Origin of the sequence: Actinomadura latina NBRC 106108 (genome assembly GCF_001552195.1) — a bacterium.
GTDB classification, from domain to species: Bacteria; Actinomycetota; Actinomycetes; order Streptosporangiales; family Streptosporangiaceae; genus Spirillospora; species Spirillospora latina.
Map to the genome: position 1 here is coordinate 1 of NZ_BCQS01000028.1, position 56,576 is coordinate 56,576.

The window sequence follows — 56,576 nt, forward strand, 5'->3', positions numbered from 1 at the left end:
CCGCTCTCGCGTTTCCCGCTCCGGGGCAACCCTTCAAGCCTACCCGATCCGCCCCGTTTGTCCAACTCTGAGGCGGTTCGTCCTCGCGCGTCCCAATCGGTGGAGACATGACGACTCGCCACCGAGTTGGTCTGCAGAGGATCCCCCGGGGCCGGCCGCCTGTTCGGCGTCCCGCCTCCCCTTGGGGCGAGTAGAACATTAGATCCACCCGCCAGGGGCGTCAAATCGGCGCCGCCCGGGTATGAATTCGCAGGTCACATGCTGTTTTCAGGACGCTCATGATGCCCGGAGACGTCCCTCGTAACCGCACTGTGACGTGTATCTACCGAAGTTTTCCCGCCTCATGACGACCGCCCGCCCGGAAGTCCGACGGGCGGGCGTCCGGGCGGGCGAGCCGGGACGGCTCAGGACGCGGTCACCTCGACGCCGCCCACGTTCCGCTTACCCCGCCGCAGGACGAGGAATCGGCCGTGGAGCAGGTCGCCGGCCACCGGTACGGCGTCCTCCGACTCGACCTTGGCGTTGTTCAGGTACGCACCGCCCTGCGAGATGGCGCGGCGCGCCTCAGACTTGCTCTTGCACAGGCCGGACGCCGCCAGGAGGTCCACCACGCCCGGCAGGTCGCCGGGCGGCACCTCGGCACGGGGGACCTCTGCCAGTGCGGCCTTCAGCGTCCGCTCGTCCAGTTCCTCCAGGGAGCCCTGCCCGAACAGGGCGCGGGAGGCCGCCACGACGCGGGCTGTCTCGTCCGCCCCGTGCACGAGCGTGGTCATCTCCTCGGCGAGCGCCCGCTGCGGGGCGCGGGCCGCCGGACGGTCGGCGCCCTGCTTCACCAGCTCCTCGATCTCCTCGCGGGGACGGAAGCTGAAGAACTTCAGGAACTGCTCCACGTCACGGTCGTCCGCGTTGATCCAGAACTGGTAGAACGCGTACGGCGAGGTGAGCTCGGGGTCGAGCCAGTACGTCTCGCCGCCGGCCGTCTTGCCGAACTTCGAACCGTCCGCCTTGGTGAGGAGCGGGGTGGTCAGCGCGTGCGCGCTGCCGCCCTCGACGCGGCGGATCAGGTCGACGCCCGCGGTGAGGTTGCCCCACTGGTCGCTGCCGCCCGTCTGCAGCCGGCACCCGTGCCGCCGGTAGAGCTCCAGGAAGTCCATCGACTGGAGCAGGACGTAGCTGAACTCGGTGTAGCTCATCCCCGTCGAGTCGAGCCGGGCCTTCACCGTCTCGCGGGCGAGCATCCGGTTGACCGGGAAGTGCTTGCCGATGTCGCGCAGGAACTCGATGGCGGACATGGGGCCCGTCCAGTCGAGGTTGCTGACCATCGTCGCGCCGGTCGGGCCCTCGTGGAAGTCGAGGAACTTCGACACCTGGCCGCGGACCCGCTCGACCCAGGCGGCCACGGTCTCCTCGGAGTTCAGCACGCGTTCGGCGCTCTTGCCGCTCGGGTCGCCGATCAGGCCGGTGGCGCCGCCGACGAGGCCGATGGGCCGGTGCCCGGCCTGCTGGAAGCGCCGCAGCGTGAGGATCTGGATGAGGTTGCCGAGGTGCAGCGAGGGCGCCGTCGGGTCGAACCCGCAATAGAGCGTGACCGGTCCCGCGGCGAGCAGGGCCCGCAGATCGTCCAGGTCGGTGGACTGCGCGATCAGGCCGCGCCACGCGAGATCGTCCAGGATATCGGTCACGGTCTCCCTCGTCTCAGGCTTGCTTTCCTGTGCCCGCCAGGCTGCACCGGCGGGCGCGTGTCACGCCAACGATATTTCAACGCCCGCCCGCGAGGGGGCCGGTCAGCCGCCGGCGGGGATCTTCTTGCGCTGCTTCGGGACGTGCGGGCGGTACGGGGAGACGGTGGGGTCGCCGTCGATCCAGAACCGCCACGGGACGTCCTTCGCGCTGCTCACCCCGGTCCGCGGGCCGTTGCGGATCAGCGCGGGATCCGCGGGCTCGCCCTCAAGGACGGTCATCTCCCCGCCCGGAGTGCACACGTCCAGGCCGTTCTGCTCGCGGACGACGCCGAGCGCCTGGCAGAGCCGGGCCGGGCCGCGGGCCAGGTCGCGGACGGTCGAGCGTGGCCGGCGCGCGCGGGCGAGATCCTCACCCCCGATGATCTCGCCCGCGCGGAGCAGCACCGCCACGGACGTCCCGTCCGGCCCGCAGACCAGGTTCATGCAGAAGTGCATGCCGTAGGTGAAGTACACGTAGACGTGGCCGGGAGGCCCGAACATCACCTCGTTGCGCCGTGTCCGCCCCCGGTAGGCGTGGGAGGCGGGGTCCAGAGGACCCGCGTACGCCTCCACCTCCGTCAGCCGCGCGGCCACCTCGCCTTCCGGGGTGCGGTGTGTGACCACATGCCCGAGAAGCGATGGCGCGACCTCGTCCACCGGGCGGTCGAAGAATTCCCGTGGCAGCAACGCTCCGTCCATCGCCTCACCGTGGTCTAGGGGGCCGGTTCTCCGCCCGGCCAGCCTACGGCGCTCCTCGCACCGCGCCGGACGCGCCGGGTCAGGAGTCCGAGCCGGACGCCCAGGCGGCGTGCTCGTTGACCAGCGTGCGCAGCGCGCCGATCTGCTCGCGGACGCGGTCGGGCGCCGTCCCCCCGTACGCCTTCCGCGACGCCAGGGCGCCCTGGACGTTCAGCACCTCGCGGACGTCCGGCGTCAGGTGCGGCGACACCTTGCCGAGTTCCTCGTCGGTGAGGTCGTCGAAGTCCTTGTCGTTGACCTGGCACCAGACGACCAGGTGGCCGACGACCTCGTGCGCGTCGCGGAACGCGACCCCGCGGCGGACGAGCAGCTCGGCGAGGTCGGTGGCGAGGGCGAAGCCGTCCGGCGCGAGGGCCTCCAGCCGCTCCGTGTTGACGCGCATCGTCGCGATGAGCCCGGACATCGCGGGCAGGACGAGCAGCATCGTCTCGACGGCGTCGAACGCGCCCTCCTTGTCCTCCTGCAGGTCGCGGTTGTAGGTGAGCGGCAGGCCCTTGAGGGTGGTGAGCAGCCCGACGAGGTGGCCGATGAGGCGGCCGGCCTTGCCGCGCGCCAGCTCGGCGACGTCGGGGTTCTTCTTCTGCGGCATGATCGACGACCCGGTGGCGTAGGTGTCGTCCATCTCGATCCAGCGGAACTCCTGCGACGCCCAGAGGCAGATCTCCTCGCCCAGGCGCGACAGGTGGACGCCGATCAGCGCGGCGGCGAAGAGGAACTCGGCGACGAAGTCGCGGTCGGCGACGGCGTCCATGGAGTTGGCCGCGGCGGCGTCGAAGCCGAGCTCGGCGGCCGTGGCCTGCGGGTCGAGCGGCAGCGACGAACCGGCGAGCGCGCCGGAGCCGAGCGGGGAGATCGCGGCGCGCTTGTCCCAGTCGCGGAGCCGCGCGATGTCGCGGGTCAGCGGCTGGACGTGCGCGAGGAGCTGGTGGGAGAACAGCACGGGCTGGGCGTGCTGCAGGTGCGTCATGCCGGGCGCGGCGACGCCGAGGTTGTGCTCGGCCTGCGCGATCAGCGCGGTCTCCAGCTCCACCAGCCGCGAGACGATCTGGCGGGCGTGGTCGCGCAGGTAGAGGCGCAGGTCGGTGGCGACCTGGTCGTTGCGGCTGCGGCCGGCGCGCAGCTTGCCGCCGAGCGCGCCGAGCCGCTCCAGCAGGCCGCGCTCCAGGGCGGTGTGGACGTCCTCGTCGGCGACGGTGGGCCGGAACTCGCCGGACCGGCACGCCTCCTCCAGGTCGTCCAGGGCACCGATCATGCGTTCCAGCTCGTCGTCGGTGAGCAGCCCGGCCCGGTTGAGGACGCGGGCGTGCGCCCGCGAGCCCATCAGGTCGTAGGGGGCGAGCCGCCAGTCGAACTGGACGCTCACCGAGAGCCGCGCGAGCGCGTCCGACGGGCCGCCTTCGAACCGGCCGCCCCACAGCCGCGTCGGTGCCTTCGTCACTGAGATCCTCTTCTTCCCACCACTGATCGTTGTCGTCCCATCTCACCACGCCGGCCGTCCCCGCGCGGCCGGGCGTGCGCTCGCGCCGCGCGGGGACGCCGTGCTCATGGCGTCCCCGCGCGGTGACGCGGCGTCCGGCCCAGGGTACGGCGAAACCGGCCCCCGCCCGCCGCCGCGTGCTCAGGCCCGCTGGTCGCGGTCGCGCTGGGCGGCGATCTTGGTGGGCAGGCTCCACAGCTCGACGAAGCCCTTGGCGAGGCTCTGGTCGAAGGTGTCGCCGGTGGCGTAGGTGGCGAGGTCGTAGCTGTAGAGGGACGCGGCGCTGCGCCGGCCGGTGACGACGGCGCGGCCGCCGTGCAGGGTCAGCCGGACGTCGCCGGACACGTGCTGCTGCGCGTCGGCGATGAACGCGTCCAGGGAGTCCTTCAGCGGCGAGAACCACAGCCCGTCGTAGGCCAGCTCGCCCCACCGCTGGTCGACGGACCGCTTGAAGCGGGCGAGGTCGCGCTCGACGGTGACGTTCTCCAGCTCCATGTGCGCGGTGATGAGCGCGACCGCGGCCGGGGCCTCGTAGACCTCGCGGCTCTTGATGCCGACGAGCCGGTCCTCGACCATGTCGATGCGGCCGACGCCCTGCGCGCCGGCGCGCCGGTTCAGCTCGGCGATGACCTGGTACGGGGTGAGCGGGCGGCCGTCCAGCGCGACCGGCACGCCGGACGCGAACGTGATGACGACCTCGTCGGCCTCGCGCGGCTCGGCGGGGTCGGCGGTGTAGTCGTAGACGTCCTCGATGGGCCCGTTCCAGATGTCCTCCAGGAACCCGGTCTCGACGGCCCGGCCCCACAGGTTCTGGTCGATGGAGTACGGCGACTTGGCCGACACGTCGATCGGCAGGCCCTTGTCCTCGGCGAACGCGATGGCCTTGTCGCGCGTCCAGGCGAAGTCGCGGGCGGGCGCGATGACCTTCAGGCCTGGGTCGAGGGCGGACAGGCCGGCCTCGAAGCGGACCTGGTCGTTGCCCTTGCCGGTGCAGCCGTGCGACACGGTGGTGCCGCCGAACTCCTTGGCGGCCGACACCAGGTGCTTGACGATCAGCGGCCGGGACAGCGCCGACACCAGCGGGTACCGGTCCATGTAGAGGGCGTTGGCCTGCATGGCGGGGACGCAGAAGTCCGCGGCGAACTCCTCCCTGGCGTCCACGACGACGGCCTCGGCGGCGCCGCAGGCGAGGGCCCGCTTGCGGATGGTGTCGAGGTCCTCCCCGCCCTGGCCGACGTCCACCGCGACGGCGATGACCTCGCCGCCGGTCTGCTCGGCGAGGAACGGGATGGCGACGGAGGTGTCCAGGCCCCCGGAGTACGCGAGTACGACGCGCTCGCTCATGGTCTTTGTCTCCTGTGCGAAGTGTTCGGATTCGGAAGGCTGGGATGGGGGCCGCCCGGCGGCCCTAGCTTCGTCGTTCGCGCCCGTTGGTCAGTCTGAGGAGCGCTGCCGCGACGTCCTCCCCGCCGCTTGGGTCGCGGGAGATGACGAGGATCGAGTCGTCGCCCGCGACGGTCCCGAGGATCGCCGGCCATTCGGCATGGTCGATCGCCGAGGCCAGGTACTGCGCGGCCCCCGGCGGGGTCCGCACCATGACCAGGTTGGCCGACGCCTCGGCCGAGACGAGCAGCTCCGCGGCGAGCCGGGAGAGCCGTCCGGTGAAGGTCTCGGCGGCCCCGGTGCGGGCCCGCCGGATCCGCTCGCCGCCCTCTCCGGGGACGGCGTAGATCAGGCTGCCGTCGTCGGCGCGCAGCTTCACCGCGCCGATCTCGACCAGGTCGCGCGACAGCGTGGCCTGGGTGACCTCGACGCCCTCGTCGCCGAGGAGCTTCGCGAGCTCCCCCTGCGAGTGGACGGGATGCCGGGTCAGCAGCTCGATCACCCGGGCGTGCCGGGCGGCCTTGGTCATGGGGGTCGTCACCGGGAGCGCTCCAGCAGCCAGACGAGCAGCGCCTTCTGGGCGTGCAGCCGGTTCTCCGCCTCGTCCCAGACGCGGCTCTGCGGGCCGTCCAGGACGGACGCGGCGATCTCCTTGCCGCGGTAGGCGGGCAGGCAGTGCAGGACGATCGCCGAGGGGTCGGCGAGGGCGAGCAAGTCGTCGTTCACGGCGTACGGCTCGTAGAGGGAGGTGTCCTTGCCGTCCTGGCCCATCGACACCCACGTGTCGGTGGCGAGGACGTCGGCTCCGGCGGCGGCCTCGGCGGCGTCGTCGGTGACGGTCACGGACCCGCCGGTGGCGGCGGCGATCTCGGTGGCCCGGGCCACGACCGAGGGATCGGGCGGCAGCGACGCGGGCGCGCCCACGCGGACGTGCATCCCGGCGGTGGCGCAGCCGAGCAGGTAGGAGTGCGCCATGTTGTTGGCGCCGTCGCCGAAGTAGGCGAGGGTGACGCCGGCGAGGGCGCCCTTGGCCTCCCGGACGGTCTGCAGGTCGGCGAGGATCTGGCAGGGGTGGAACTCGTCGGTGAGGGCGTTGACGACCGGGACGGTGGTGCCGGCGGCCATCTCGTCGATGCGCTCCTGCCCGGCCGTCCGCCACACGATGGCGCTGACCTGCCGTTCCAGGACGCGCGCGGTGTCGGCGATGGTCTCGCCGCGGCCGAGCTGGCTCGTTCCCGCGTCCATGACGAGGGGGTTGCCGCCCAGTTCGGCGATGCCGGCGGTGAAGGACAGCCGGGTCCGGGTGGACGGCTTGTCGAACAGGACGGCGACCGACTGCGGGCCGTCGAGCGGCCGGTGGCCGAACCGGTCCTTCTTGACCTTGGCCGCGAGGTCGAGGACCTCGGCCTGCTCGGCGGGGGCGAGGTCGTCGTCCCGGAGGAAGTGCCTGGTCATGGTCGGCCCCCCTGCGCGGCGGCATCGAGGATCGAGGGGAACGCGTCGGCGAACGACTGCGCCTCCTCCGCCGTGAGGACGAGCGGCGGCGCGATCCGCAGCGCGTCCGGCTGGAGCGCGTTGATGAGGAAGCCGGCGTCGCGGGCGGCGGCCTCCACCGCGGGTGCGTGCGGCCCGGTCAGGACGGCGGCGCGCCACAGCCCGCGCCCGCGCACGCCCGCGAGCAGCGGGTGGTCGATGGCGCCGAGTCCGGCGGCGAGGGTCTCCCCCACCGAGACGGCGGCGGCGAGGAGGCCGTCCTTCTCGATGGTGCCGAGGACGGCGAGCGCGGCGGCGGCGGCGACCGGGTTCCCGCCGAACGTGCTGCCGTGGTCGCCCTTCGCGAACAGGTCGCCGTGCGGGCCGAACGCGATGCAGGCGCCGATCGGCAGCCCGCCCCCGAGGCCCTTGGCGAGAGTGATGACGTCCGGCTCGGCGTTCTCGTGCTCGAACGCGAACCAGGTGCCGGTGCGGCCGATCGCGGACTGGATCTCGTCGGCGACGAACAGCGCGCCCGTCGCGTCGCAGATCTCACGGGCGGCCCTGAAGTAGCCGTCCGGCGGCGGGACGACCCCGGCCTCGCCCTGCGTCGGCTCCAGGAAGACGGCCGCGCACTCCTCGTCCACCGCGGCCTTCAGCGCATCGGCGTCACCGTAGGGGGCGAACCGGACGTCGATGGCGAACGGTCCGAACGGCTCCCGGATGGCCGCCTTGCCGGTCAGCGACAGCGCCCCCATGCTCCGGCCGTGGAACCCGTTCTCCGCCGCGACGAAGTACGACCGCCCGTTCCGCTTCCCGTACTTGATGGCGAGTTTGAGCGCGCACTCGTTGGCCTCGGTGCCGCTGTTGCCGAAGAACACCTTCCCGTCGCCGCCCAGCAGTTCGCGCAGCCGCTCGGCGAGCAGCACCTCGGGCTCGTGCAGGAACAGGTTGGACGTGTGCGCCAGTGTCGCTACCTGCGACGACACCGCCTCGACGAGGGCCGGGTGCGCGTGCCCGAGCGAGCTGACCGCGATCCCGGCGATCAGGTCGAGGTACTCGCGGCCGGCGGCGTCCCAGACCCGGCAGCCCTCGCCGCGCACCAGCGCCACCGGCGGCACGCCGTAGTTCGGCATGAACGCGGCTTCGAAACGGCCTTGCAAGTCGCTCATGACGTCCCCTCGGCCGGGGCGCCCGGGAGGCTGGGCAGCACCATCGTTCCGATCCCTTCGTCGGTGAAGATCTCAAGGAGCAGCGAGTGCGGGACGCGCCCGTCCAGCACGTGGGCCTGCGGGACGCCGCCGCGCACGGCCGTCAGGCAGGCCTCCATCTTCGGCACCATCCCGGCCGACAGGCCGGGCAGCAGCGCCGCCAGCTCGTCGGTGGTGAGGCTGTCGATCACGTCGTCGCTGTCGGGCCAGTTCGCGTAGAGGCCGTCGACGTCGGTGAGGACCACGAGCTTCGTCGCGTCCAGCGCGACGGCCAGCGCCGCGGCGGCCGTGTCGGCGTTGACGTTGTAGACCTCGCCGTCGTCGCCGCGCGCGATGCTGGACACGACCGGGACGCGCCCGTCGTCCAGCAGTGCCCGGACGGCCCCGACCTGCACCTCGACGATCTCGCCGACCTGGCCGATGTCGACCTTCTCGCCGTCCACGACCGCGTGCTTGCGCTCGGCGGTGAACAGGTTCGCGTCCTCGCCGGACATGCCGACCGCGAACGGCCCGTGCCGGTTGATGAAGCCGACGACGTCGCGCTGCACCTGCCCGGTCAGCACCATCCGGACGACCTCCATGGCCTCCGGCGTGGTGACGCGCAGCCCGGCGGTGAACGTCGAGTCGATGCCGCTGCGGGCGAGCGCCGCGTTGATCTGCGGGCCGCCGCCGTGCACGATCACCGGCTTCAGCCCGGCGTAGCGCAGGAACACGACGTCCTCGGCGAACGAGTGCCGCAGTGCCTCGTCCGTCATCGCGTGCCCGCCGTACTTGATCACGACGGTCGTCCCGTGGAAGCGCTCCAGCCACGGCAGCGCCTTGATGAGCGTCTCGGCCTTCGACAGCACGCCCATCCGGTTGCCGCGGATCTCCGCGCCGCTGGTGATCGCGCTCATGTGGAGTACGCCGAATTCTCGTGGACGTAGTCGGCCGTGAGGTCGGTCGTCCAGACGGTGGCGCTGTTCGGGCCGGCCGCGAGGTCGACGGTGATCGTCACGTCCCGGGGGCGCAGGTCGACCTTGTCGCGGTCGTCGCCGAACGAGCCGTTCCGGCACACCCACACGCCGTTGATCGCGACGTTGACGTGGTCGGGCTCGAACACCGCGTCGGTGGTGCCGACCGCCGACAGCACCCGGCCCCAGTTCGGGTCCTCGCCGTGGATCGCGCATTTGAGCAGGTTGTTGCGGGCGATGGACCGCCCGACGGTGACGGCGTCGTCCTCGGACGCGGCGCCGACGACCTCGATCGCGATGGCCTTGGAGGCGCCCTCGGCGTCCACGAGCAGCTGCCGGGTGAGATCGCCGCACACCTCGGTGAGCAGCGCGGTGAACTCCTCCTCGCCCGGGGCGGTCCCGGCGGCGCCGGACGCCAGCAGCAGGACGGTGTCGTTGGTCGACATGCAGCCGTCGGAGTCGAGCCGGTCGAGGGTCGCGCCGGTCGCCGCCCGCAGCGCCCGGTCGAGCGTCCCGGCGGGCAGGTCGGCGTCGGTGGTGATGACGCACAGCATCGTGGCGAGGGACGGGGCGAGCATGCCGGCGCCCTTCGCCATCGCGCCGATCATGTAGCCGCCCTCGCCCTGCCGGAAGGAGATCTTCCCGACGGTGTCGGTGGTGCGGATCGCGTCGGCGGCGGCGAGCCCGCCGTCCCCGCGCGACAACTCGGCCGCGGCCTTGTCGACGCCGGGCAGCAGCAGGTCCATCGGGAGCCGCTCGCCGATCAGCCCGGTGGAGCAGACGGCGATCTCGCCGGCGGAGTCCTCCAGCAGCTCGGCGGCCTTCTCGGCGGTGGCGTGGGTGTCCTGGAAGCCGGGGGCGCCGGTGCAGGCGTTGGCGCCGCCGGCGTTCAGCACGACCGCGCGGACGCGGCCGCCCTTGAGGACCTGCTCCGACCACAGGACGGGCGCGGCCTTCACGCGGTTGCGGGTGAAGACGCCGGCCGCGGCGCGGGACGGCCCGTCGTTGACGACGAGGGCCAGGTCGCGGTTCCCGCTGTCCTTGAGGCCGGCGACGACGCCGGCGGCGCGGAAACCCCTGGGGGCGGTGACGCTCAAGGGGACACTCCGATCGTGGTCAGCCCTAGTTCTTCCGGGAGGCCGAGGGCGATGTTGGCGCTCTGGACCGCGCCGCCCGCGGTGCCCTTGGCGAGGTTGTCGACGGCGGCGATCACGACGATGCGGCCGGCCGCCTCGTCCAGGGCCGTCTGGAGGAGGACGGTGTTCGCCCCGAGCGTCATGGACGTGGCGGGCCACCGGCCCTCGGGCAGCAGGTCGACGAACGCCTCGCCGGCGTAGGCCCTCTCGTAGGCGGCGCGCAGCGTCGCGGCGGTGACGCCGGGCCTGGCCTTGGCCGTGCAGGTCGCGAGGATGCCGCGGCTCATCGGCGCGAGCGTCGGGGTGAAGGAGACCGTGACCGGCTCCCCCGCCGCCGCGCTCAGGTTCTGGATCATCTCGGGCGTATGCCTATGCGTGCCGGCGACGCCGTAAGCGCTGACCGCGCCCATGACCTCGCTGCCGAGCAGGTGCGGCTTGAGGGCCCGTCCGGCGCCGGAGGTACCGGACGCGGCGACCACGACGGCGTCGGGCTCGGCGAGCCCGGCGGTGTACGCCGGGAACAGCGCGAGCGACACGGCGGTCGGGTAGCAGCCGGGGACCGCGACCCGCCGGGCGCCGCGCAGCGCGTCCCGGTGGCCGGGCAGTTCGGGCAGCCCGTAGGGCCAGGTGCCCGCGTGCGGCGTCCCGTAGAAGGCTTCCCAGGCGGCCGCGTCGGCGAGGCGGTGGTCCGCGCCGCAGTCGATGACCAGCACGTCCTCGCCGAGCTGCGCGGCGAGCGGCCCGGACTGGCCGTGCGGCAGCGCCAGGAAGACGACGTCGTGGCCGGCGAGGGTCTCGGGGGTGGTCTCGGCCAGGACGCGCCCGGCCAGGGATCGCAGGTGGGGCTGGTGCGCGCCCAGCTCGGTGCCCGCGTTGGAGCCCGCCGTCAGCGCGCCGATCTCGAACTCTGGATGTCCCGCCAGGATGCGCAGCAGCTCGCCGCCCGCGTAACCGCTGGCGCCGGCGACCGCCGTCCGGATTCCCATCTCCCCATGCCCTCTCGAAGACAACAAGCAAGAGTATGCAGGACCCTGGATTCCTATTCAACGCCGGGTCCCGTTTTCGCAGGCGTTGAGACGAGCGCCACACTGATCGCTGTCGTCAACCGAGGTTGACATGGTCGCGGCGTCAACTTATGTTGACATCATGTCATCGAGAGTATTTAGGACGCTAAAGATTTGCCCTCTAAACATCGGTTCCCTAACATCTCCCGCATGAAGAACCTCGGTTTCGGCGACCTCGCGATGATCGGCCCCATGGAGGAATGGCCGCTCGGCAGGCTCTTCGCCACGGCGTCGCGGCTGTCGGCCCCCGTCGCCTGGCGGATCATCGAGAAGCACGGCATCAGCCCCGCCGGGTTCTTCCTGCTCCGGCTGCTCATCGTCGAGGACGGGCTCCGTCCCGGCGAGGCCGCCAAGCGGCTGCTCGTCACCCCCGCCACGATCACCTCGGTGGCCGACACCCTGGAGCGCAACGGCCACGTCCGGCGCGAGCGCTCCTACCGCGACCGGCGCGGCGTGATGCTGCGCATCACCGACTCCGGCCGGCATCTGATCGCCGAGAAGTCGCAGCCCATCGGCCGGGACCTCGGCCGCCTCTACGACGTCGTGGACGAGGGCGACGAGGAGGTCATCCGCAGGTTCCTGGTCAAACTGATCAAACGGTTCGAGGACTACTCCCACGAAGAGGAAGCGGAGGGAGACGGCGCATGACCGAACCCCCGGAAGCGGCCGTTCGCACGGTCGGCCTGGAGAAGACCTATCCCGCGTCCGGGCCGCGTCCCGCGGTGCCCGCCGTGCAGGGCATCGACCTGAACGTCCCGCGCGGCGAGTTCTTCGGCCTGCTCGGGCCGAACGGCGCGGGCAAGTCCACCACCATCGGCATGCTCACCACGCTGGTCGTCCCGACGGGCGGCAGCGCGCAGGTGACCGGCCTGGACGTGGTGAAGGACGCCGTCGAGATCAAGCGGCGCATCGGCGTGGTGTCGCAGAACAACACCCTGGACAGCGACCTCACCGTCGCCGAGAACCTGGAGTTCCGCGGCCGCTACTTCGGGCTCGGCGCCCGCGACGCCCGCAGGCGCGCCGCCGAGCTGCTGGAGCTGTTCGGGCTCACCGAGGCGCGCGGCGGCAACCCGTTCGAGATCTCCGGCGGGCAGGCCAAGCGCGTCATGATCTGCCGGGCCCTGATGCACGGCCCCGAGGTGCTGTTCCTGGACGAGCCCACCGCCGGCCTCGACCCGCAGACCCGCACCAACCTGTGGGAGGTGCTGCGCGGGCTCCAGGCGGGCGGCCAGACGATCTTGCTCACGACCCACTACATGGAGGAGGCGGAGGCGCTCTGCGACCGGGTCGCCGTCGTCGACCACGGGAAGATCCTCGCCAGCGGCACGGTGGACCAGCTGAAGTCCAGCGCCGGCGCCGACACCGTCATCACCGTCACCTACGACGCCGCCGCCCCGCGTGAGATCGAGAAGCTCGGCGACCGGAACGGCATCAGCAGGGTCGAGGTCAACGACGGCCAGGTCCGCGTCTTCGCCGCCGACCCCGACGGCATCCTCGGCGAACTCGTCACGATCGGGTCCGGCGCGGGCGTCGGCGTCACCGACGCGACCCAGCTCCGCCCGAGCCTGGAGACCGTCTTCCTCACCCTCACCGGAAGGGAATACCGCGAATGACCGCCTCCACCGCGCCCGCCGTCCTGGCGCCGCCGCCTCCGGCGCGGGCGACGATCCCGCGCACCTTCGCCGCGATGATGGCGCGCGAGGCGCGGGTCATGCGCAAGAACTTCCTGTCGACGTTCGTCCGGGTGCTGGTGCAGCCGGTGCTGTTCGTGTTCGTGTTCGCCTACGTCCTGCCGAAGCTCGGCGGCGGCGCGATGGCGGGCGGGCCGGGCGGGCCGACGTTCTCCACCATCCTCGTGCCGGGCCTCGTCGGCTCGTCCATCATCATGCAGGCGATGATGGCGGTGATCTTCCCGCTGATGATGGAGCTGACCTGGCAGAAGTCGATCACCGACCGGGCGCTGGCGCCGGTGCCGATCCCGCTGCTGGCCGCACAGAAGATCATCGCGGCGGCGACGCAGGGGCTGATCGGCGGGCTGCTGGTCTTCCCCGCGGTGCTGTTCATCCACGCCGAGGGGCAGGCGCCCAAGGTGCACGTGGACAACTGGCCGATCCTGATCCTCGTGATGGTGGCGGGTTCGCTGCTGTCGGCGGCCGGCGGACTGCTGCTCGGCACGCTGATGAACCCGCAGAAGGTCCAGGTGCTGTTCGCGATGGTGCTGCTGCCGATGACGATGCTCGGCTGCGTGTACTACCCGTGGTCGGCGCTGGACGACATCCGCTGGCTGCAGATCGCCAGCCTCTTCAACCCCCTCGTCTATGTCAGCGAGGGGCTGCGCAGCGCGCTCACCCCGGCCATCCCGCACATGCCGGCGTGGGCGTTCCTGCTCGCCATCATCGGCGGGACGGTCCTGCTGACCTGGGCCGCGACCCGCACCTTCACCAAGCGCGTCCTCACCTGATCCGCGCGGACGCAGCGGGGCCCGGGGGTTTAGCCAGCCCCCGGGCCCCTTCGTTACCGCCCATTTCGCACGCCGGCGTCAAGGTGGACGCGGATCATCCTGAGGCCCTCGTGCGTTGCCGTTACGCCATCGCCCCACGAGCGGAGCGAGCCGGATTCGAACCGGCATCCCAAGGGTTGTCGTCCACGTCCGCGCGATCCGGCGATCGGCGGTGAATGCTGAGCTTGGAGCGAGAATCTGAGGTTGAGCGGGCGGCTGCCTCTACCTGTTGGGCCACCCCGGCACGCGTGCCGGGGGCGGGATTCGAACCCGCACTGAACGCTCACCCTGGTCAGCTTCGGCTTCAGCTTCAGCTTGCGCTCCTCGCGCACCCCCCGCGCAGCGGCGGGGGGATCCTGTTGAGTTGTCGCGGGCGGGCCCGCCGTGGCCGGGTCACCCGAAGATGTAGCCGAACACCGCGTCACCGACGCGCTGGTCGGTCACCTCGGCGCCGTTGGCCTCCTCCCGCGCGAACTTCACCGCGTCCTGCAGCTTCTCGATGCGCGCCAGCAGCTCGTTGACCCGCCTGGCCGGCAGCGCGCCGGAGAACTTCACCGTCGTCCAGTGGCCGACGGCGATGTCCTCGTAGTAGACCTCGACCTGGGCCGGGTGCTTGTCGGTCGCCTCCGCCTTGACGTGGTTGCGCGGGACCTTCTTGGTCTTCACCGTGCGGACGGGCTCGGTCCGCCACACGTCGGTGGACGGGTCGAACGTCCACGTCTCGGCGGCGTCCAGGATCGGCAGCTTGCGGAGGAAGGCGTGCAGGTCGTTCAGCTGCTTCTCCAGGAACAGCAGGTAGGTGACCGGCACGTCCCGCACCAGCGTCGCGCCGTCCACGGTCACGTCGGCGCGGGCGGCGCAGTTCGCCCAGTCCTTGGTGGCGGTGACGTCGAACAGCCGGGTGAGGGAGCGCGTCACGTCCCGCAGCACGCCCTCGACCGTGACCTGGACGCGGGTGGACTCGGCGGGCAGCTGCTCGCCCTCCTCGTCCTTCGGCTGGTAGGTCCGTGAGATGCCGGACAGCAGCGGGGCCTTCTGCGTCGACTGGTGCGCCGCCGCCAGGTCCTGGACGGACTTGCTCTTCACGCCCTTCTCGACCGCGATGATCTGGTTGAGCTTCGTCGGCATCTCGTTCACTTCCCCTCGATCGCGAGCACGACCGTAACAGCGCCGATAACGCAAGATCACCTGATTTTTGCCATTACATCGGTTCTGTTTCGGTGAGGCCGGACGCGCGGTCCATGCGGAGCCGGCGGGTGAGGCCGAGGGTGCGCAGGAACGGGACGTCGTGGCTGACCACGATCAGCGCGCCCTCGTAGGCGGCGAGGGCCTGGGCGAGCTGCGCGGCGCTGGCCATGTCGAGGTTGTTCGTCGGCTCGTCCAGCATGAGCAGCTGGGGGGCGGGCTCGGCGAGGAGCAAGGACGCGAGGACGGCGCGGAAACGCTCGCCGCCCGACAGCGTGCCGGCCGGCTGCTCGGCGCGTGCGCCCCGGAAGAGGAACCGGGCCAGGCCGCCCCTGATATCGGTAACGGGGGCGGACGGCGCCTGGGCGCGGACGTTGTCGATGACGCTCAGCCCGTCGTCCAGGACGTCGAGGCGTTGCGGCAGGTAGCGGACGCCGTCGACACCGATCTTGACGGTCGTCCCCTCCGGCACGCGCTCGCCGGTGAGCGCGCGGAGGAACGTCGTCTTGCCGGAGCCGTTCGGGCCGGTCAGCGCGATCCGCTCCGGGCCCCGGACGATCAGCTCGGTGAGCGTGCCGGTCTCCGGCTCGGGCGCGGTCAGGCCGGTCACGGTGACGACCGTGCGGCCCGCCGGGACCCGCGTGGCGGGCAGCTCGATCCGGATTTCGGCGTCCTCGCGGACGCCCTCCTCGGCCTCGGTGAGCCGGGAGCGGGCGCCGGCGAGGCGCTCCTCGTGCATGATGCGGTGCTTGCCCGCCGACTCCTGCGCGGCCCGTTTGCGCGCCCCCATGATGATCTTCGGTTCGCGCTTGTTCTCGAACATCTTGTTCCCGTAGCGCTTGCGCCTGGCGAGTTTGACGTGGGCCTCCTCCAGTTCGCGCTTCTGGCGGCGCAGGTCCGTCTCGGCGGCCCTGACCGTCCGCTCCGCGGCCTCCTTCTCGACGGAGAGGAGGTCCTCGTAGGCGGACAGGCCGCCGCCGAACGTCCGGATCGCGCCGTCGCGCAGGTCGGCGATCTCGTCGACGCGGTCGAGCAGCTCCCGGTCGTGGCTGACCACGACGAGCACGCCCGCCCAGGACGCGACCGCGTCGTAGAGGCGGTGGCGCGCGTCCAGGTCGAGGTTGTTGGTGGGCTCGTCCAGGAGCAGGACGTCGGGACGCGCGAGGAACCGGGCCGCGAGCCCGACCATCACGGCCTCACCGCCGGACAGGGCCCGGACGGTGCGGTCCAGGCCGAGGTGGTCGAGGCCGAGGCGGTCGAGCTCGGCGCGGGCGCGCTCCTCGACGTCCCAGTCGTCCCCGACCGCGGTGAAGTTCTCCTCGGTGGCCTCGCCGCGCTCGATGGCGTGCAGCGCGGCGCGGGTCGCGGTGATGCCGAGCAGGTCCGAGACGGTGGCGGCGTCGTCGAGGACGAGGTTCTGCGGCAGGTAGCCGACCTCCCCCTCGACGGCGACGGTGCCCGACGCGGGCCGCAGCTCACCGGCGATGATCTTGAGCAGGGTGGACTTGCCGGAGCCGTTGACGCCGATCAGCCCGGTGCGGCCGGCGCCGAACGCGGCGTCGAGGCCGGCCAGCACGACGGTGCCGTCCGGCCAGGCGAATGACAGGTCCGAGCACACGATGGCGAATGACATAAGGGCGGTCTCCATGGGTTCGAGCGGTTTCGGGCTGCATGGAGACACCGCGGGATCGCGCGACGCGCCGGCGGGCATGAGAAAGCCCGGCGAGACGAGGGTCCGCTCTGAGGTCACGTGCGCGGGCCGTGGACGGCCATACGCGCGGTGTCGGACCTCAGATCCTCAATGGACTCCCCTGCCGGACGGCGATGTGACGGCGTCGAGGCTACCCGGCCCCCTATCGCGGGGCAAATCACGTCGGAGATTCTCGGTGGATCCTCGCCGGGCGGCCCGGCATGCTGGTGCGGATGGGAACCGTCAGCCCCGTTTTCGCCGGGCGCGCCGCCGAACTTGGCGCGTTGCGCAGCGCCCACGCGCGGGCGTGCGCGGGCGAGCCCGCCGCCGTCCTCGTCGGCGGGGAGGCGGGCGGCGGCAAGACCCGCCTGGTCACCGAGTTCACGCGGGAGCTGCGCACGCTGACCGGCGGGTGCCTCGATCTGGGCGCGGCCAGCCTGCCCTACGCGCCGTTCAGCGCGATCCTGCGGCGCCTCGGCCGGGACACCGTCGTCTCGCTGATGCCCGGGACGTCCCTGCCGGAGCTGGCCCGGCTGATGCCCGGCCTGACCGCCGCCGCGCCGCCGCCCGACGACGGCACCGGGCAGATGCGGCTGTTCGAGCACGTCCTGACGCTCGTGGAACGGCTCGGCGAGCGGGAGCCGGCCGTCCTGGTGATCGAGGACGCCCACTGGGCCGACGGCTCCACGCGGGACCTGCTGTCCTTCCTGTTCCGGAACCCGCCGCACGGCCGGGTGCTGCCGGTCGTCACCTTCCGTCCCGAGGAACCCGGTACCCGGCCCCTGTTCGCCGGCCTGGCCCGCCTCCCCCACGTGACGCGCATCGATCTGCCGCCCCTCAGCCCGTCCGAGGTGGCGGACCAGGTGCGCGGCATCCTCGGCGCCGCCGGCCCCGCCCTGGTGCGCGACGCCCATGCCCGCGCCGGCGGCAACCCGCTGTTCGTGGAGGCGCTCATCGGCAGCCCGGACGAGACGGTCCCCGGCTCGCTGCGCGACCTGCTGCTCGGCCGCGTCCGCCGGCTGCCGGAGGAGTCCCGCGCCGCACTGCGGGCGGCGAGCGCCGCCGGCGAACGGGTCGGGCACGGCCTCCTCGCCGCGGTGACCGGCCTGCCCGATGAGGGGCTCAGCGCGGCCCTCCGCCCCGCCGTCGACCACGGCCTCGCCGTCGCGGACGGCGACGGGTACGCGTTCCGGCACGCGCTCATCCGCGAGGCCGTCCACGAGGACCTGCTCCCCGGTGAACGCGCCGGCCTCCACCGCCGGTACGCCGAGACCATCGAACGCTCCCCGGAACTCAGTGACGCCCCGGCGAGCGCCCTCGCCGTCCACTGGCAGGGTTGCGGGGATCATGCGCGGGCCCTGGCGGCCGCGTGGCATGCCGCCGGCGAGCGGCGCGCCGCCGCCGCGTACGCCGAACAGCTCACGCTGCTGGAACGCGTTCTGGACCGGTGGGACCGGGTGCCCGGGGCCGCCTCCCTGACCGGGCTCCCCCGCCACCGGGTCCTGGAGATCGCGGCGGAGGTCGCCGGAATGGCCGGTGACGCCGATCGCGGGCTGCCGCTCGTCCGGCAGGCCATGGCGGACGCTGGGGACGCCCCGGTCCGGACCGCGCGGTTGCTGGCGCTCAGGGCGGGCCTGCGGGGCGTCCAGGGCCGGGAGGACGAGCTGGGCGACCTGCGGGCGGCCGAGCGGCTCACGGCCGCCCCCACACCGGATCGCGTCCGGGTGCTGTCGCAGCTGAGTTCCCGCCTGCTCGTCTACGGGGAGCATGACGAAGGCGCACGGCTCGGCCGGGAGGCGCTGGAATTGGCGCGCCGCCTCGGAGCCGGCATCGACCTCGCCCCGCTGGAGGCGATCCTGGCCGCCGCCACGGCGCGGGACGGCCAGGGCGACCTGGTCCCGCTCGAACGGGTGCTGCGCCGTGACCTCGAACCGTGGGTGCACGCCCGGGCGCTGAACACGCTCGTCCACTGCCGTCTGAACCGGGGCCGTGCCGAGGAGGCGCTGGGGCTCGCGGCCGACGGCCTCGCCGCCGCGGAGGACGCGGGGGTCGTCTACAGCGCGGGAACGGCGCTCGCGGTCAACGAGGTGGAGGCGCTGTACCGGCTCGGCCGCTGGGACGAGGCCGCCGGGACGCTCCAGCGGCGGCTCGACCGCCATCACGGGGCGGCCTTCCGGCTGCAGATGATGATCTGGCGGATCGCCCTGCTGGCGGCGCGGGGCACCGGCCCGCGGCCCGATCCGGAGGCGCTGTCCGTCCCGCTCGGCACGGGGTTCCCGCAGACCGCGCTGCCGCTCGCCCAGATGATCATCGAGTGGCGGCTGGCGGAGGAGGACCGCCCGGCCGCCCGCGCGACGGTGGACGCCGTCCTGCGCCATCCGCGGCTCACCGTCCAGCCCTGCCATCTCTGGCCGCTGCTGGAGACCGCCGCCCACGCCGGCGGCCCGCGCCTCCCCGAGATCACGGAACTGGCCCGGGGGCTGCCCGTCCTGACGCCGGTCGCAGCGGCGCACCGGGCGGCCGTCAGCGCACTGACCGGAGGTCCGGCGGCCTGGGGCACCGTGATCGAGGCGTGGGAGACGATGGATCAGCCCTACCCGCTGGCCCGGGCGCTCTTCGACGCCGCCTGCGCCGACCTCGCGGCCGGGGACCGGACGGCGGCGGCCGCCCGGCTGGACCGCGCCGCGGCGATCGCCGACCGCCTCGGCGCCGCGCCGCTGGCCCGCCGCGTCTCCGAACGCGCCCGCCGGGCGGGCCTGGCCGGGCCGTCCGGCGGGCCGCTGACCGCGCGCGAGTCCGAGGTGATGCGGCTGCTGGCGCGCGGCCGCTCCAACCGGGAGATCGCCGAGGAGCTGGTCATCTCCCCCAAGACCGCCAGCGTCCACGTCTCCAACATCCTCGCCAAGCTCGGCGTCTCCTCGCGCGGCGAGGCCGTCGCCGCCGCCCGCGACCGCGGGCTCGCCTAGGAGACAAGCCGCCGAGATAAGCCGCCGCCTTATGGCTCGGGCCCCCTCCTTACGGCGACGGTCGAGGCATGGAAGCCGCCGTGCACACCTCCGGGCTGCGACGCGTCTACAAGCGCGGGCGCAAGGACCCCGTCGTCGCCCTGGACGACCTGACCCTGGCCATCGAGCAGAACGAGATCCACGGGCTGCTCGGGCCGAACGGGGCGGGCAAGACCACCCTCGTCAAGATCCTCTCCACCGTGCTGCTGCCGTCGGGCGGGTCGGCGCGGGTCCTCGGCCGCGACGTCGTGACCGACACGCGCACCGTCCGGTCGCAGGTCGGGCTCGTCCTCGGCGGCGACCGGGGCCTCTACGACCGGCTGTCCGCCCGCCGCAACCTGCTGTTCTGGGGCGCGCTCTACAAGCTCGGCGCCCGCACGACCCGCGAGCGCGCCGACGCGCTGCTGGAACGGGTCGGGCTCGCCGAGCGCGCGGACGACCGTGTCGAGCGGTTCTCGCGCGGGATGCGGCAGCGGCTGCACCTGGCGCGGGGGCTGCTGCACGAGCCGCGCGTGCTGTTCCTGGACGAGCCGACGTCCGGGCTCGACCCCGTCGCGGCCGGGGCGTTCCGGCGGCTCGTCCTCGACCTGCGCGCGGAAGGCCGCACGTTCCTGCTGGCCACGCACGACATGGACGAGGCCACGGCGCTGTGCGACAGGGTGACGCTCATCGACCGCGGCCAGATGCTGCTCAGCGCCGACACCGCGCGGGCCGGGCGGTTCCTCGGCGAACGCGAGTGCGTCGACTTCACCCACCCCGACCCGTCCCTCATCGAGGCCCTGGCCCTCCTGCCGGACGTGATCGACGCCGAGCAGCGGGATGGGACCGCCTGGCGCGTCCACACGGCCGGCCGGGACGGCACCCGCCGCGTCCTCGCCTGGCTGCTGGACCGCGATGTCCTCACCGCCCGGCGCGGCGAGCCGACGCTCGAAGAGGTGTACCTGCGCACGGTCGGCGACCGGGGGATGCGCGTATGAGCATGCTCCGTGCGATGTGGCAGGCGGTGCTGCTCCAGCTCGCGCTGTCGCGGCACGCGCCGGAGCACGCGCTCGTCCTGCTGATCGCTCCCATGCAGACCACGACGATGCTGGCGCTGACCGTGACGTCGCACCGGCCGGACGCCGTGGCGAACGCCGTCCTCGCGCCGGGGTTGATCGGGCTGTGGGTCGCCGCGCTCGACTACGCCGGGCGCATCGTCCCCGAGGACCGCTGGGCCGGCCGGTTCTCCCCGATGGTCGCGGCGCCCGTCCCGCTCGGCCCGGTGGTGGCCGGGCGGGTCGCGACGGTGGTGCTGGTGGGCGCGGCGGCGTTCGCGGAGTCGTGGCTGGTGGCGGCGCTCGGGTTCGGCCGGGTGGTGACAATCGCCGATCCGGGCCTGTTCGTGCTCGCGGTCGCGGTCACCTGCCTCGCGACGATCGGGACGGCGACGCTGCTGTCGGCGGTGCTCGTGGTGTCGCGGGCGCGGGACGTCCTGCAGAACTCCCTCGGCTACCCCTTCTACATCCTCGGCGGGATCCTCGTCCCGGTCGCGGCGCTGCCCGGATGGCTGCACCCGTTCAGCCGGGTCGTGTTCCTGTCGTGGAGCGCCGAACTGCTGCGGGACGCCGTGCGCGGCGATGCGAGCGGCCGGTTCTGGCCGGTCGCAGCGATCCTCGCGCTGGGCGCGGCGGCGATGGCCGCGGGCCTGTGGCTGACGCGGCGCTACGTGAACCGGTCCCGCCGGGAAGGGATGGTGGAGTTCGCGTGAGGCACGTGCTCCGGATCGTCCGGGAATCGCTGATCCTGGGCTTCGCCGAGATGGGCGCCGTCTACACGTGGCGGACCTGGACGTTCGGGTGGCTGATGCGGCTGCTCTGCCAGGCCACGTTCTACGCGCTGCTGGGCCGCTACGTCGGCGACGACGAGACGATGCGGTACGTGCTGGTCGGCAACATCGTGGTGCTGGCCTGCATGGAGTCGACCATCGTGGTGATCTCGCTGGCCGGTGAGCGGCGCATGGGGACGCTGCCGCTGCTGGCCGTCGCGCCGTCCGGGCACCTGCCGGTGTATCTGGGCCGCGGCCTGCAGTGGACGGCGACCGGGATGACCAGCTCACTGGTCGCGTGGCTCGTCCTGCCGCCGCTGCTTGGCGTCCCGCTGCCGTGGCCGCGCGCCGCATACGCCGTCCCGGTCGTCGTGCTCATCCTCGCGAGCAGCTACGGCTACGGGTGCGCGCTGGCCGGCATCGCGCTGCGGCTGCGCGGCGTCGAATGGCTGGTGCTGAACGTCGCGTACGGGATCGTGATGACGTTCGGCGGGGTGAACGTCCCGGTCGAGGTGTGGCCCGCGCCGCTGGAGTTCGCGGCGCAGGCGCTGCCGGCCGTGCACGGGCTGGAGGCGGTGCGCGGCATCCTCGGCGGCGCGCCGATCGGCCGCATCATGCGGCTGCTCGGGATCGAGGCGCTGGTCGGGGCGGGCTGGTATGCGGTGGCGGCGCTGTCGATGGACCGGCTCGTATCCGTCGGACGGCGCGACGGAAGCCTCGACTACGCCGGCTGAGACGCGACCGCGCCCCGGAACCCGCGGCGGGCCCAGGGCGCGGTCGACCGGTCTCAGGCGCCGCGCAGGACGGCCCCGGTACGGCCGGCCGCGACCGCCACCGCGGCATCACGGGCCTGCGACGCCTCCTCGGCGGTCAGCGTGCGGTCCGGGGCGCGGAACCGCAGCGAGTACGCGAGGGACTTGCGGCCCTCCCCCACCTGCTCGCCGGTGTAGACGTCGAACAGCCGGATCGCCTCCAGCAGCTCGCCGGCTCCGTCGCGCAGCGCCGACTCCACCTCGGCGGCGGGCACGTCGGTGCCGACGATGAGCGCGACGTCCTGGCTCGCGACCGGGTAGGGCGACACGTGCGTCGCGCGGACGGAGACCGGCTCGCCGAGGCGGCGCAGCTCCAGCTCCATCGCGCATGACCGCGCCGGCAGCCCGTACGCCTTGGTGACGCGCGGGTGCAGCTCGCCCGCGTGGCCGACCAGGGTGTCGTCCAGGTAGAGCGCGGCGCAGCGGCCGGGGTGCCAGGGGGCATGCTGGTCGGCCCTGACCGTCAGCTCCACGCCCGCCTCGCGGGCCACGGTGCGGGCGGCCTCGATCGCGTCCGCCCACAGCGCCGGACGGCCCTCGCCCCACCAGCCCGACGGCTCCCGGTCGCCGGACAGCACGACCGCCACCCGGTGCGGCTGGTCCGGCAGCGCCGCCTCGAGACCTGTGATCTCTTCGGCCGTCGGGCCGCGGTCCACGGGGAGGCGGGGCGCGCGCTCCGGCGCGTCCGGGCGCGGCCGGAACACCACACCCAGCTCGAACAGGCCGGTGTCGCCGAAGCCCCGTCCCGCGTTCAGCGCCAGGACCTTGAGCAGGCCCGGCAGCAGCGTGGTGCGCAGCAGCGGCTCCTGCTCCGACATCGGGTTCGCGAGGCGCAGCGTCCGGCGGCGTGCGTCGTCCGCCGGGAGCTGCAGGCCGTCGAGGTCCTTCTCGGCGATGAACGGGAACGCCAGGGCCTCGACGTAGCCGGCGCCCGCGAGCGCGCGGCCGACCCGGCGGCGCAGCCGCTGGTGCGGGGTCAGCCCCTGGCCGGCGGACGGGCGGGGCGCCCTGGCCGGGATGTCCTCGTAGCCTTCGAGCCGGATGACCTCCTCGGCGAGGTCGTTCGGGTCGGTCAGGTCCGGACGCCAGGACGGCGGCGTCACCGTCAGGACGTCGTCCCCGGCGACCGTGCAGCCGACCTGCTCCAGCCGCCGGACGACCGCGTCCCGCCCGTAGGCGACGCCCGCGACCTTGTCGGGGTGCTCGGCGGGCATCGTGACGGTGACGGGCTCGACCGGCGCCTCGGCGTGCGTCACGCCCGGCACGATCTCCGCGCCGCCCAGCTCGGCGAGCAGTTGGACGGCCCGGTACGACGCGTACAGCGGCAGCTCGCGGTCGACGCCGCGCTCGAACCGGTGCGACGCCTCGCTGTGCAGCCGGTGGCGGCGGCTCATCCGGGCGGTGCCCATCGCGTCGAAGTGCGCGGCCTCGATGACCATGTCGGACGACCGCTCGCCGATCTCGGTGGCGAGGCCGCCCATCGTGCCGGCCATCGAGATGGGCCCCGACTCGTCGGTGATGAGGATGTCGTCCGGATCGAGGGTGCGCTTGACGTGGTCGAGCGTCTCCAGCTTCTCGCCGGGGGCGGCGCGCCGCACCACGATCGGGCCGGTGAGCCCGCCCCGGTCGAAGGCGTGCAGCGGCTGGCCGAGCTCCAGCATCAGGTAGTTGGTGACGTCCACGGCGAGCGACACCGGCCGCATCCCGGCGCGGTGCAGGCGGACCTGCATCCACATCGGGGTCTTCGCGTCCGGGTCGAAGCCGCGCACCTCCCGCAGCACGAACCGGTCGCAGACGGCCGGGTCCCCGATAGAGGCGGGGTACGCCTCTCCGTTCTTGGCGGGCAGCTCCACGTCCGCCGGGTCCTTGAACGGGACCCCGTAGGCGGTGGCCGCCTCGCGGGCGATGCCGCGGATCGACAGGGCGTAGCCGCGGTCGGGGGTCACGGCGATGTCGAGGACGTCGTCGCGCAGCCCCAGCAGCTCGATGGCGTCCGCGCCGACCGGCGCGTCCGGCGGCAGGACGAGGATGCCGCTGTGGTCCTCGCCGACGCCCAGTTCGCTGACCGAGCAGATCATGCCCTCGGACAGGTGCCCGTAGGTCTTGCGCGCGCCGATCTCGAACCCGCCGGGCAGCACGCCGCCCGGCAGGATCACCACGACGCGGTCGCCGGCCGCGAAGTTGGTGGCGCCGCACACGATGTTCTGCGGCTCGCCGGTGCCGTTGGCGTCGCCGACGTCCACCTGGCAGTAGCGGATCGGCTTCTTGAAGCCGGTCAGCTCCTCGATCGCCAGGACCTCGCCGACGACGAGCGGGCCGGTGATGTCCGCGCCGGCCTGCTCGACGGTCTCGACCTCCAGGCCCGCCGCGATCAGCTCGGCGGCCAGCGCGCGGCCCGTGACGCCGGCGGGCAGCTCGGCGTACTCGCGCAGCCAGGAAAGCGGGGCGCGCATCAGATCTCCATCCCGAACGGGAGGGTGAACCGGACGTCGCCCTCCACCATGTCGTACATGTCCTCCACGCCGTGCCGGAACATCAGCGTCCGCTCGACGCCCAGCCCGAACGCCCAGCCGCTGTAGCGGTCCGCGTCGACGCCGCAGGCGACCAGCACCCGCGGGTTGACCATGCCGCAGCCGCCCAGCTCGATCCAGCCCTCCGAGCTGCACGTCCGGCACGGGTCGGCGCCCGGCTCGGCGGACGCGCCCCGGCACACGAAGCACTGCATGTCCACCTCGGCGGACGGCTCGGTGAACGGGAAGTACGACGGCCGGAACCGCGTCTTCAGCCCCTCGCCGAACATGCCGGTGACGAACGCGTCGATGCCGCCGCGCAGGTCGGCCATCGTCAGGCCCTCGTCGACGGCGAGGCCCTCCAGCTGGTGGAAGACGGGGCTGTGCGTGGCGTCCAGCTCGTCGGTGCGGAACGTGCGCCCCGGCGCCACCACGTAGACGGGCAGCTCCCGCGACAGCAGCGACCGGATCTGCATCGGCGAGGTGTGCGTGCGCATCACCAGGCCGGACTCCTCCGACTCGACGAAGAACGTGTCCTGCATGGTGCGGGCCGGGTGGTCGGGCAGGAAGTTCAGCGCGTCGAAGTTGAACCACTCCGCCTCGACCTCGGGGCCCTCGGAGACCTCGAAGCCCATGGAGACGAAGACGTCGGCCATCCGCTCCTGCATCGTGGTCAGCGGGTGGCGGGCGCCGCGCGGGGCGCGGTCCCACGGGAGGGTGACGTCGACGGTCTCCTCGACGAGGACGCGCTGGTCGCGCTCCTCCTCCAGCTCCGCCTGGCGCTTCTTCAGCGCCTTGGACACCGCGCCGCGGGCGGCGCCGATGCGCTTGCCGGCGTCGGCGCGGGCCGCGGGCGGCAGCGCGCCGATCTCGCGGTTGGCGAGGGCGAGGGGCGAGCGGTCGCCGGCGTGCGCGAGGCGGACCTGCTTCAGGGCGTCGAGGTCGGCGGCGGCGGCGATCGCCGCGAGGGCCGTGTCACGGGCCCGCTCCAGCTCGTCGGGCTGCAATGCGGACACCTCGACAGGGTCATAGGACTTGTTGGGTGCAGACATGGTGGTGTGATCGACTCCGGTCGGCGTGGGACGCCCGCAGTCTAGTGCGCGGACGGTGAAGATCCGGAAAGCGTGCGCGTGACGCGCTGGCCCGTCCAGGGGCCCGGTGCCGTGCGGCGGCGCGGCGTGCGCCGCGGTCAGCCGGCGTAGTCGGGGGCCCCTGCGGGCACGGTAAATCGGAACTCGGCGCCGCCGCCGGGCGCCCGCCGCACAGTGATCACGCCGCCGTGCGCCTCGACCAGGCCTTTGACGATGTAGAGCCCGAGGCCGGTGCCGCCGCGGCGGTTGCCGCCGGGGCCGCGCCAGAACTGCCGGAAGACGCGCTGGGCGGCCTCGGGCGGGATGCCCTCGCCCTCGTCGCGTACCGACACGGCGGCTCCCTCCTTGTGCGCGTCCGGCTCCACCACGATGGTGACAGTGCCCGCGCCGTGCCGCACCGCGTTTTCCACGAGATTGCCGAGGATCTGGTCCATCTTGTCGGGGTCGAGCCACATCTCCGGCAGCTCGCCGCGCGCCTCGAAGCGGAACCGGTCCGCCGGCTCGCCGGCCGCGACCCGGCCCGCGATGATCTTGCGGACCTCGCCGGGGATGTCGACGACCTGGCGGCGCATCTCCAGCCGGCCCGCCTCGATGCGGGACACGTCCAGCAGCTCGGTGATCAGCCGGGTGACCCGGTCGGCGTCGGCGTTGACGGTCTCCAGCATCACCCGCTTCTGGTCGTCGTTGAAGCGGTGCCACTTGGCGAGCAGGGTCGCGGTGAACCCCTTCACGCTGGTGAGCGGGGAGCGCAGCTCGTGCGCCACGGTGGAGACGAGGTCGGCGCGGTCGCGCTCCTGGCGGGCGCGGTGGACGGCGTCGCGCAGGCTCACCGTGAACCGTTCCACCCGGCCCCGCGCGTCCCGCCGGTAGGCGGCCGTCACCAGCACCTCGGTGCCGCCGGGCAGGAACAGCACGCGCTCGGGGTGCCGGGTGCGGGTGCGGAGGCCGTCGTAGGGGGCGAGGCACTTCCACCAGTCGCGCCCCTCGGCGTCGTGCAGCGGGAGGACGTCGCGGAAGTCGCGGCCGACGGCGGACTCGGCGGCGATCCCGGTGATCCGCGCGGCGGCGGCGTTGAACACCGCCACGCGGGCGTCCCGGCCGGCGACCATCAGCCCGTCGGGCAGGTCGTCGGCGGCGTCCCACTCGGCGGCCGGCCCGGACCCCTGCTCGGGTACGCGCGCGGCCACGGAAGGGGACTCCTCTCCGCCCACAGCGGCCTCCAGAACACCGATGAGAACGCGGCCTGTCGAAAAGAGACTCTAGCCGGAGTCGGCCGCCTTGCGGGACCCGGAAACCGCCCGGCGGCAAGGCATCTGTAGCCTTCCGGGCCGGGTGCCGCACCTCCGGAGGCCGTCCGCGCCGACGCGGACGGCCGGGCTCACCGGGACGCGGCCGGCGGGCCCGGCGCGGCCCACACGTCGTCCACGGCGGCGTGGACGGCGAACAGCCGGTGCAGCCCGGTGATGCGCAGCAGCCGCAGCTGGGCGGGCCGGACCCCGGCGAGGACGATCTCGCCGCCGTCCGCCGCGATCTGGTTGTGCGCGGCGACCAGCGCGCCGAGCCCGGCCGCGTCGCAGAACGGGACGGCGGTGAAGTCGGCCACCAGCCGGCGCGGCCCCGCCCCGGCCGGCCGGCCGTGCAGCTCGACGAGCCGGTCGCGCAGCGCGCCGGCCGTGCGCAGGTCGATCTCCCCGGCCACCTCGACGACGGCCGTGTCGCCCCGGACTCCGGCGACCTCGATCCGCAGTCCGCCGGCGGCCCGCGCGGCGGCGGCCGCCGAGACGTCCGGGGCCGCGGGCATCGTGCTCCCGCCCGCCCGGCACCGCACCTCCGGCACGCGCCGGACCGCCCGGCGGGCCGGCCTGGTCTCCTCGGTCATCACGTCTCGCCCCCACTCTGTCGGCGTCATGCCGCCCCTGGTCAACGCATTGATCAACACGGTAGGCGCCGGGCGGGCGGAGGTTGATCCCCCGCCGGTCCCTGATCCGGCTCCTACCTGCGGATGACCCGCACGCGGCGGCAGGCCCCCTGCCCTCCGCCCGTGCACGGCCCATCCTCCCAGCTCGGCAGTCGGCGATCGGCACGCCGGGCGACCGAATGCGGCCAGCCGATCACGGAATGCAGTGAACCATCGCGGCCTTCCCGGCGTTCAGCGCCGGGAAGATCACCAGTGTCACACGCCGCGCGGTCACGCGCCGCGCGGCGGGCCGGTGCGCTGCGCGCGCGCCGAGGCGTACAGGCATACGGCCGCGGCCGTCGCCAGGTTCAGGCTCTCGGCGCTGCCGTAGATCGGCACGCGCACGACCTCGTCCACGTGCCGGAGTATCTCGCCCGGAAGCCCCCACGCCTCGTTCCCGAACACCCAGGCGGTGGGGCGCGCGAGCAGCCCCTGGTCGATCGCCTCGTCCAGGGTGCGGTCCCCCCCGCCGTCGGCGGCGAGCACGGTCAGGCCCGCGCCCTTCAGCTCGGGGACCAGCGTGTCGAACCGCGGGCCGGTGACGACCGGCAGGTGGAACAGGCTGCCCGCCGAGGCCCGCACGCACTTGCCGTTGTAGGGGTCGACGGACGCGTCGGTGAACACGACCGTCTCCGAGCCGGCGGCGTCGGCGGTGCGCAGCACGGTGCCCGCGTTTCCGGGGTCGCGGACGTGCGCGAGGACGGTCACCAGCCGGGGGCCGTCCTCCAGCGCCTTGGCGAGCGGGACGTCGACGAACCCGCAGACCGCGAGCAGCCCCTGCGGGGTGACGGTCTGGGCCAGCTCGGCCATGACCTCGCCGCTGACCCGCAGCACCGGCGCGCCGGCCTGCTCGGCGGCGAGCACCAACTCGGGGTGGCGGGCCTCCGCCTCGGCGGTGGTGAACAGCTCGGCGAGCCCGCCCGGGATCCGCAGCGCCTCCCGCACCGCCTGCGGCCCCTCGGCGAGGAACCGGTTCTCGCGGCGCCGGAACGCGCGTTTGGCGAGCCGCCGAGCGGCCTTCACCCGCGGTGATCGGAGAGAGGTCAGCTCGCGGCCCGCCATGTCGCTGTGATCGCCCGTCTGCCGGTCGCCCGGCTCAGGCCGCCTCCGTACCCTCGGCCGGGAGCGCGTCCTTGGCGACCTGGACGAGCGCGGCGAACGCCGCGGCGTCGTTGACGGCCAGCTCGGCGAGCATGCGGCGGTCGACTTCGACCTCCGCGGCCTTCAGGCCCTGGATGAACCGGTTGTAGGTGATGCCGTTGGCGCGGGCCGCGGCGTTGATCCGCTGGATCCACAGCCGGCGGAACTGGCCCTTGCGGTCCTTGCGGTCCCGGAAGGCGTAGGTCATCGAGTGGAGCTGCTGCTCCTTGGCCTTGCGGTACAGGCGCGAACGCTGACCGCGGTAGCCGCTCGACCGCTCCAGGACGACCCGACGCTTCTTGGCGGCGTTGACGCCCCGCTTCACGCGTGCCACGTGTTGCACTCCTTCGTGGGGGCCGGGGCCATGCGGGCCTCGGCCGGTCGCTGATGTTCTTGGTCGAGTGCTACTTGCGCAGCAGCTTCTTGATGTTCTTGGCGTCGGCGTCGGCCACCACGGCCGGGCCGGACAGCCGGCGCGTCCGCTTGGTCGGCTTGTGCTCGAGCAGGTGGTTCTTGTTGGCGCGGCGGCGCATCACCTTGCCGGAGCCGGTCAGCTTGAAGCGCTTCTTGGCACCACTGTGGGTCTTCGTCTTCGGCATGGTCGCCGTCGTCTCCCTCTTCCCGGCCCCCGTGCGTGCCGCACGGGGGCGCGCCTGATCGGCGCACCGCACGGAGTTCCGTGGACGCGCCCGGCCAGGCATCAATGTACGTGCGCCGCGACCTCGCTCAGCCGCGAGGTCGCGGTGTCGGGACCGCCGCGAGGCCGTCCCGGAGCGGCCGTCAGGCGGTGGTCTCGGCCTCCTGCCCGCGGGCCGTCTTCTTCTTGTGCGGACCGAGCACCATGATCATGTTCCGGCCGTCCTGCTTGGGCCGCGACTCGACGAAGCCGAGGTCCTCGACGTCGTCGGCGAGCCGCTGCAGCAGCCTGTACCCGAGCTCGGGGCGGGACTGCTCACGACCACGGAACATGATCGTGACCTTCACCTTGTCCCCGGCCTTCAGGAACCGCACCACGTGACCCTTCTTGGTCTCGTAGTCGTGCGGGTCGATCTTCGGGCGGAGCTTGATCTCCTTGATGACCGTGTGCGCCTGGTTCTTCCGCGCTTCACGCGCCTTCATCGCGGACTCGTACTTGAACTTGCCGTAGTCCATGAGCTTCGCGACGGGCGGACGCGCGGTGGGCGCCACCTCGACGAGGTCGAGGTCCGACTCACGCGCGAGTTCGAGGGCCTTGGCGATGGGCACGATGCCCACCTGTTCGCCGTTCGGACCGACGAGCCGGACCTCTGGCACGCGAATGCGGTCGTTGATACGCGGTTCGGCGCTGATGGGACCTCCTTGGGGCCGTTCTCAAGTTCGTTGGACCGGTCGTACCCCGAGGCTTCCACGAGAAAAGCCCCGCACGACTCACGCACGGGGCCACCTTCGGTCTCCCTGGACGGACGAACCGCCCGGGGACGACGGCGGGACGGGCGCGCAACGCCCGTTCGCCGGACCGAGAACCCACCGGCCTGGGTCCGGGCGTCCCCAGATCGACACCGCGGGCTCCGGCGAGCCGCCCTGATGGGCGGCGTGCACGGTCCGCGGCCTCGGGTCTGGGTGACCCGGATGAAACTGCGGGCTTCGGCGTAGCCGCCCTGGTGGGCGGTCAGCACGGTCCGCGGCCTCGGCCGGTCAGGTGGGAGGTGGCCTCCGCTTGAGCGCCCGGAGCACGCCATCACCAGGATCGCGCGCACAGGGCCGGTCGGCCACCCAGACTACCACCTGGCGAGCGTCGGCGCGCCATAGCGACAACCGTCCGGTGACGTGGGCGTGAGCCGGTGCCTTGGTGAGGTACGCCACCCTCCACAACGGGTCCGGGCGCTCGGTCATTCCCCGTCCCCGCGCCTTGCGGAGCGCCGCCGGGCGGCGGGGACGCGGCGCCGGCGGGGCGCGGTCGGGGGCGGGGCGCGGTCGGGGGCGGAAAGGTGAGGGTGTTGTGGCCGGGCGGGCGTCTCGGCGCGCGGGGCGGGCGGTTGTTACGGTGGAGCGGAGACGGCCCGGTGGGGCCGGCACCAGGGAGGTTGTTCCCGCGATGCCCTCGGTCGAGGCCGGCGGAGCCGGCCCCCTCACCGCCTTGTCGCCGATCGCGCTGCAGTTCGCGCAGAAGGCGTTCATCGAGTCCGCCGGACGGCTGCTGCTGGTCCGCAAGTCCGCGTCCGACCCGTTCCACCCGGGCCGCTGGGAGGTGCCCGGCGGGCGGCTGGAGGTCGACGCCGACCTCGACCTCGACGACCACATCCGCCGGGAGGTCTGGGAGGAGGTCGGCCTCAAGATCGATCCGGGGCCGCCGTTCCATCTCTGGCAGTGGTACATGCCCGATCGCGGGCCCCGCGGCGGCCAGGTGCGCGTCGTCGCGGCGGCGCGCCGCTGCCGGCCGGTGACGCTCGACACGACCCTCGGCAACCAGGACACCGGCGACCATCTGGACGGGTGCGCCTGGGTGCCGCTGGACGAGATCGGCGGATACGACCTCATCCCGAGCCTGCGCCCGGTGATGCGGGCCTTCCTGCTCCCGCCGAGCTGACCGCCGCCGATGGCCCCGTCCCGATCCCCCGTGGAGTGGCCGGGGCTCGACGGCGCGACCGAGCGCCGGTTCACGATGTTCGTCGTCGGCGACGCCGGGATCGAGGTCCGCGCGTCGCTGCCCGATGTCCGGTTCGCCGAGCTCGGCGCCGACCGGCTCTCCTACGCCCCCGCGCGGGCCGTGGTCGCGGGGACGGCGGTGAACCTGGCCCGGTGCGCGGCCCGCCGCTTCCGGCGCGTGGGGGTGCTGGCGAAGATCGGGGACGACGACTACACGCCGGTGATCCGCCGGGAACTGCGCCGGATCGGCGCGGACGACCACCTGCACGTCGAGGCGGGCGTGCCGAACGGCGTGTCGGTGATGCTGCGCGACCGCCCGTGCGGCGGCGGTCCCGGCGTCCGGCTGCTGGTCGTCCACGACGAGCCGCCGGGACGCCGGCTCACGGCGGCGGAGGTCGCCGCGGAGTCGGCCGCGATCGCGGCCGCGGACGTCCTGGTCGCCGACGGGTACTCGGTGCTGTCCCCGGTCTCGCGGGCGGCGCTGGAGGAGGCGGCGCGCATCGCGGGCGCGGCGGGGACGCGGGTCGCGTTCGACCTCGTCCCGCACGACATCGACGCGCGGCTCCCGGCGTCCGACGTGCTGCCCCTGCTGGCCCGCGCGGGCCTCGTGTTCTCCGAGGCGCCCACGGTGGCGCGCCTCCTCGGGCGCCCTGCACCGGCCGGCGGGGACGAGGTGCGGGCCATGCTGCCGGTGCTGGACCGTGCGGTGCCGGGACGTCCGCTGTGGCTGCTGCGGTTCGGCCCGACGTCGCTGGAGCGGGTGCTCGCCTACCAGCGCGGACGGCCGCTGATGGAGTACCCCACCGGCTACGGCGGCGATGTCCGGCGCGCCGGGTTCGGGGACCGGCTGGCCTCGTGCGAGCTCTACTGGTGGCTGTCGGACGGCTGATCCCCGGGCGGGAGGGCGTCCTGTGCGGCGCGCAGCGCGGTGAGCGTGCGCAGGAACCGCAGCCGGCTGCCGGGCAGCCCGAACGTCTCCTGCCAGCGCCACACCCCGTCCGGTCCGGCGGCCGTCACGGCCCAGCGCAGGAACTGGCTCCTGACGCCGTCCCCCGGGTGGACGGTCATGACCTCGTTCTCCTCGATCAGGAGGTAGGAGCGGCCTGCGCGGAAGTAGGCGCGCAGAGCGGCACGGCCGGCGGGCGAGCCGGGACTGCCCCGCTCCTCCACCACCGCGCGGACGCCCGGTGTGCCGGGCAGCAGGTGCCAGTGCGCGTGGTCGATGCACGCGCCGCCGCCCTGCGGAGTCGCCGGGCCGTGCTCGAACAGCAGCAGCTCACCGCTCCCGTAGGCGGCGCGGTAGAGGCGGGCGACGCGGTCTCGCCACCACAGCGCCCGGCCCCACATGCTCCGCCCGAACTCTCCCGCGCACTGGTAGTGGTCGCGGGTCACCAGCAGGACGTGGCCCTCGGCGAGCGGCGCCACGTCCGGCATCAGGAGGAAGTCGCGGTCGCGGGCGATCACGCCGGACTCGCCGGGAAGGCCGGCCATGCCGTTGAACCGGAAGCGCAGGGGCGGGCACAGGACGCAGTCGTGATCGGGCCCGTTCCACGCCGTCGGCTCGGCCAATCCTCCTCCAGCACCACGGAACGGGACCGCTCTCCTTCCAGCCTGCCCGGCCCCGGCGGGCCCTACGGCCGCGGATACACACATGGAACCCGCGGGGTACAAAGCGTGGCCCGGCGGGAACACAAGGGAGAGAAGGCGAAACCGTGCACCAGATGACACCTCCCCTCCCCGCGCCGGCCCCCCGCGCCGACCGTCCCGCCCCCGTGCCGAGACGGCGCCGGCCGCGCGGCCCGGCCGTCCCGGTCATCGACATGGCCGTGCTCGAAACCCGGCTGAACGAGTCGCTGGACGTGCTGCGCGACACCTACGCGCCCGCGCTCGGCTCCGGCGGCGGCTGGTACCACGAGCTCGCGCGGCCCGAACCGGGCACCACCGCGACGGCCCTCGGGCTGATGGCGTTCGTGGAGGCGGGACGTCCCTTCGAGTACTTCGACGACGGGCTGGCCTTCCTCGCCGCCCGGCAGACCCGCTCCGACGACGGGCTGCGCGACGGCGGCTGGGCCACCAAGACCAGCCTCGGCATGCCGGTGGTCGAGGCGACCGGCTGGATCGCGCGGTTCCTCGCCCGCGCCCGCTGCGACCTGCGCGACGACGCGCCCGACACCAAGCGCGCCTACCAGTGGCTGCTGCGCAACCAGAACCCCGACGGCGGATGGGGCTCGCTGCACGGCTGCCCGTCCCGCGTCTGGCTGACGTGCCTGGCGCTGCGCGCGCTCGCCCAGCTCAATCCCTACGACCCGGCGGTCGACCGGGGCGTGGAGTGGCTGACCGCCGACCGGACGGCGCACCGCCCCGGCTGGGGGCCGACGCCGGCGTCCCGCCCGACCGTCACCCACACCGCCTTCGTGCTGGTGACGCTGGCGGAGGCGCGCCCGGAGCTGCGGACGGAGCGGCTGCTGGACGCCTACGACTGGCTGCTGGAGAACCTCGACCCCGACGACGACCACACGTGGATCGAGACCTACGACGTCTCCCCGCACTGCACCGGCCCGCACGATTCCGGGCGGCACGATTCCGGGCGGCAGGGGGCGGGCGCCGAACCGGTGTGGCGGCTCGCCCTCTGGCACTACGGACTGCCGATCGCGCTGACCGCCCTGCTGCGGGACCCGCGCGGCCCGCACGGCCCTGTCGTCGCGCGGGCGTTCCGGACGCTGGTGCGCGGCGAGTTCGCCGACCCGCGCTGGAACGGCTACCCGGGCAGCGGGCGCACGTCGCTGTGGACGCTGTGGTGGCGGCTGGAGACGCTGATCACGCTGTCCCGCGTCCCGCTCGCCGGGAGCGCCGACATCCTGCACTGGCTGCCGGACGCGACGGTCGTCCAGCGGTCGCACGCGCGGGACCGCACGCTGGCCGAGCTGCTGCCGCCCCGCAGGATCATCGACCCGGTGGGGCTCGCGCGGCGGCACTGGGCGGCGTTCCTGCTGAGCCTCGTGTGCGTCGCGAGCGCGCTCGGCGTCGCGGCCGGCCTGTGGGGCTGGAAGGACTTCTGGCTGAGCGTGATCCTGCCGATCGTCCTCACCGGCATCGACGAGTCGGCGAAGCGGCGCACCCCGCGCGGCCCGCCGCCCGCCCCGCCCTGACCGGCCGGGGCGTCAGGCGCGGCGGGCGAGCTCCGCCTCCCCGGCGGCCCGCATCGCCGCCACCGGCACGTCCTCGCGGCCCGTCATCAGCGCCACCTGCCGGACGGCCTGGTGCAGCAGCATCGCGAAACCGCTCACGACCGTCCCGCCGGCCCGCTCCACCGCCGCCGCGAGCGCCGTCGGCCACGGCGCGTACACGACGTCGAACAGGGCCGCGCCGGAGGCGGCGACCGGTCCGGCGAACGCGTCGGCCGCGCGGCCGGGCAGCGTCGACACGACCAGCTCCACCGGAAGGTGGCCGGGCACCCGGTCGAGGGTCACGACGCGGACCGCGAGCCCGAACCGCTCCCCCACCTCGGCGGCGCCGGCGGCGCGCTCCGGTGAGCGGGCCGCGAGCACCGCCTCGGACGTGCCGAGCCGGGCGAGCGCGGCCAGCGCGGACGCCGCGGTCGCGCCGCCGCCCAGCACCAGCGCCGACGGCGGCGCCTTGAGCCCGGCCTCCGTCAGCGCGGTCTCGATGCCGTGCACGTCGGTGTTGTCGCCGTGCCGGCGGCCGTCCCGCAGGACGATCGTGTTCGCGCCGCCGACCTTCACCGCGAGGTCGGACACCGAGTCGGCGAGGTCCAGCGCGACGCGCTTGAGCGGCATGGTCAGCGAGAGGCCCGCCCATTCGGGGCCGAGGCCGTCCAGCAGCCCGGCCAGGCCGTCCTCGCCGCACTCGATCGCCTCGTACGACCATCTGCCGAGGCCCATCGCCGCGTACGCCGCGCGGTGCAGGACCGGCGACAGCGAATGCGCGATCGGCGAACCCAGCACCGCGGCCCGGCGGGCCGTCCCCCCGGTCACTGGTTCGGGTGCGCCTTCTGCCACTCCCGGAACTCCTTCTCGATGGCCAGCCGCTCCGCCTCCGTCGTGGCGAACTTGGTGACCTTGTTCGTCGGGTCGGTGGCGATGAAGTACAGCCACGTCCCGGGCTTCGGGTTCAGCGCCGCCTCGATCGCGTCCGGCCCGGGGTTCGAGATGGGGCCGGGCGGCAGGCCCGTGTGCTTATAGGTGTTGTAGGGCGAGTCGATCAGGAGGTCCTTCTCGGTGACCGTCAGCCGCCGCTCTTTCAGCGCGTACAGCACCGTGGTGTCGAACTGCAGCTTCATGCCCTTCTCCACCCGGTTGTAGATCACTCGGGAGATCTTCGGCAGGTCGCTGGGTTTGCCGCCCTCGGCCTGGACCAGGCTGGCCAGCGTGACGACCGTCGCCGGGTTCATCCGCGCCTCGCGCGCCTTGGCGACGAGGCCGGCGCTGGTCGCCTCCTCGTTGAACCGCTCCACCATCTGCTTGAGGATCCGATCGGCCGAGCCGTTCGGGTCGAGGTCGTAGCGGCCCGGGTACAGGTACCCCTCCACGTTGCCCTTCGCGTACGACGGCAGCCCCAGGCTCTTGCCGTTCTTCGCGGCCGCCTGGAACTCCTTCACCGAGATCCCGGTCTTCTTCGTCAGCAGCTCGAAGACCTCGGCCGCCCGGCGTCCCTCCGGGATCGTGATCTGGTTCCCGGCCCGCGACTTCGGGTTCAGCAGCAGCGCCATCGCCGCGGCCGACGACATCTTCAGCCGCATCTGGTAGAAGCCCGGCTGGATGCTGGAGGCCTTCGTCTCCTTGCTGTAGGCCTTCACGAACGCGCGGGCGCTCTTGACCACGCGGTGCTCCTGCAGCGTGGCCCCGATGGCCGAGCCGCTGGCGCCCTCCTTGATCTGGACCGTGACCTTGCCGGACCCCTCGCCCGCGTAGTCCGGCGGATGCCACTTGTCGTCCACCCACGCGTAGCCGAGGACGCCGCCGGTGCCGAACACCGCCACCAGGAACGCCATCGCGAACAGGGCCGCGGCCCGGCCGTTGCGCCGGCGGCTCTTCTGCCGTTTGCGGACGCGCCGCCGGTCCCGCCTCCCGTACCGCTCGCCCTGCGGCCGGCCGTCGCCGTAGGGATCGCCGTGCGGGTCTGAGAAGAGGTCCAAATCGTTCATGAGCTCCCCCGGACGATCTCTCCTGGGGGGCGCCCAGTCAACCGTTCCGCGTCGAGGGCCGCCTGCAGCAGGACCGCCGCGGCGGCCTGATCGACGACCTTGCGCCTCGCCTGACCATGTACTCCCCCGGCCCGCAGCCCGCTCTCGGCGGTGACGGTGGTGAGCCGCTCGTCGTACAGCCGGACCGCCTCCGGGGGAAGGCGGTCGGCGAGCATGGCGGCGAACCTGCGCGCCGCCTGCGCCGCCGGGCCCTCCCGGCCCGACAGCGACGTCGGCAGCCCGACGACGACCTCGACCGCCTCGTATTCGGTGACGAGCTCCACGAGCCGGTCGATGTCGCCCCTGCCGCTCTTCACGGTCTCCAAGGGGGAGGCGAGGATGCCGCCAGGGTCGCACTTGGCGACTCCGACGCGCACGCTCCCCACATCGATCCCCAACCGGACGCCCTGTCTCATGGCCTCGCTCCGCTCGGCGGCCTCCATGACGCCGGCTCCGGTCGTCTACCCCGTCGCGCCGGGCTCACGCGGCCCCTACGGCCCGTTCGACCGCGGCGAGGGCGTCGCCGACGGCCGCGGGATTCGCGCCGCCGCCCTGCGCCAGGTCGTCCTTGCCGCCGCCTCCGCCGCCGAGGGCCTTGGCTGCGAGGCCGACGAGCGCGCCCGCCTTGAGGCCGCGCTCGCGCGCACCCTCGGTGACGGCGACGACCACGACGGGGCGGTCCTTCGGCACGCCCGTGACCATCACGACGGCGGGCCGGGCCGTCAGCCGGCCGCGCACGTCGACGGCGAGCCTGCGCAGGTCGTCGGCGCCGGTGCCGGCCGGAGCGCGGTGCGCGGCGAACGCGATGCCGTTCACGTCCCGGGCGCCGTCGGCCAGCGACCCGGCGATCGCGAGCACCTGCTGGGAGCGGAGCTTCTCCAGCTCCTTCTCGGCGTCGCGGAGCCGGGTGACGACGCCGGAGATCCGCTCGGGGAGCTCCTCCTTGCGGGCCTTCAGCTGCTCGGCGAGCTGCGCGACGAGGACGCTCTCGCGGGCGAGGAACCGGAACGCGTCGATGCCGACGAGGGCCTCGACGCGGCGGACGCCAGCGCCGATGGACGCCTCGCCCAGCACCTTGACCAGGCCGAGCTGCCCGGAGCGGGCGACGTGGGTGCCGCCGCACAGCTCGCGGGAGTAGTCGCCGACCTCGACGACGCGGACCTCGTCGCCGTACTTCTCGCCGAACAGCGCGAGCGCGCCCATCGCGCGGGCCTCGTCGATCGAGGTGTGGAACGCGCGGACGTCCAGGTCGCCGACCAGCACCTCGTTGACCTCGTCCTCGACGTCGCGCAGCACGCTCGGCGGGACGGCGCCGGAGGCGGTGAAGTCGAACCGGAAGCGGCCCGGCGAGTTCTCCGAGCCGGCCTGCGCGGCGGACTCGCCGAGCGCGCGGCGGAACCCGGCGTGCACCAGGTGGGTCGCGGTGTGCGAGCGGGAGATCGCGCGGCGCCGCTCCACGTCGACCTCGGCGTAGGCGGTGTCGCCGGCCTGCGCCTCGCCGCTGCGGACGCGGCCGCGGTGCACGATGAGGCCCGCGAGGGGGGACTGCACGTCCGTGACCTCGATGACGGCGCCGTTGCCGAGCCGGATGACGCCGTGGTCGGCGAGCTGGCCGCCGCCCTCGGCGTAGAACGGGGTGCGGTCGAGGACGACCTCGACCTCGGTGCCCTCGCCGGCGGCCGGGGCGTTGGCGCCGTTGACGAGGAGCCCGACGAGGCGGGCGTCGCCGGCGAGGCTGCCGTACCCGGTGAAGTCGACCTTGCCGCCGGCGCCGGTGAGCAGCTCGTCCAGGACGGAGACGTCGAGGTTGCCGGTCTTCTTGTCGCGGGCGTCCTTCTTCGCGCGGTCCCGCTGCTCCTGCATGAGCCGGCGGAAGCCGTCCTCGTCGACCTGGAGGCCCTGCTCGGACGCCATCTCCAGGGTGAGGTCGATGGGGAAGCCGTAGGTGTCGTGCAGCTTGAACGCCTGGTCGCCCGCCAGCGTCGCGCCGCCGGACCGCTTGGTCTCCTCGACCGCCGTGTCGAAGATCGCGGTGCCGGTGCGGAGCGTCTGGAGGAAGGAGTCCTCCTCGGCGTCGATGACCGTGTGGATGTTCGCGGCGGTGCGCACCAGCTCGGGGTACTGCTCGCCCATGGCCTTGATGGCGACGGCGGCCAGCTCGTGCATGAGGCCGGCGTCCTGGCCGCCGAGCAGGCGCAGATTGCGGATGGACCGGCGCAGGATGCGGCGCAGCACGTAGCCGCGGCCCTCGTTGCCGGGGCGGATGCCGTCCGCGACCATCATCGTCCCGCTGCGGACGTGGTCGGCGATGACGCGCAGCGACACGTCCGCGCGGTGGTCGCGGCCGTACTTGGCGCCGGTCAGGCCGGCGGCGCGGTCGAGGATCCGCCACAGGGTGTCGGTCTCGTAGATGTTGTCGACGCCCTGCAGGATCGCCGCCATGCGCTCCAGGCCCATGCCGGTGTCGATGTTCTTGGCGGGCAGGTCGCCGAGGATCGGGAAGTCGGTCTTGCTCTCCCCCGGGCCCCGCTCGTACTGCATGAAGACGAGGTTCCAGACCTCCAGGTAGCGGTCCTCGTCGGCGACGGGGCCGCCCTCGCGGCCGTACTCGGGGCCGCGGTCGTAGTAGATCTCCGAGCAGGGGCCGCACGGGCCGGGGACGCCCATCGACCAGAAGTTGTCCTCCATGCCGCGCCGCTGGATGCGGTCGAGGGGGACGCCGACCTTGTCGTGCCAGATGCTCTGGGCCTCGTCGTCGTCCTGGAAGACGGTGACCCACAGCTTCTCCTCGGGGAACGCGAAGCCGCCGTCCTCGCGGGACGCGGTCAGCAGCTCCCAGGCGAACGGGATCGCCTGCTCCTTGAAGTAGTCGCCGATGGAGAAGTTGCCCAGCATCTGGAAGAACGTGGCGTGCCGGGTGGTCCTGCCGACCTCCTCGATGTCGGGCGTCCGTACGCACTTCTGCGCGCTCGTCATCCGCGGGGACGGCGGGGTGCGCTGGCCGAGGAAGTACGGCTTGAACGGGACCATGCCGGCGTTGACCAGCAGCAGGGTCGGGTCCTCGGCGACCAGGCTGGCCGAGGGCACCACCGTGTGCCCGCGCTCCTCGAAGAACTCGAGGAAGCGGCGGGCGACCTCTGCCGACTCCATGATCAGTGGCCATCCTTGTCGTCGTCGATGATCGTGTATCGCGCCTTCAGCACCCGGCGGGGCGGGGACCCCCGGTATCCGGGAACCTCGGCGTCCGGCGGAGCCTGGTCCATGCGGACGGCCTCGCGCAGTTCCTCTTCGCGGGCCTGCATCTCGGTACGGACGTCGGCGGCGAAATGCCTCAGCCGTTCTCCGGTGCCCTTGCCCGTCGCCACCGCCCGCATCGCGACCCCCTCCGGGGACAGGCTCCGCGCGACCGCCTCCACGCGCCGCTTCACGCGGTGCGTGACGTAGACGCCCGCACCGGCGCCGACCGAGACCCAGAACAGCCGCCTCACCGGCGTCCCCTCCCCGAGGAGCGGGCCTGAAGCTGCGGCCGGCCGGAGGCGCCGCGCGCCTCGCCGTCGCCGTTCTTGAGGACCTTGCGGACGCCGTAGGAGAAGGCCGCGGCCTTCACCAGCGGGCCGCCCACCACCGAGGTCATGACGGTCGTGACGGCCGAGACGTTCTGGGTGACGCCGGCGACCTGCTTGGTGATGACGTCGGTGCGGCCGAGCTGCTCGTTGGCGCGCTTCACCGTGTGCGTCATGTCGTCCAGCAGGGGGGCGGCCTGGTCGCCGATGTCGCGGACGACCTTGCCGGCCTCACCGAGGAGCCGGGAGAGCTTCAGCAGGGTCAGTGCGATGAAGGCGACGAGCACCGCCCAGAACACGGCCACGATGAGGCCTGCCAGCTGTCCACCAGTGAGCATCGGGCTTTCCGTTCGTGCGAATTCGGTTCGGGCCGTTGCGGCGTGACAGACCTTACCGGTCGCAACGCCGCAGTGGCGGTAGCACCGGCCCGGCGGGAGCGATCAGCGCCGGTCACCGGTGCCGCGCAGGACGGAGCGGATCCGCGCGAGGACCTCGGTGAAGCGCGCCTCGGCGCCGTGCCTGGTCGGGCGATAGTACTCCCGGCCGTCCACGGAGCCGGGCGCGTACTGCTGCCGGACGACGCCGCCGGGGTGGTCGTGCGCGTACTTGTAGCCCTCCCCGTGCCCGACCTTCGCGGCGCCCTTGTAGTGGGAGTCGCGCAGATGCCCGGGGACGGGCCCGGCGAGCCCCTTGCGGACGTCGCCGAGCGCCCCGTCCACCGCCATGATCACCGCGTTGGACTTGGGCGCCAGGGAGAGGTGGATCACCGCCTGGGCGAGGTTGATGCGCGCCTCGGGGAGGCCGACGAACTCGACCGCCTGCGCGGCGGCCACCGCGGTCTGCAGCGCCGTCGGGTCGGCCATGCCGACGTCCTCGCTGGCGTGCACGATCAGCCGGCGGGCGATGAACCGCGCGTCCTCGCCGGCCTCGATCATGCGGGCGAGGTAGTGCAGCGCCGCGTCGACGTCGCTGCCGCGGATGCTCTTGATGAACGCGCTGATGACGTCGTAGTGCTGGTCGCCCTCGCGGTCGTAGCGGACGGCGGCCCGGTCGACGGCCTTCTCCAGGACGTCCGCGTCGATCACGCCGCCGTCGTCGACGACGAGGGACGCGGCCTCCAGGTAGGTGAGGGTGCGGCGGGCGTCGCCGCCGGCCAGCCGGACGAGGTGGTCCTCGGCGGCGGGGTCGAGGGCCACCGCGCCGTCCAGGCCGCGCTCCTCGGCGAGCGCCCGGCGGATCACCTCGCGCAGGTCGTCCTCGCCGAGCGGCTCCAGCGTGAGCAGCAGCGAGCGGGACAGCAGCGGGCTGATGACGGAGAAGAACGGGTTCTCGGTGGTGGCGCCGATGAACGACACCCAGCGGTTCTCCACGGCGGGGAGCAGGGCGTCCTGCTGGGCCTTGTTGAACCGGTGGACCTCGTCGACGAACAGGACCGTCTGGCGGCCCGTCATGCCGAGTTCGCGCCGGGCCAGGTCGATCTCGGCGCGGACCCGCTTGACGCCGTCGCTGACCGCCGAGATCTCCACGAACCGGCGGGACGTGGCGTTGCTGACGACCGTGGCGAGGGTCGTCTTGCCCGTGCCGGGCGGGCCCCACAGGACGAGCGACATCGGCACGTCGCGGTCGACGAGCTGCCGGATCGGGGTGCCGGGGCCGAGCAGGTGGCCCTGTCCGACGACCTCGTCCAGCGCGCGGGGGCGCATCCGCACCGCGAGCGGCTGCTCCGCGCCGGGCGCGGCGGGGACGGCCGGGCGGGCCGGTGCCGTCCCGGGGGCCTCGGGGTCGCGTCCAGGCGCGTCGAAGAGGCCCTCCGGCTCGCCCGATTCCGCCCTGCTGGTCACGCTCCGACACTATCTCGCGGCACGGACACACCGGGACGTCCCGCGGCCGGGGGCCGGGGCCCGGGAACCCGGGGATAGGCTGCGGCGTTGGAACAGCCCTGAAGGCGCATTACAGGAGCGTGACGGTGTCTCGTACGGCCCCGCATCGGCGCCACGGGACGGCTGGACTGCTCGTGGCGCTGTTCGCCGTGGCCGGGCTGGTGTTCAGCTACGGGCTGGGCCACGGGCCGCCGCCGCGCGTGTGCACCGAGCACGCCGTGAGCGCGCTCGCCGGCGCCGCGGTTCCGGCGTCCCAGGGCCCGCACGACCTCGCGGGCGCGGCGCTCAGCGCGCCCGTGAAGCAGCCTCCGCGGATGCCGCTGGACGTGTGCCTGTGCATGGCCGCCCTGTTCACCCTCCTGCTGCTGGTGCTCGCGACCGCGCTGCGCCGGCCCCTCTCGCGCCTGCCCGCGCGCACCGGCTGGTCGCTCGCCCCTCCGCCCGGCGCGGCCGCCACCCTGGCGTACCCGCCCGTCCTCCAGGTGCTCCGGCTGTGATGAGCAGGCCGTAAGGCCGCACGCAGCGCACCGCATCGGCTACGCCGCGACGCGGTGCCTGCCCGCATCCCGGCACGCATCCACAGCACCCCTGGAGGACCGCTCTCATGTCCAAGAGCGCCCGCAACAAGAACGCCAAGAAGAACAAGCAGCAGACCAAGCCGAAGAACGTGCTGACGCAGCGCGAGATCCCGTGGGGCGGCATCGCCTTCTTCACCGTCATCGGCCTGGTCGCGGTCATCGCGATCGGCTACACGTTCATGCAGACCAGGACGTCGTCCGCGGACTCTCCGTCCATCGCGGGCCTGGTCGTCAAGGACGACCTCGGCCGCGACCACACCACCGAGGCCGTGAAGTACGAGACCGACCCGCCGATGGGCGGCGACCACGACCCCGTCTGGCAGAACTGCGACGCCCGCGTCTACGACGCGCCGCTGCGGAACGAGAACGCCGTGCACTCCCTGGAGCACGGCGCCGTCTGGATCACCTACCGTCCCGGCCTCGCCGCCGGCCCGCTCGACCTGCTCAAGGGCACGGTCACCGGCACCGGCTACACGATGCTGAGCCCGTACCCGTCCCAGGACGCGCCGATCAAGCTCACCGCCTGGGGCCACCAGCTGACGGTGGAGGACGCCTCCGACCCGCGCGTGAACGAGTTCCTGCGCGGCTTCGTGAAGGGCCCGCAGACGCCCGAGCCGGGCGCGGCCTGCGACGGCTCCAAGGACGCTCCGTGAGTCCGGGCGCCGCGGCACCGCGGGGGCGGCGGGTCACCGTCGTCCTCGCGGTGCTCGTCCTGATCGCCGGAGCCGCACTGGTGGCACGCGCCGTCACGCGCGGCCCGGGCACGGACGGTCCCGAGGCCGGGTTCGCCCGCGACATGAGCGCCCACCACGCGCAGGCGGTGCGGATGTCGTTCATCGTCCGGGACCGCACCGGCGACCCGGACGTCAAGCTGCTGGCCTACGACATCATCACCGCCCAGCAGGCGCAGATCGGCATGATGACGGCCTGGCTGGACGAGTGGGGGCTGCCGAAGGCCGACCCGTCCGGCCACATGCGCTGGACGTCCGGGCACGGCGGCCACCGGGGCGGCGCGTCCGCCATGCCGGGGATGGCGACCCGCGAGCAGCTCGGCGAACTGGAGAAGGCGTCCGGCCGGGCCGCCGAGGTGCTGTTCCTGCGGCTGATGATCGCCCATCACCGCGGCGGCGCCGGCATGGCGGAGGCGGTGGTGGCCCGCTCCGGCCACGACCGGGTGCGACGGCTGGCCCGCACGATGGTCACCGGGCAGCGGTCGGAGATCACGCTGATGAACGCGATGCTCCGGGAGCGGGGCGCGGCCACAGTGTGATCCAGGGCCGGCGACCTTCGCGATAGCGCTTGACAGCGCCGCCGGATCGCGGGTCACTGACCACCATGGCTCACAACCTCAGCGGCTACCACCGGGCCCTCGACCTCTTCGAGGGCCTGGTGGCCGGCGTCCCCCGGGACGGCTGGGACGCGCCGTCGCCCTGCGCCGGGTGGACCGCCCGGGACGTCGCCGGCCACGTGACCGGCGGCCAGTACCTGATCAGGGCGCTGGCCACCGGGGAGCCCGAGCCGGACGTCGACGCGGACCCGGCGCGGTTCGTCCCGGGCGACGTCCTGATGAGCTGGCGGGCGGCCCGCAAGGAGTGCGGCGCGGCGCTCACCGCGGACGCGCTGGCCCGCCTCATCCCGTTCGGCGGCCTCGGCGAGCTCCCGCTGAGGGACTACCTGGAGGGCTACATCCTGGAGCCGCTGGTGCACTCCTGGGATCTGGCGCGCGCGACGGGCCAGCCGTCCCGCCTGGACGCCGACCTCGTCCACCACGCGTTCGCCACGGCCCAGGTCGTCGCCGCCCCCCTGCGCGCCGCCGGCCGCCTGTCCGCGCCGCTGCCCGCGCCGCGAGGAGCCGACGAGCAGACCAGGATGCTCGCCTTCCTCGGCCGGACGGCCTAGCGGGTCAGGAGAACTCGGCGAGCGTGCGCTCGGCCTCTTCGAGCCAGGCGCGGCGGGCGCTGAGGGCCTCCTCGGCCTCCTTGACGTCCTTGTCGCGGCCGGCGTCGCGGGCCTTGCCGAGGCGCTTCTCCAGCTGCTCGATGGAGCTGCGCAGCTGCCCGACGGTGGCCTCGGCGCGGGCGCGGGCCTCGGGGTTGGTGCGGCGCCACTCGTTCTCCTCGGCGGAGCGGACGGCCTCCTCGATCTTGCGGAGCCGGCCCTCCAGGCGGTCGCGCTGGTCGCGCGGGACCATGCCGGCGGCCTCCCAGCGCTCCTGGACCGTCCGCAGCGCCTGCCGGGCCTGCCGGACGTCCCGGACGGGCAGCAGCCGCTCGGCCTCGGCGAGGATCTTCTCCTTCTCCTCGGCGTTGCCGCGGAACTCGGCGTCGCGCTCGGCGAACGCGTCGCTGCGGGCCTGGAAGAAGGTGTCCTGGGCGCCTTTGAAGCGGGCCCACAGGTCCTCTTCGGCGTCCCGGGAGGCGCGCCCGGCCGACTTCCAGCGGCGCATCAGCTCGCGGTAGGCGGCGGCGGTCTCGCCCCAGTCGGTGGAGCCGGACATGGCCTCGGCCTCGGCGACCAGGCGCTCCTTCTCCCGGCGGGACTCCTCGCGCTGGTCGTCGAGGGTGGCGAAGTAGGCCTTGCGGCGCTTGGTGAAGGCGTTGCGGGCCGAGGACAGCCGCTTCCACAGCGCGGTCTCGGTGGGGCGGTCGATGCGGTCGGCGGCCTTCCACTCCTCGACCAGCTGGCGCAGCCGCTCGCCGCCGTTCTTCCAGTGCGTCTCCTCGGCGGCGATGCGCTCGGCCTCGGCGACGATCCGCTCCTTGACCTCGCGGGCCTCGTGGCGGTGCTGCTCGCGCTGGACCTTGACCTCTTCGCGGCGCCGCCCGACCTGCTCGGTCAGGCCGTCCAGGCGGCGGGCGAGCGCGCCGAGGTCGCCGACGGCGTGCGCCCCGGCGACGGCCTCGCGGAGCCGGTCGATGCTCTGCTGGGCCTGGGCGGGCTGCAGATCGGTGGTGCGGAGCCGCTGTTCGAGCAGGCCGATCTCGGTGCTGAGCGAGTCGAACTTGCGCTTGAAGTAGGCCAGGGCCTCCTCGGGCGCGCCGGCCTGCCAGGATCCGACGACCCGCTCGCCGTCCGGAGTCTTGACATAGACGGTGCCGTCCTCGTCCACCCGGCCCCAGGGATCGGTCGCGCTGGACACCCTTGCCTCCTGAATCGCGGATCCGGACGACTCACGCCCTCCGGACCCTCCACACCTTAGTATCCCGTTCGCCTATTTCCCGGCGATCGTGACGTCCTGGATTTCGACCTTCTTCTTGGGCTTGCCGTCGCCCGCGGGCTCTGAACCGCCCTTGGCGATCTTCTTGAGCACGTCCAGCCCCTTGGTGATCTTGCCGAACACGGTGTAGTCCGGCGGAAGCTGCGAGTCCTTGTAGACCATGAAGAACTGGCTGCCGTTGGAGTCGGGCGCCTTGCTGTGCGCCATGGCGAGCGTGCCCTCGGTGTAGGTGGCGCCGCCGGTGTTCTCGTTCGCGAACCGGTAGCCGGGCGAGCCGCCGCCGGACGCCGTCGGGTCGCCGCACTGCAGGACGCTGAGGCCGCCGCTCGTCAGCCGGTGGCACTCGGTCTTGTCGTAGTAGTTCTTCTGCGCGAGGAACGCGAAGGAGTTCACCGTGCAGGGCGCCTTGTCGCCGTACAGCTGCATCTCCACGTCGCCCTGGTTCGTCTTCACCGTGGCCTGGACGATGCCCGGGTGCGCGGGCTTGCCCGGCGGGCGGCCGACGTCCTTGGCCACGCTGCCCTGCGTGTCGTCCTTGTAGACGCACTGCGGGCCGGCGGCCGTGGACTCATCCTCCTTGAACACCATGAAGGCCGCGGCGCCGGCGACGGCGACCGCCACCGCGGCGACCGCGCCGATGATCTTGAGACGGCGCGCCTTCGCGGCCTCCTGTGCCCGGCGCTGCTGCTGGCGCTCGTATCGCTGCCGCGCGAGCTCCTTCTTGCGGTCCTTCCCCGCCACGTGCCTCGCCTCTCCGGTGTGATCAGGTGAACGTGCAGCGCATAGTAGCGGTACCGGGGAGTAAAAGCGTCTCCGCGTTCAGAGAGCGCCCGGGGAGCGCTCTCCCGCGCGACACGGCGACGGCCCCATCTCGTTCGCGGTGGCCGCGGCCCCGCCGGTACGCTCGGACACGCCCACCCGAGATGGTTCTAAGGAAGGACGACCGTGCTCGTCGCCGGGTTCCCCGCTGGATCGTTCGCCGCGAACTGCTACGTCGTGGCGCCCGCCGCGGGTGAGGAATGCGTGATCATCGACCCCGGGCAGGACGCCGAGGCCGGGATCGAGGAGATCCTGCGCGAGCACCGGCTGAAGCCGGTCGCGGTGCTGCTGACGCACGGCCATCTCGATCACGTCTGGTCGGTGGCCCCGGTCTGCGGCGCCAAGGACGTCCCCGCCTACATCCATCCGGACGACCGCGACCTGCTCACCGATCCGGCCAAGGGGCTGTCGCTGGGCGCCGGGCAGCAGCTGTTCGGCGGCCTGGAGCTCACCGAGCCGGACGACGTGCGGGAGCTCGCGGACGGAACGGCGCTGGAACTGGCCGGGCTGAGCTTCACCGTCGACCACGCGCCGGGCCATACGCCCGGGTCGGTGACGTTCCGCACCCCGGAGACCGAGCAGATCCCGGACGTGATGTTCACCGGCGACCTGCTGTTCGCGGGGTCGATCGGGCGCACCGACCTGCCGGGCGGATCGTACGAGGAGATCCTCGCCAGCCTGTCCCGGGTGTGCCTGACCATGCCCGACGACACCGCCGTCCTGCCCGGCCACGGGGAGCAGACCACAATCGGCCGCGAGCGCGCCGCCAACCCGTTCCTCACCGGGCTTGTGCCGGGTGGCACAGGGGGGTCGTCCCCCCTGAAGGACCCGCTGGCGCCCGCGGACGGACCCAACAAGGGATTCTGAGCCTAAGAGATCATGAGTTCGAGCTTCCGGGCCCCCAAGGGGGTCAGTGAATACGTCCCGCCGCGCGCGGACCTCTTCTACGCCATCCGGGAGGAGTTCGCCGAGCAGGCGAGGCTGGCCGGCTACGGCTACCTGGAGCTGGCCGTCTTCGAGGACACCGGCCTGTTCCGGCGCGGCGTCGGCGAGTCCACCGACGTGGTGTCCAAGGAGATGTACACGTTCGAGGACCGGGGCGGCCGGTCGCTGACGCTGCGTCCCGAGTTCACCGCGTCGGTGCTGCGGTCCGTCCTGGAGAACAACCTGCACAAGGGCGCGCTGCCGGTGAAGGTGTGGACGACCGGTGCCGCGTTCCGCGCCGAGCGCCCCCAGCAGGGCCGCTACCGGCAGTTCTACCAGCTCGACCTGGAGGCGATCGGCAGCGAGGACCCGCAGGTCGACGCCGAGACGATCGCGATCGCGTGGAACTGGTACCGGTCCCTCGGGCTGACCCAGGTGCGGCTGCTGCTGAACTCGCTCGGCTGCAAGGAGTGCCGTCCCGCCTACCGGGCCCTGCTGCAGGAGTTCCTGCGCGGCCTGGACCTGGACGACGACACCCGCGCCCGCGTCGAGATCAACCCGCTCCGCGTCCTGGACGACAAGCGCCCCAAGGTGCGTGATCAGCTCGCCGGCGCCCCGCTGATGGCCGACCACCTGTGCCCGGCGTGCAAGGCCCACCACGACCGGGTCCGGGAGCTGCTCGCCGACCTCGGCATCGCGTGGGAGGACACGCCCACCCTCGTCCGCGGCCTGGACTACTACACCCGGACGACGTACGAGTTCGACCACCCGCTGCTCGGCGCCCAGTCCGGGATCGGCGGCGGCGGACGCTACGACGGCCTCTCCGAGGACATCGGCGGCCCGCCGCTGCCCGGCATCGGGTTCGGCCTCGGCCTGGACCGCACCATCCTGGCGCTCGAAGCGGAGTCGCCGGAACGGCAGGGCGCCGCGTTCGCCGCCAAGCCGCGCTGCGAGGCGTTCGGCGTCGCGCTCGGCGACACCGCCGGGCGGCGCATGTTCGCGCTCGTCGCCGACCTGCGCCGCGCCGGGATCGCCGCCGACATGGCGTTCGGCGGCAAGAGGCTGAAGGGCGCCATGAAGGACGCGGACCGCTCCGGCGCCCGCTACGCCGTGATCCTCGGGGAGCGAGATATCGCGGACGGCGTCGCCCAGGTCAAGGACCTCGCCGCGGGCGAGCAGACCGCCGTCCCGCTCACCGACCTCACCACGACGTTGAAGGAAGGGCTCTCCACATGATCCGCACGCACGAGGCGGGGACGCTCCGCGAGGAGCACGCCGGGCAGCAGGTCACGCTGGCCGGCTGGGTCGGCCGCCGCCGCGACCACGGCGGCGTCACGTTCATCGACCTGCGCGACGCGTCCGGCACCGCGCAGGTCGTCTTCCGCGAGGAGGACGCCGCGCACGACCTGCGCTCGGAGTTCTGCGTGAAGGTCGTCGGCGAGGTCCGGGTACGCCCCGAGGGCAACGAGAACCCCGAACTGCCCACCGGCGGCATCGAGGTCGCCGCCGCGCACATCGAGGTCCTCTCGGACGCCGCGCCGCTGCCGTTCCCCATCGAGGGCGACGTCAACGTCAACGAGGAGATCCGGCTCAAGTACCGGTACCTCGACCTGCGCCGCGAGTCGGTCGCCCGCGCGATGAAGATCCGCTCGGAGGCGTCGTTCCTCACGCACGAGGTGATGCGCGAGCACGGCTTCGTCAACGTCGAGACCCCGACCCTCACCCGGTCGACGCCCGAGGGCGCCCGCGACTTCCTCGTCCCCGTCCGGCTGAAGCCCGGCCACTGGTACGCGCTGCCGCAGTCGCCGCAGCTGTTCAAGCAGCTCCTCATGGTCGGCGGCCTGGAGCGCTACTACCAGATCGCGCGCTGCTACCGCGACGAGGACTTCCGCGCCGACCGGCAGCCCGAGTTCACCCAGATCGACATCGAGATGTCGTTCGCCGACCAGGACGACGTCCTGAAGGTCGGCGAGGACCTCGTGGCGCGCCTCTGGAAGGACATCGCCGGCTACGAGATCCCCCTCCCGATCCCCCACATCACCTACGCCGACGCGATGGCCCGGTACGGCTCCGACAAGCCGGACCTGCGCTTCGCCCTGGAACTGACCGACATGACCGACTACTTCGCCGGCACGTCGTTCCGCGTGTTCCAGGCCCCGTACGTCGGCGCGGTCGTCATGCCGGGCGGCGCGTCCCAGACCCGCAAGGAGCTGGACGGCTGGCAGGACTGGGCGAAGGCCCGCGGCGCCCGCGGCCTCGCCTACGTGCTCGTCCAGGAGGACGGCACCCTGGGCGGCCCGGTCGCCAAGAACCTGTCCGACGCCGAGAAGGAGGGCCTGGCCGCCAGGACGGGGGCCGCGCCCGGCGACGCGATCTTCTTCGGCGCCGGCAAGCGGCACGCCGCCCAGGAGCTCCTCGGCGCCGCCCGCCTGGAGATCGGCCGCCGCCGCGACCTGATCGACGAGTCCGCCTGGAAGTTCGTCTGGGTCGTCGACGCCCCCATCTTCGAGCCCGTCGAGGACGACAAGGGCGAGCAGATCGGCTGGACGTCCGTCCACCACCCGTTCACGGCGCCGAAGCCGGAGTACGCCGACACCTTCCAGGAGGACCCGGGCACCGCCCTCGCGGACGCCTACGACCTCGTCCTGAACGGCAACGAGATCGGCGGCGGCTCCATCCGCATCCACCGCGCCGAGATGCAGCAGCGCGTCTTCGACGTCCTCGGCCTCTCCAAGGAGGAGGCGGAGTCCAAGTTCGGCTTCCTCCTGGAGGCCTTCAAGTTCGGGCCGCCCCCGCACGGCGGCATCGCCTTCGGCTGGGACCGCACGGTCATGCTCCTCGCCGGCCAGGACTCGATCCGCGACGTGATCGCCTTCCCCAAGGCCGCGTCCGGCTACGACCCCCTGACCGCCGCCCCGACCCCCATCACCCCCCAGCAGCGCGCCGAGGCGGGTGTGGACGTGATCCCCGAGGACGAACCCGCCGAACCCGCCGACGCCTGACCCGCACACCACCGAGGGCGGACGCCATACCAGGCGGCCGCCCTCGAAAGGCATGCGCCGCCCGTGGCGGACGCCCGCCCCTACCGGCGGCCGAAGCGGGGCGCCGGCGGAGCTAAGGCCCGTCGCGTCATCGTGTGGCGCCGCTGGTCACCCGGTAGACGTCGTACACGCCGTCGATGGAGCGGACGGCCTTCAGGACGTGGCCCAGGTGCTTCGGGTCGCCCATCTCGAAGGTGAAGCGGCTGACGGCGACGCGGTCGCGGGACGTGGTGACCGAGGCCGACAGGATGTTGACGTGCTGGTCGGAGAGGACGCGGGTCACGTCCGAGAGGAGGCGGGGGCGGTCCAGGGCCTCGACCTGGATGGCCACGAGGAAGACCGACTCCTCGCTCGGGGACCATTTGACGTCGATCAGGCGGTCGGGCTGCGACTTCAGGCTGGCGACGTTGGCGCAGTCGGAGCGGTGGACGGAGACGCCGTGGCCGCGGGTGACGAAGCCGACGATGTCGTCGCCGGGGACCGGGGTGCAGCAGCGGGACAGCCGGACCCAGACGTCGGGGTCGTCGGCGACGACGACGCCGGGGTCGCCGGCGCGGCGCTGCTTGCGGCGGGTAGGGAGGGCGAGCTCGGCGAGGTCCTCCTCGGCGCTCTCCACGCCGCCGAGGGCGTCCACGAGGCGCTGGACGACGTGCTGCGCGGAGACCTGGCTCTCGCCGACGGCGGCGTACAGGGACGAGACGTCCGGGTAGCGCATGTCGCGGGCGAGGGCGAGCAGCGCCTCGCCGGACATCATCCGCTGGAGCGGCATGTTCTGCTTGCGCATCGCGCGGGCGATGGCGTCCTTGCCGGACTCGATCGCGGTGTCGCGGCGCTCCTTGGAGAACCAGTGCTTGATCTTGTTGCGGGCGCGGGCGCTCTTGACGAAGCCGAGCCAGTCGCGGCTCGGGCCGGCGTCCGGCGACTTGGAGGTGAAGACCTCGACGGTGTCGCCGTTGTCGAGGGCCGATTCGAGGGGGACGAGGCGGCCGTTGACACGCGCGCCGATACATCGGTGACCGACCTCGGTGTGGATCGCGTACGCGAAGTCGACCGGGGTGGCGCCCTGCGGGAGGGCGATCACGTCGCCCTTCGGGGTGAAGACGAAGACCTCGGAGACCGACAGGTCGAAGCGGAGCGATTCCAGGAACTCGGCCGGGTCGGCGGTCTCCTTCTGCCAGTCGAGGAGCTGGCGGAGCCACTGCATGTCGCCGGCCTTGCGGCCGCCGACCGTCTCCTCCTTGTACTTCCAGTGCGCGGCGACGCCGTACTCGGCGCGGCGGTGCATGCCCCAGGTGCGGATCTGCAGCTCGACGGGCTTGCCCTCGGGGCCGATCACCGTCGTGTGCAGCGACTGGTACATGTTGAACTTCGGCATCGCGATGTAGTCCTTGAACCGGCCGGGGACCGGGTTCCATCGCGCGTGGATCGAGCCGAGCGCGGCGTAGCAGTCGCGGACGCTGTCGACGAGGACCCGGATGCCGACCAGGTCGTAGATGTCGTCGAAGCTGACGTCCCGCGCGATCATCTTCTGGTAGATCGAGTAGTAGTGCTTCGGCCGGCCCGTGACGGTGGCCTTGATCCGGGCCTCGCGCAGGTCGGTGGAGACGTTCTCGATGACTTCCTGCAGGTAGACGTCGCGGCGCGGGGCGCGCTCGGACACCAGGCGGGCGATCTCGTCGAACCGCTTGGGGTACATCGTGGCGAACGCGAGGTCCTCCAGCTCCCACTTCAGCGTGTTCATCCCGAGGCGGTGCGCGAGCGGCGCGAACACCTCCAGGGTCTCGCGGGCCTTCTTCTCCTGCTTGTGCCGCGGCATGTAGCGCAGCGTGCGCATGTTGTGCAGCCGGTCGCCGAGCTTGATCACCAGGACGCGGATGTCGCGGGACATCGCGACGACCATCTTGCGGACGGTCTCGGCCTCGGCCGCCTCGCCGTACTTGACCTTGTCGAGCTTGGTGACGCCGTCGACGAGCGCGGCGATCTCGTCGCCGAACTCGGCGCTCAGCTGGTCGAGGGTGTACGGGGTGTCCTCGACGGTGTCGTGCAGCAGCGCCGCGCAGAGCGTCTCGGTGTTCATGCCGAGCTCGGCGAGGATGGTCGCGACCGCGAGGGGGTGCGTGATGTACGGGTCGCCGCTCTTGCGCTTCTGGTTGCGGTGGTAGTGCGCCGCGACGTCGTAGGCGCGCTCGATGAGCCGCAGGTCCGCCTTCGGGTGGGTGTTGCGGACCGTCTTGATCAGAGGTTCTAGTACCGGGTTCATAGTGGGCCCGCGCTGGGCGCCCAGCCTGGCGAGCCTTCGGCGCACCCGGGCGGCAGACGGTGGAATCGTGGCCGGCGTGGGCCTGGACGGGGCGTCGGGCTCGGACGCGTCATCGGCGTCCTCCCTGGAGGCGGTGCGCTCGGCGGGGGGAGTCTCTGGTCGGGGAGCCTGCTCGGCGGGCGTCCCCGCGGTCGGTTCTTCGGTGGCCGGGGCGGTCTCGGCGGCCTGGCCTGCGGGCTGGTCGGCGGGCTGGTCTGCGGGAGCCGGCGGGTCTTGCGCGGGACGTCCGGGCGGTGGCGCTCGGCGATCCGCGCGCCGTGGCGGCGCGGTCGACGCCCCGGCCGCCTTGACGGCCCGTTCCCCCGCGGACTCCCGCGCCGGATGCTTTCCGGCCGGGGGCGCCGCGGCGGCGTCGCTCACCGCGCCGGTCGATACCGCCTCACCGGGCACCCAGCCTCCTTCGTCCATCCGGGCGCTGCCGTGCACGCCCCGCGGATCGCGCCCGTTCCCGCCGGACCCTGATGGCGCCAGTGTATCCGGCGGGCATTTCGCACTAGACCGTAACCAGGGAATGGACGTCCAGATTCCCCAGTTTGTCGCGTCCGCGCAGGAACGACAGCTCAAGGAGGACCGACAGCCCGACGACGTCGCCGCCGCCCCGCCGGACGAGTTCCGCGGCGGCCCTGGCCGTCCCTCCGGTGGCCAGGACGTCGTCGACGATCAGCACGCGGTCGCCGGCTTCGAGGGCGTCGGAGTGGATCTCGATCGTCTCGTTCCCGTACTCCAGGTCGTAGGTCTCCTCGTGCGTCGCCGCGGGCAGCTTGCCCTTCTTGCGCACCGGGACGAAGCCGGCGCCGAAGTGGTAGGCGACGGGCGCGGCGACGATGAACCCCCGGGCCTCGATACCGACGATCTTGTCGATGGTGCCGCGGCCGTGGTGGTTGACGATCGAGTCGACCACGCCGGCGAACGCGACGTGGTCGGCCAGCAGCGGGGTGATGTCCTTGAACATCACCCCGGGCTTCGGGTAGTCGGGGATGTCGCGGATCCGCTCCTGGATCAGCTTGCCGAGGTCCACGATCGAAGAGTCCCCTTGCTCTACTTGCCGCCGCGGCGCTGCTGCCGCGTCCCGCGCTTGGGCTGCTGCCGCGGCCCGCTCTGCACGACCTTCCGCACGGTGACGGTGCTCCGCGCGTCCGCGGATTCATCGTCGTCGGCGCCGTCGGCGTCGTCGCCGGGGGCCGGGCCGTCGTCGGCCGGCGGCTTCCCGGACGCGCCCGCACCGGCCTTGACCTTGGTGGTCGTGACCTGCTTCGCCGCGTTCCGCTCGCGCCGGGCGATGTTCTCCCGGAGCTGCCGGTACTTCGGCTCGCGCTCCTTGAACTGGACGAGCAGCGGCGTCGCCACGCAGATCGAGGAGTACGTCCCGACGATCATGCCGACGAACAGGGCGAGCGACAGGTCCTTCAGGGTTCCGGCGCCGAACAGCGTGGTACCGATGAACAGGATCGCGCCGACCGGCAGGATCGCCACCAGCGAGGTGTTCAGCGAGCGGACGAGGGTGCTGCTGAGCGCCTGGTTCGCGGCCTCGCTGTAGGTGGTCTTGGAGGTCGGGCCGAGCGGTTTCGTGACCTCCTTGATCATGTCGAACACGACGACCGCGTCATACAGCGAGTAGCCGAGGATCGTCAGGAAGCCGAGCAGTGTCGCCGGGGTGACCTCGAAACCGACCCAGGCGTAGACGCCGGCCGTGATGACGAGGTCGTGGATCAGCGCGACCACCGCCGCCACGGCCATCCGCCACTCGAACGCCACCGACAGGTAGGCGATGATCAGGATCATGAAGACGGCCAGCGCCTGCCAGGCCTTCTTCTGGATCTCACCGCCCCACGAGGCGCCGACGACCTGGGTGCTGACCTCGTTCGCGGGAACCTTCAGCTCCTGCGTGATGCTCGACTTGACCTCGGTGACGTGGTCGGAGCTCATGCTCTCGGTCGTGACCCGCCAGTCCTCGCCGGCCTTCTGCACGATCGCCTGGTGGGCGCCGCCGTCGGTGACGGCGGTGCGCACCTGCTCGATCGAGGAGCTCTTGGCCTGGAAGGTGAAGACGGAGCCGCCCTTGAACTCGACGCCGAAGTTCAGGCCCTGGACGAGGAGGCCGGCGATCGACAGCGCCAGCAGCAGCCCGGAGATCGTGTACCAGATCTTCGGCCGGCCGACGATGTCGGCGCTGATCTCGCCCCGGTAGATCCGCGAGGTGACCGTGCGCAGTCCCATGGGTCAGGCCTCCTGGCTCGTCTTGCGGGCGGTGGTCGCGGACGTCTCCTGGACGCGGTGCAGCCGGCTCGGATCGAGCCCCGACAGCGGATGCCCCCGGCCGAAGAACCTGGTGCGCGACAGCAGCGTGACCATCGGCTTGGTGAAGAAGAACACCACCACGATGTCGATGAGCGTCGTGAGGCCCATCGCGAACGCGAACCCGGCGACGCCGCCGACGGCGAGGAAGTACAGCACGAGCGCGGCCAGGAAGGTGACGGCGTCGGCGACGAGGATCGTGCGCCGCGCCCGCTTCCAGGCGTTCTCCACGGAGGAGCGCAGCTTGCGCCCGGCTCTCAGCTCGTCCCGCAGCCGCTCGAAGTAGACGATGAACGAGTCCGCGGTGATGCCGATCGAGACGATCAGCCCGATGATGTGCGGCAGGGAGAGCCGGAAGCCCATCCCCTCGCCGAGGATCACCACCGCCAGGTAGGTGACGGCGGACGCCACGACCAGGCTGGACACCGCGACCAGGCCGAGGCCCCGGTAGTAGAACAGGCAGTACAGCACCACCAGGCCGAGGCCGATCGCGCCCGCGATGAGGCCGCCGGTCAGCTGGTCGGAGCCCAGCGTGGACGACACCTCGTCGATGGAGCTCTGCGTGAACTCCAGCGGCAGCGCGCCGTACTTGAGCACGTTGGCGAGGTCGGTGGCGTACTGCTGGTCGAAGCTCTCGGGCGGCCCGTCGATGCTGGCGGTGCCGCCGGTGATCGGGCCCTCCCGGATGGCGGGCGCCGAGACGACCTGGCCGTCCAGCACGATCGCGACCTGCGCCTGCGGCGAGGACGAGCTCTGCTGGTAGGCGCGGGACGCGTCGGTGGTGACCTCGCCGAACTGGCGGGCGCCCTTGCCGTCGAACTTCAGCGAGACCGACCAGCTCGCCTGGCCCTGCTGGGCGTTCGGCGGCATCGCGTTGGCCTCGTCGACGTTCTCGCCGAGCACCCGGACGGGCCCGAGGATGTACTTGGCGACCTGGCCGTTCTCCTCGTCCTGGTCACACGCGGCGACGAACTTGCGGCTCGGGTCGTTCGCCCCGGCGGCGCGCCGGTCGCCGTTGTAGCAGTCGAGGGCCTCGAACTGCTTGATGACGGCCTTGTCGGTGACGCCGGGGTAGTCCTGCGCGGGCGCCGAGGGCTGCCCGGACGGCTGGACCAGCGACGACGGCGACGGGGCGGCCCCGCCGGACGGCTTCGGCGTCGGGGCCGTCAGCGCCCGCGACAGCGCTTTGCCGCGCGGGGTGGACGACGACGACGGCGAGGCGCTCGCCGTGGGCGACGCG

Annotated in this window: 51 protein-coding genes (1 of these 51 running past the window's edge); 17 read left to right on the forward strand and 34 right to left on the reverse strand. The window is 72.9% G+C overall.

Annotation, left to right across the window (positions count from 1 at the left end):
- Window positions 1-404: 404 nt before the first annotated feature.
- The 10 genes from tyrS to argC all read right to left on the reverse strand — a co-directional run bounded on the left by tyrS (window position 405) and on the right by argC (window position 11,099).
- On the reverse strand, window positions 405-1,682 hold the full coding sequence (tyrS, locus tag AL2_RS28795) for a tyrosine--tRNA ligase (RefSeq protein ID WP_067639079.1): 1,278 nt from the start codon (window positions 1,680-1,682) through the stop codon (window positions 405-407).
- 102 nt (window positions 1,683-1,784) lie between these two features.
- Complete coding sequence (locus AL2_RS28800) at window positions 1,785-2,420, reverse strand: DNA-3-methyladenine glycosylase (protein ID WP_067639081.1); 636 nt, start codon at window positions 2,418-2,420, stop codon at window positions 1,785-1,787.
- Between the two features lie 79 nt (window positions 2,421-2,499).
- Window positions 2,500-3,918, reverse strand: a complete 1,419-nt coding sequence (gene argH, locus AL2_RS28805) for an argininosuccinate lyase (RefSeq protein WP_067639083.1) — start codon at window positions 3,916-3,918, stop codon at window positions 2,500-2,502.
- 180 nt (window positions 3,919-4,098) lie between these two features.
- Window positions 4,099-5,301 carry an argininosuccinate synthase gene (locus tag AL2_RS28810; RefSeq protein ID WP_067639085.1) on the reverse strand — a complete coding sequence of 401 codons (1,203 nt, stop codon included), beginning with the start codon at window positions 5,299-5,301 and terminating at the stop codon, window positions 4,099-4,101.
- A gap of 64 nt (window positions 5,302-5,365) precedes the next feature.
- The gene (locus AL2_RS28815) at window positions 5,366-5,869 is read right to left on the reverse strand and encodes an arginine repressor (RefSeq protein WP_067639087.1); all 504 of its coding nucleotides are present in this window, start codon (window positions 5,867-5,869) and stop codon (window positions 5,366-5,368) included.
- A gap of 8 nt (window positions 5,870-5,877) precedes the next feature.
- Window positions 5,878-6,795 (reverse strand): ornithine carbamoyltransferase, encoded by a 918-nt coding sequence (gene argF, locus AL2_RS28820; protein ID WP_067639089.1) that lies wholly within the window; start codon window positions 6,793-6,795, stop codon window positions 5,878-5,880.
- Window positions 6,792-7,985 carry an acetylornithine transaminase gene (locus AL2_RS28825; RefSeq protein WP_067639091.1) on the reverse strand — a complete coding sequence of 398 codons (1,194 nt, stop codon included), beginning with the start codon at window positions 7,983-7,985 and terminating at the stop codon, window positions 6,792-6,794. Before AL2_RS28825 ends, argF begins: the two co-directional genes overlap by 4 nt.
- Window positions 7,982-8,920 carry an acetylglutamate kinase gene (gene argB, locus AL2_RS28830; protein ID WP_083947003.1) on the reverse strand — a complete coding sequence of 313 codons (939 nt, stop codon included), beginning with the start codon at window positions 8,918-8,920 and terminating at the stop codon, window positions 7,982-7,984. The genes AL2_RS28825 and argB overlap by 4 nt, the downstream gene beginning before the upstream one ends.
- The gene (argJ, locus tag AL2_RS28835; RefSeq protein ID WP_067639093.1) at window positions 8,917-10,074 is read right to left on the reverse strand and encodes a bifunctional glutamate N-acetyltransferase/amino-acid acetyltransferase ArgJ; all 1,158 of its coding nucleotides are present in this window, start codon (window positions 10,072-10,074) and stop codon (window positions 8,917-8,919) included. The genes argB and argJ overlap by 4 nt, the downstream gene beginning before the upstream one ends.
- Entirely contained in the window at window positions 10,071-11,099 is a 1,029-nt protein-coding gene (gene argC, locus AL2_RS28840; RefSeq protein WP_067639095.1) for an N-acetyl-gamma-glutamyl-phosphate reductase, read from the reverse strand. The genes argJ and argC overlap by 4 nt, the downstream gene beginning before the upstream one ends.
- A gap of 228 nt (window positions 11,100-11,327) precedes the next feature.
- On the opposite strand from argC, the gene AL2_RS28845 reads away from it, so the two are divergent.
- The 3 genes from AL2_RS28845 to AL2_RS28855 are packed head-to-tail and all read left to right on the forward strand — an operon-like array spanning window position 11,328 to window position 13,638.
- Window positions 11,328-11,825, forward strand: a complete 498-nt coding sequence (locus AL2_RS28845; protein ID WP_067639097.1) for a MarR family winged helix-turn-helix transcriptional regulator — start codon at window positions 11,328-11,330, stop codon at window positions 11,823-11,825.
- Entirely contained in the window at window positions 11,822-12,790 is a 969-nt protein-coding gene (locus tag AL2_RS28850) for an ABC transporter ATP-binding protein (RefSeq protein WP_067639099.1), read from the forward strand. The genes AL2_RS28845 and AL2_RS28850 overlap by 4 nt, the downstream gene beginning before the upstream one ends.
- Window positions 12,787-13,638 carry an ABC transporter permease gene (locus AL2_RS28855; protein ID WP_067639101.1) on the forward strand — a complete coding sequence of 284 codons (852 nt, stop codon included), beginning with the start codon at window positions 12,787-12,789 and terminating at the stop codon, window positions 13,636-13,638. Before AL2_RS28850 ends, AL2_RS28855 begins: the two co-directional genes overlap by 4 nt.
- Before the next feature lie 432 nt (window positions 13,639-14,070).
- Here the strand turns inward: AL2_RS28855 and AL2_RS28860 are convergent, their stop codons facing one another.
- Window positions 14,071-14,805 carry a DUF7873 family protein gene (locus AL2_RS28860; RefSeq protein ID WP_067639284.1) on the reverse strand — a complete coding sequence of 245 codons (735 nt, stop codon included), beginning with the start codon at window positions 14,803-14,805 and terminating at the stop codon, window positions 14,071-14,073.
- Window positions 14,806-14,878: 73 nt separating this feature from the next.
- Window positions 14,879-16,495 carry an ABC-F family ATP-binding cassette domain-containing protein gene (locus AL2_RS28865; protein ID WP_174550889.1) on the reverse strand — a complete coding sequence of 539 codons (1,617 nt, stop codon included), beginning with the start codon at window positions 16,493-16,495 and terminating at the stop codon, window positions 14,879-14,881.
- A gap of 290 nt (window positions 16,496-16,785) precedes the next feature.
- On the opposite strand from AL2_RS28865, the gene AL2_RS39880 reads away from it, so the two are divergent.
- The 4 genes from AL2_RS39880 to AL2_RS28885 all read left to right on the forward strand — a co-directional run bounded on the left by AL2_RS39880 (window position 16,786) and on the right by AL2_RS28885 (window position 22,095).
- Entirely contained in the window at window positions 16,786-19,518 is a 2,733-nt protein-coding gene (locus AL2_RS39880; RefSeq protein WP_168444591.1) for an ATP-binding protein, read from the forward strand.
- A gap of 68 nt (window positions 19,519-19,586) precedes the next feature.
- Window positions 19,587-20,534, forward strand: coding sequence for an ABC transporter ATP-binding protein (locus tag AL2_RS28875; RefSeq protein ID WP_067639107.1), 948 nt, complete (start codon window positions 19,587-19,589; stop codon window positions 20,532-20,534).
- A complete protein-coding gene (locus tag AL2_RS28880) occupies window positions 20,531-21,304 on the forward strand; it encodes an ABC transporter permease (protein WP_083947004.1) in 774 nt (257 codons plus the stop codon). Before AL2_RS28875 ends, AL2_RS28880 begins: the two co-directional genes overlap by 4 nt.
- The gene (locus AL2_RS28885; RefSeq protein ID WP_067639111.1) at window positions 21,301-22,095 is read left to right on the forward strand and encodes an ABC transporter permease; all 795 of its coding nucleotides are present in this window, start codon (window positions 21,301-21,303) and stop codon (window positions 22,093-22,095) included. The genes AL2_RS28880 and AL2_RS28885 overlap by 4 nt, the downstream gene beginning before the upstream one ends.
- A 53-nt stretch (window positions 22,096-22,148) precedes the next feature.
- Here the strand turns inward: AL2_RS28885 and pheT are convergent, their stop codons facing one another.
- From pheT to infC, 8 genes are all read right to left on the reverse strand, one after another.
- Window positions 22,149-24,626: a phenylalanine--tRNA ligase subunit beta gene (gene pheT, locus AL2_RS28890; RefSeq protein ID WP_067639113.1), complete on the reverse strand. Its 2,478-nt coding sequence runs from the start codon at window positions 24,624-24,626 to the stop codon at window positions 22,149-22,151.
- Entirely contained in the window at window positions 24,626-25,735 is a 1,110-nt protein-coding gene (pheS, locus tag AL2_RS28895; protein WP_067639115.1) for a phenylalanine--tRNA ligase subunit alpha, read from the reverse strand. Before pheS ends, pheT begins: the two co-directional genes overlap by 1 nt.
- A gap of 137 nt (window positions 25,736-25,872) precedes the next feature.
- Window positions 25,873-26,961: a sensor histidine kinase gene (locus tag AL2_RS28900; protein ID WP_067639117.1), complete on the reverse strand. Its 1,089-nt coding sequence runs from the start codon at window positions 26,959-26,961 to the stop codon at window positions 25,873-25,875.
- A gap of 191 nt (window positions 26,962-27,152) precedes the next feature.
- A complete protein-coding gene (locus tag AL2_RS28905; protein WP_083947006.1) occupies window positions 27,153-27,653 on the reverse strand; it encodes an STAS domain-containing protein in 501 nt (166 codons plus the stop codon).
- A gap of 309 nt (window positions 27,654-27,962) precedes the next feature.
- A complete protein-coding gene (locus AL2_RS28910; protein ID WP_067639119.1) occupies window positions 27,963-28,793 on the reverse strand; it encodes a TrmH family RNA methyltransferase in 831 nt (276 codons plus the stop codon).
- A gap of 34 nt (window positions 28,794-28,827) precedes the next feature.
- Window positions 28,828-29,205 carry a 50S ribosomal protein L20 gene (rplT, locus tag AL2_RS28915; protein ID WP_067639121.1) on the reverse strand — a complete coding sequence of 126 codons (378 nt, stop codon included), beginning with the start codon at window positions 29,203-29,205 and terminating at the stop codon, window positions 28,828-28,830.
- Between the two features lie 70 nt (window positions 29,206-29,275).
- Window positions 29,276-29,470 carry a 50S ribosomal protein L35 gene (rpmI, locus tag AL2_RS28920; RefSeq protein ID WP_067468638.1) on the reverse strand — a complete coding sequence of 65 codons (195 nt, stop codon included), beginning with the start codon at window positions 29,468-29,470 and terminating at the stop codon, window positions 29,276-29,278.
- Between the two features lie 181 nt (window positions 29,471-29,651).
- Window positions 29,652-30,200: a translation initiation factor IF-3 gene (gene infC / locus AL2_RS28925; protein ID WP_083947007.1), complete on the reverse strand. Its 549-nt coding sequence runs from the start codon at window positions 30,198-30,200 to the stop codon at window positions 29,652-29,654.
- Window positions 30,201-30,945: 745 nt separating this feature from the next.
- Here infC and AL2_RS28930 point away from each other — a divergent pair.
- Both AL2_RS28930 and AL2_RS28935 read left to right on the forward strand, forming a co-directional pair.
- A complete protein-coding gene (locus AL2_RS28930; protein WP_067639125.1) occupies window positions 30,946-31,437 on the forward strand; it encodes an NUDIX domain-containing protein in 492 nt (163 codons plus the stop codon).
- Between the two features lie 30 nt (window positions 31,438-31,467).
- The gene (locus tag AL2_RS28935) at window positions 31,468-32,385 is read left to right on the forward strand and encodes a PfkB family carbohydrate kinase (RefSeq protein ID WP_067639127.1); all 918 of its coding nucleotides are present in this window, start codon (window positions 31,468-31,470) and stop codon (window positions 32,383-32,385) included.
- On the opposite strand, the gene AL2_RS28940 is transcribed toward AL2_RS28935, so the two are convergent.
- Window positions 32,361-33,065 (reverse strand): HIT family protein, encoded by a 705-nt coding sequence (locus AL2_RS28940; RefSeq protein WP_067639129.1) that lies wholly within the window; start codon window positions 33,063-33,065, stop codon window positions 32,361-32,363. The genes AL2_RS28935 and AL2_RS28940 overlap by 25 nt on opposite strands.
- Before the next feature lie 152 nt (window positions 33,066-33,217).
- On the opposite strand from AL2_RS28940, the gene AL2_RS28945 reads away from it, so the two are divergent.
- Window positions 33,218-34,645 carry a prenyltransferase/squalene oxidase repeat-containing protein gene (locus AL2_RS28945; protein ID WP_083947009.1) on the forward strand — a complete coding sequence of 476 codons (1,428 nt, stop codon included), beginning with the start codon at window positions 33,218-33,220 and terminating at the stop codon, window positions 34,643-34,645.
- Between the two features lie 12 nt (window positions 34,646-34,657).
- Here AL2_RS28945 and AL2_RS28950 read toward each other — a convergent pair whose 3' ends face one another.
- The 7 genes from AL2_RS28950 to AL2_RS28980 all read right to left on the reverse strand — a co-directional run bounded on the left by AL2_RS28950 (window position 34,658) and on the right by AL2_RS28980 (window position 41,965).
- Window positions 34,658-35,515, reverse strand: coding sequence for a shikimate dehydrogenase (locus tag AL2_RS28950; protein ID WP_245667014.1), 858 nt, complete (start codon window positions 35,513-35,515; stop codon window positions 34,658-34,660).
- Complete coding sequence (gene mltG / locus AL2_RS28955) at window positions 35,488-36,660, reverse strand: endolytic transglycosylase MltG (RefSeq protein ID WP_067639135.1); 1,173 nt, start codon at window positions 36,658-36,660, stop codon at window positions 35,488-35,490. The genes AL2_RS28950 and mltG overlap by 28 nt, the downstream gene beginning before the upstream one ends.
- Window positions 36,657-37,115 carry a Holliday junction resolvase RuvX gene (ruvX, locus tag AL2_RS28960; RefSeq protein ID WP_067639288.1) on the reverse strand — a complete coding sequence of 153 codons (459 nt, stop codon included), beginning with the start codon at window positions 37,113-37,115 and terminating at the stop codon, window positions 36,657-36,659. Before ruvX ends, mltG begins: the two co-directional genes overlap by 4 nt.
- Before the next feature lie 64 nt (window positions 37,116-37,179).
- Window positions 37,180-39,849 (reverse strand): alanine--tRNA ligase, encoded by a 2,670-nt coding sequence (gene alaS / locus AL2_RS28965; protein ID WP_067639137.1) that lies wholly within the window; start codon window positions 39,847-39,849, stop codon window positions 37,180-37,182.
- 2 nt (window positions 39,850-39,851) lie between these two features.
- The gene (locus AL2_RS28970) at window positions 39,852-40,187 is read right to left on the reverse strand and encodes a hypothetical protein (RefSeq protein ID WP_067639139.1); all 336 of its coding nucleotides are present in this window, start codon (window positions 40,185-40,187) and stop codon (window positions 39,852-39,854) included.
- Window positions 40,184-40,600, reverse strand: coding sequence for a DUF948 domain-containing protein (locus AL2_RS28975; protein ID WP_067639141.1), 417 nt, complete (start codon window positions 40,598-40,600; stop codon window positions 40,184-40,186). The genes AL2_RS28970 and AL2_RS28975 overlap by 4 nt, the downstream gene beginning before the upstream one ends.
- Before the next feature lie 102 nt (window positions 40,601-40,702).
- Window positions 40,703-41,965: a replication-associated recombination protein A gene (locus AL2_RS28980; protein WP_168444595.1), complete on the reverse strand. Its 1,263-nt coding sequence runs from the start codon at window positions 41,963-41,965 to the stop codon at window positions 40,703-40,705.
- A gap of 263 nt (window positions 41,966-42,228) precedes the next feature.
- On the opposite strand from AL2_RS28980, the gene AL2_RS28985 reads away from it, so the two are divergent.
- The 4 genes from AL2_RS28985 to AL2_RS29000 all read left to right on the forward strand — a co-directional run bounded on the left by AL2_RS28985 (window position 42,229) and on the right by AL2_RS29000 (window position 44,619).
- Window positions 42,229-42,639, forward strand: coding sequence for a hypothetical protein (locus tag AL2_RS28985; RefSeq protein WP_157438435.1), 411 nt, complete (start codon window positions 42,229-42,231; stop codon window positions 42,637-42,639).
- A gap of 107 nt (window positions 42,640-42,746) precedes the next feature.
- Window positions 42,747-43,373 (forward strand): thioredoxin-like domain-containing protein, encoded by a 627-nt coding sequence (locus AL2_RS28990; protein WP_067639147.1) that lies wholly within the window; start codon window positions 42,747-42,749, stop codon window positions 43,371-43,373.
- Window positions 43,370-43,990, forward strand: a complete 621-nt coding sequence (locus tag AL2_RS28995) for a DUF305 domain-containing protein (protein ID WP_067639154.1) — start codon at window positions 43,370-43,372, stop codon at window positions 43,988-43,990. The genes AL2_RS28990 and AL2_RS28995 overlap by 4 nt, the downstream gene beginning before the upstream one ends.
- Before the next feature lie 65 nt (window positions 43,991-44,055).
- Window positions 44,056-44,619, forward strand: a complete 564-nt coding sequence (locus AL2_RS29000; RefSeq protein ID WP_067639156.1) for a TIGR03086 family metal-binding protein — start codon at window positions 44,056-44,058, stop codon at window positions 44,617-44,619.
- A gap of 4 nt (window positions 44,620-44,623) precedes the next feature.
- On the opposite strand, the gene AL2_RS29005 is transcribed toward AL2_RS29000, so the two are convergent.
- Both AL2_RS29005 and AL2_RS29010 read right to left on the reverse strand, forming a co-directional pair.
- Complete coding sequence (locus tag AL2_RS29005) at window positions 44,624-45,859, reverse strand: DUF349 domain-containing protein (protein WP_083947010.1); 1,236 nt, start codon at window positions 45,857-45,859, stop codon at window positions 44,624-44,626.
- A 72-nt stretch (window positions 45,860-45,931) separates the two neighbouring features.
- Window positions 45,932-46,678 carry a peptidylprolyl isomerase gene (locus AL2_RS29010; protein ID WP_067639159.1) on the reverse strand — a complete coding sequence of 249 codons (747 nt, stop codon included), beginning with the start codon at window positions 46,676-46,678 and terminating at the stop codon, window positions 45,932-45,934.
- A gap of 204 nt (window positions 46,679-46,882) precedes the next feature.
- On the opposite strand from AL2_RS29010, the gene AL2_RS29015 reads away from it, so the two are divergent.
- The 3 genes from AL2_RS29015 to aspS are packed head-to-tail and all read left to right on the forward strand — an operon-like array spanning window position 46,883 to window position 50,682.
- Window positions 46,883-47,623 (forward strand): MBL fold metallo-hydrolase, encoded by a 741-nt coding sequence (locus tag AL2_RS29015; protein WP_067639161.1) that lies wholly within the window; start codon window positions 46,883-46,885, stop codon window positions 47,621-47,623.
- A 12-nt stretch (window positions 47,624-47,635) separates the two neighbouring features.
- Window positions 47,636-48,916: a histidine--tRNA ligase gene (hisS, locus tag AL2_RS29020; RefSeq protein WP_067639163.1), complete on the forward strand. Its 1,281-nt coding sequence runs from the start codon at window positions 47,636-47,638 to the stop codon at window positions 48,914-48,916.
- Complete coding sequence (gene aspS, locus AL2_RS29025; protein ID WP_067639165.1) at window positions 48,913-50,682, forward strand: aspartate--tRNA ligase; 1,770 nt, start codon at window positions 48,913-48,915, stop codon at window positions 50,680-50,682. Before hisS ends, aspS begins: the two co-directional genes overlap by 4 nt.
- Before the next feature lie 127 nt (window positions 50,683-50,809).
- Here aspS and AL2_RS29030 read toward each other — a convergent pair whose 3' ends face one another.
- From AL2_RS29030 to secD, 4 genes are all read right to left on the reverse strand, one after another.
- A complete protein-coding gene (locus AL2_RS29030) occupies window positions 50,810-52,981 on the reverse strand; it encodes a RelA/SpoT family protein (RefSeq protein ID WP_067639167.1) in 2,172 nt (723 codons plus the stop codon).
- Window positions 52,982-53,534: 553 nt separating this feature from the next.
- A complete protein-coding gene (locus AL2_RS29035; protein ID WP_067639168.1) occupies window positions 53,535-54,059 on the reverse strand; it encodes an adenine phosphoribosyltransferase in 525 nt (174 codons plus the stop codon).
- A gap of 20 nt (window positions 54,060-54,079) precedes the next feature.
- Entirely contained in the window at window positions 54,080-55,258 is a 1,179-nt protein-coding gene (secF, locus tag AL2_RS29040) for a protein translocase subunit SecF (protein WP_067639170.1), read from the reverse strand.
- Between the two features lie 3 nt (window positions 55,259-55,261).
- A protein-coding gene (gene secD / locus AL2_RS29045) for a protein translocase subunit SecD (protein ID WP_210747908.1) crosses the window boundary here: on the reverse strand, window positions 55,262-56,576 show its 3' portion. Its footprint extends 416 nt past the window's final position; 1,315 of the gene's 1,731 nt are visible here — the last part of the coding sequence; its start codon lies off the right edge, out of view; it ends in the stop codon at window positions 55,262-55,264.

Excerpts from the sequence above, each read along its gene's own strand:
- AL2_RS28800 (WP_067639081.1), bottom strand. The coding sequence starts at position 2,420 with ATGGACGGAGCGTTGCTGCCACGGGAATTCTTCGACCGCCCGGTGGAC.
- AL2_RS28810 (WP_067639085.1), bottom strand. The coding sequence starts at position 5,301 with ATGAGCGAGCGCGTCGTACTCGCGTACTCCGGGGGCCTGGACACCTCC.
- AL2_RS28815 (WP_067639087.1), bottom strand. The coding sequence starts at position 5,869 with ATGACCAAGGCCGCCCGGCACGCCCGGGTGATCGAGCTGCTGACCCGG.
- argF (WP_067639089.1), bottom strand. The coding sequence starts at position 6,795 with ATGACCAGGCACTTCCTCCGGGACGACGACCTCGCCCCCGCCGAGCAG.
- AL2_RS28825 (WP_067639091.1), bottom strand. The coding sequence starts at position 7,985 with ATGAGCGACTTGCAAGGCCGTTTCGAAGCCGCGTTCATGCCGAACTAC.
- argB (WP_083947003.1), bottom strand. The coding sequence starts at position 8,920 with ATGAGCGCGATCACCAGCGGCGCGGAGATCCGCGGCAACCGGATGGGC.
- argC (WP_067639095.1), bottom strand. The coding sequence starts at position 11,099 with ATGGGAATCCGGACGGCGGTCGCCGGCGCCAGCGGTTACGCGGGCGGC.
- AL2_RS28845 (WP_067639097.1), top strand. The coding sequence starts at position 11,328 with ATGAAGAACCTCGGTTTCGGCGACCTCGCGATGATCGGCCCCATGGAG.
- AL2_RS28850 (WP_067639099.1), top strand. The coding sequence starts at position 11,822 with ATGACCGAACCCCCGGAAGCGGCCGTTCGCACGGTCGGCCTGGAGAAG.
- AL2_RS28855 (WP_067639101.1), top strand. The coding sequence starts at position 12,787 with ATGACCGCCTCCACCGCGCCCGCCGTCCTGGCGCCGCCGCCTCCGGCG.
- AL2_RS28860 (WP_067639284.1), bottom strand. The coding sequence starts at position 14,805 with ATGCCGACGAAGCTCAACCAGATCATCGCGGTCGAGAAGGGCGTGAAG.
- AL2_RS28865 (WP_174550889.1), bottom strand. The coding sequence starts at position 16,495 with ATGTCATTCGCCATCGTGTGCTCGGACCTGTCATTCGCCTGGCCGGAC.
- AL2_RS39880 (WP_168444591.1), top strand. The coding sequence starts at position 16,786 with ATGGGAACCGTCAGCCCCGTTTTCGCCGGGCGCGCCGCCGAACTTGGC.
- AL2_RS28875 (WP_067639107.1), top strand. The coding sequence starts at position 19,587 with ATGGAAGCCGCCGTGCACACCTCCGGGCTGCGACGCGTCTACAAGCGC.
- AL2_RS28880 (WP_083947004.1), top strand. The coding sequence starts at position 20,531 with ATGAGCATGCTCCGTGCGATGTGGCAGGCGGTGCTGCTCCAGCTCGCG.
- pheT (WP_067639113.1), bottom strand. The coding sequence starts at position 24,626 with ATGCGCGCCCCGCTTTCCTGGCTGCGCGAGTACGCCGAGCTGCCCGCC.
- pheS (WP_067639115.1), bottom strand. The coding sequence starts at position 25,735 with ATGTCTGCACCCAACAAGTCCTATGACCCTGTCGAGGTGTCCGCATTG.
- AL2_RS28905 (WP_083947006.1), bottom strand. The coding sequence starts at position 27,653 with ATGACCGAGGAGACCAGGCCGGCCCGCCGGGCGGTCCGGCGCGTGCCG.
- AL2_RS28910 (WP_067639119.1), bottom strand. The coding sequence starts at position 28,793 with ATGGCGGGCCGCGAGCTGACCTCTCTCCGATCACCGCGGGTGAAGGCC.
- rpmI (WP_067468638.1), bottom strand. The coding sequence starts at position 29,470 with ATGCCGAAGACGAAGACCCACAGTGGTGCCAAGAAGCGCTTCAAGCTG.
- AL2_RS28930 (WP_067639125.1), top strand. The coding sequence starts at position 30,946 with ATGCCCTCGGTCGAGGCCGGCGGAGCCGGCCCCCTCACCGCCTTGTCG.
- AL2_RS28945 (WP_083947009.1), top strand. The coding sequence starts at position 33,218 with ATGACACCTCCCCTCCCCGCGCCGGCCCCCCGCGCCGACCGTCCCGCC.
- mltG (WP_067639135.1), bottom strand. The coding sequence starts at position 36,660 with ATGAACGATTTGGACCTCTTCTCAGACCCGCACGGCGATCCCTACGGC.
- ruvX (WP_067639288.1), bottom strand. The coding sequence starts at position 37,115 with ATGAGACAGGGCGTCCGGTTGGGGATCGATGTGGGGAGCGTGCGCGTC.
- alaS (WP_067639137.1), bottom strand. The coding sequence starts at position 39,849 with ATGGAGTCGGCAGAGGTCGCCCGCCGCTTCCTCGAGTTCTTCGAGGAG.
- AL2_RS28975 (WP_067639141.1), bottom strand. The coding sequence starts at position 40,600 with ATGCTCACTGGTGGACAGCTGGCAGGCCTCATCGTGGCCGTGTTCTGG.
- AL2_RS28980 (WP_168444595.1), bottom strand. The coding sequence starts at position 41,965 with ATGCGCCCCCGCGCGCTGGACGAGGTCGTCGGACAGGGCCACCTGCTC.
- AL2_RS28990 (WP_067639147.1), top strand. The coding sequence starts at position 42,747 with ATGTCCAAGAGCGCCCGCAACAAGAACGCCAAGAAGAACAAGCAGCAG.
- AL2_RS29000 (WP_067639156.1), top strand. The coding sequence starts at position 44,056 with ATGGCTCACAACCTCAGCGGCTACCACCGGGCCCTCGACCTCTTCGAG.
- hisS (WP_067639163.1), top strand. The coding sequence starts at position 47,636 with ATGAGTTCGAGCTTCCGGGCCCCCAAGGGGGTCAGTGAATACGTCCCG.
- aspS (WP_067639165.1), top strand. The coding sequence starts at position 48,913 with ATGATCCGCACGCACGAGGCGGGGACGCTCCGCGAGGAGCACGCCGGG.
- AL2_RS29030 (WP_067639167.1), bottom strand. The coding sequence starts at position 52,981 with ATGAACCCGGTACTAGAACCTCTGATCAAGACGGTCCGCAACACCCAC.
- secF (WP_067639170.1), bottom strand. The coding sequence starts at position 55,258 with ATGGGACTGCGCACGGTCACCTCGCGGATCTACCGGGGCGAGATCAGC.